Origin of the sequence: Micromonospora sp. NPDC050200 (assembly GCF_040656135.1) — a bacterium.
Taxonomy (GTDB): domain Bacteria; phylum Actinomycetota; class Actinomycetes; order Mycobacteriales; family Micromonosporaceae; genus Micromonospora.
Genome location: NZ_JBFALG010000025.1, coordinates 1 through 57671, shown reverse-complemented (window position 1 = coordinate 57671; position 57671 = coordinate 1). Strand labels below are relative to the sequence as shown.

At 73.5% G+C, this 57671-nt stretch carries 45 protein-coding genes and 2 pseudogenes (1 of these 47 running past the window's edge); 25 read left to right on the top strand and 22 right to left on the bottom strand.

Going from position 1 to position 57671, the window contains the following annotated elements; translation table 11 throughout:
* Positions 1–1774, top strand: the 3' portion of a protein-coding gene (locus AB0I41_RS18290; protein ID WP_357108564.1) for an adenylate/guanylate cyclase domain-containing protein. Its footprint begins 1058 nt before the window's first position; the window shows 1774 of its 2832 coding nt (coding positions 1059–2832); its start codon lies off the left edge, out of view; it ends in the stop codon at positions 1772–1774.
* A 52-nt stretch (positions 1775–1826) separates the two neighbouring features.
* Here the strand turns inward: AB0I41_RS18290 and AB0I41_RS18285 are convergent, their stop codons facing one another.
* From AB0I41_RS18285 to AB0I41_RS18255, 7 genes are all read right to left on the bottom strand, one after another.
* The gene (locus tag AB0I41_RS18285; RefSeq protein WP_357108561.1) at positions 1827–2366 is read right to left on the bottom strand and encodes a phospholipase; all 540 of its coding nucleotides are present in this window, start codon (positions 2364–2366) and stop codon (positions 1827–1829) included.
* Between the two features lie 173 nt (positions 2367–2539).
* Complete coding sequence (locus tag AB0I41_RS18280; protein WP_357108558.1) at positions 2540–4201, bottom strand: family 10 glycosylhydrolase; 1662 nt, start codon at positions 4199–4201, stop codon at positions 2540–2542.
* A gap of 228 nt (positions 4202–4429) precedes the next feature.
* Entirely contained in the window at positions 4430–5443 is a 1014-nt protein-coding gene (locus tag AB0I41_RS18275; protein WP_357108555.1) for a glycoside hydrolase family 43 protein, read from the bottom strand.
* Positions 5440–6264: a carbohydrate ABC transporter permease gene (locus AB0I41_RS18270; RefSeq protein ID WP_357108552.1), complete on the bottom strand. Its 825-nt coding sequence runs from the start codon at positions 6262–6264 to the stop codon at positions 5440–5442. The genes AB0I41_RS18275 and AB0I41_RS18270 overlap by 4 nt, the downstream gene beginning before the upstream one ends.
* A gap of 10 nt (positions 6265–6274) precedes the next feature.
* Positions 6275–7237 (bottom strand): sugar ABC transporter permease, encoded by a 963-nt coding sequence (locus AB0I41_RS18265; RefSeq protein WP_357108550.1) that lies wholly within the window; start codon positions 7235–7237, stop codon positions 6275–6277.
* Between the two features lie 6 nt (positions 7238–7243).
* A complete protein-coding gene (locus AB0I41_RS18260) occupies positions 7244–8572 on the bottom strand; it encodes an ABC transporter substrate-binding protein (RefSeq protein ID WP_357108547.1) in 1329 nt (442 codons plus the stop codon).
* 40 nt (positions 8573–8612) lie between these two features.
* Positions 8613–10124: an alpha-N-arabinofuranosidase gene (locus tag AB0I41_RS18255; protein WP_357108544.1), complete on the bottom strand. Its 1512-nt coding sequence runs from the start codon at positions 10122–10124 to the stop codon at positions 8613–8615.
* A 145-nt stretch (positions 10125–10269) separates the two neighbouring features.
* Here AB0I41_RS18255 and AB0I41_RS18250 point away from each other — a divergent pair, with 145 nt between their 5' ends.
* On the top strand, positions 10270–11277 hold the full coding sequence (locus AB0I41_RS18250; protein WP_357108542.1) for a LacI family DNA-binding transcriptional regulator: 1008 nt from the start codon (positions 10270–10272) through the stop codon (positions 11275–11277).
* Positions 11278–11293: 16 nt separating this feature from the next.
* Here the strand turns inward: AB0I41_RS18250 and AB0I41_RS18245 are convergent, their stop codons facing one another.
* Genes AB0I41_RS18245 through AB0I41_RS18235 form a run of 3 tightly spaced genes read right to left on the bottom strand, consistent with a single transcriptional unit; the run spans position 11294 to position 14073 of the window.
* Positions 11294–12019 carry a methyltransferase domain-containing protein gene (locus AB0I41_RS18245; RefSeq protein WP_357108539.1) on the bottom strand — a complete coding sequence of 242 codons (726 nt, stop codon included), beginning with the start codon at positions 12017–12019 and terminating at the stop codon, positions 11294–11296.
* Between the two features lie 60 nt (positions 12020–12079).
* On the bottom strand, positions 12080–12397 hold the full coding sequence (locus AB0I41_RS18240; RefSeq protein ID WP_357108536.1) for a hypothetical protein: 318 nt from the start codon (positions 12395–12397) through the stop codon (positions 12080–12082).
* A 38-nt stretch (positions 12398–12435) separates the two neighbouring features.
* The gene (locus AB0I41_RS18235; protein WP_357108532.1) at positions 12436–14073 is read right to left on the bottom strand and encodes an ABC-F family ATP-binding cassette domain-containing protein; all 1638 of its coding nucleotides are present in this window, start codon (positions 14071–14073) and stop codon (positions 12436–12438) included.
* Positions 14074–14209: 136 nt separating this feature from the next.
* Here AB0I41_RS18235 and AB0I41_RS18230 point away from each other — a divergent pair, with 136 nt between their 5' ends.
* The 3 genes from AB0I41_RS18230 to AB0I41_RS18220 all read left to right on the top strand — a co-directional run bounded on the left by AB0I41_RS18230 (position 14210) and on the right by AB0I41_RS18220 (position 15805).
* Positions 14210–14980 carry an ROK family protein gene (locus AB0I41_RS18230; RefSeq protein WP_357108529.1) on the top strand — a complete coding sequence of 257 codons (771 nt, stop codon included), beginning with the start codon at positions 14210–14212 and terminating at the stop codon, positions 14978–14980.
* A gap of 91 nt (positions 14981–15071) precedes the next feature.
* Entirely contained in the window at positions 15072–15440 is a 369-nt protein-coding gene (locus AB0I41_RS18225) for a tetratricopeptide repeat protein (RefSeq protein ID WP_350798676.1), read from the top strand.
* A gap of 110 nt (positions 15441–15550) precedes the next feature.
* Positions 15551–15805 carry a Smr/MutS family protein gene (locus tag AB0I41_RS18220; RefSeq protein WP_030329768.1) on the top strand — a complete coding sequence of 85 codons (255 nt, stop codon included), beginning with the start codon at positions 15551–15553 and terminating at the stop codon, positions 15803–15805.
* Between the two features lie 874 nt (positions 15806–16679).
* Here AB0I41_RS18220 and AB0I41_RS18215 read toward each other — a convergent pair.
* The 4 genes from AB0I41_RS18215 to AB0I41_RS18200 form a co-directional block, all read right to left on the bottom strand.
* Positions 16680–17720, bottom strand: a complete 1041-nt coding sequence (locus AB0I41_RS18215; protein ID WP_357108524.1) for a hypothetical protein — start codon at positions 17718–17720, stop codon at positions 16680–16682.
* 709 nt (positions 17721–18429) lie between these two features.
* Positions 18430–21120, bottom strand: coding sequence for a DUF6493 family protein (locus AB0I41_RS18210; RefSeq protein ID WP_357108521.1), 2691 nt, complete (start codon positions 21118–21120; stop codon positions 18430–18432).
* On the bottom strand, positions 21113–22465 hold the full coding sequence (locus tag AB0I41_RS18205) for an SWIM zinc finger family protein (RefSeq protein ID WP_357108518.1): 1353 nt from the start codon (positions 22463–22465) through the stop codon (positions 21113–21115). The genes AB0I41_RS18210 and AB0I41_RS18205 overlap by 8 nt, the downstream gene beginning before the upstream one ends.
* A gap of 118 nt (positions 22466–22583) precedes the next feature.
* On the bottom strand, positions 22584–24974 hold the full coding sequence (locus AB0I41_RS18200; RefSeq protein ID WP_357108667.1) for a M28 family peptidase: 2391 nt from the start codon (positions 24972–24974) through the stop codon (positions 22584–22586).
* Between the two features lie 269 nt (positions 24975–25243).
* Here AB0I41_RS18200 and AB0I41_RS18195 point away from each other — a divergent pair, with 269 nt between their 5' ends.
* From AB0I41_RS18195 to AB0I41_RS18165, 7 genes are all read left to right on the top strand, one after another.
* Entirely contained in the window at positions 25244–26461 is a 1218-nt protein-coding gene (locus AB0I41_RS18195) for a fused response regulator/phosphatase (protein ID WP_357108515.1), read from the top strand.
* Complete coding sequence (locus tag AB0I41_RS18190; protein ID WP_357108512.1) at positions 26458–28221, top strand: ATP-binding protein; 1764 nt, start codon at positions 26458–26460, stop codon at positions 28219–28221. The genes AB0I41_RS18195 and AB0I41_RS18190 overlap by 4 nt, the downstream gene beginning before the upstream one ends.
* Entirely contained in the window at positions 28221–28673 is a 453-nt protein-coding gene (locus tag AB0I41_RS18185; RefSeq protein ID WP_357108508.1) for a response regulator, read from the top strand. The genes AB0I41_RS18190 and AB0I41_RS18185 overlap by 1 nt, the downstream gene beginning before the upstream one ends.
* Complete coding sequence (locus AB0I41_RS18180; RefSeq protein WP_357108505.1) at positions 28666–29475, top strand: inositol monophosphatase family protein; 810 nt, start codon at positions 28666–28668, stop codon at positions 29473–29475. Before AB0I41_RS18185 ends, AB0I41_RS18180 begins: the two co-directional genes overlap by 8 nt.
* A gap of 371 nt (positions 29476–29846) precedes the next feature.
* Entirely contained in the window at positions 29847–30809 is a 963-nt protein-coding gene (locus AB0I41_RS18175) for a hypothetical protein (RefSeq protein ID WP_357108664.1), read from the top strand.
* Positions 30810–30845: 36 nt separating this feature from the next.
* Positions 30846–32399, top strand: coding sequence for a fused MFS/spermidine synthase (locus tag AB0I41_RS18170; protein ID WP_357108502.1), 1554 nt, complete (start codon positions 30846–30848; stop codon positions 32397–32399).
* 71 nt (positions 32400–32470) lie between these two features.
* On the top strand, positions 32471–34108 hold the full coding sequence (locus AB0I41_RS18165; protein WP_357108499.1) for a serine/threonine-protein kinase: 1638 nt from the start codon (positions 32471–32473) through the stop codon (positions 34106–34108).
* A gap of 39 nt (positions 34109–34147) precedes the next feature.
* On the opposite strand, the gene AB0I41_RS18160 is transcribed toward AB0I41_RS18165, so the two are convergent.
* Positions 34148–34780, bottom strand: coding sequence for a TrkA family potassium uptake protein (locus tag AB0I41_RS18160; protein WP_357108661.1), 633 nt, complete (start codon positions 34778–34780; stop codon positions 34148–34150).
* A gap of 25 nt (positions 34781–34805) precedes the next feature.
* Complete coding sequence (locus AB0I41_RS18155; protein WP_357108496.1) at positions 34806–36140, bottom strand: potassium transporter TrkG; 1335 nt, start codon at positions 36138–36140, stop codon at positions 34806–34808.
* A 142-nt stretch (positions 36141–36282) separates the two neighbouring features.
* Here AB0I41_RS18155 and AB0I41_RS18150 point away from each other — a divergent pair, with 142 nt between their 5' ends.
* From AB0I41_RS18150 to AB0I41_RS18120, 7 genes and pseudogenes are all read left to right on the top strand, one after another.
* Entirely contained in the window at positions 36283–37404 is a 1122-nt protein-coding gene (locus AB0I41_RS18150) for a glycerophosphodiester phosphodiesterase (protein WP_357108493.1), read from the top strand.
* A gap of 676 nt (positions 37405–38080) precedes the next feature.
* A complete protein-coding gene (locus tag AB0I41_RS18145; RefSeq protein WP_357108490.1) occupies positions 38081–39286 on the top strand; it encodes a substrate-binding domain-containing protein in 1206 nt (401 codons plus the stop codon).
* Between the two features lie 3 nt (positions 39287–39289).
* Positions 39290–40033 carry an ABC transporter ATP-binding protein gene (locus AB0I41_RS18140; protein WP_357108487.1) on the top strand — a complete coding sequence of 248 codons (744 nt, stop codon included), beginning with the start codon at positions 39290–39292 and terminating at the stop codon, positions 40031–40033.
* Complete coding sequence (locus tag AB0I41_RS18135) at positions 40030–40758, top strand: ABC transporter ATP-binding protein (protein ID WP_357108484.1); 729 nt, start codon at positions 40030–40032, stop codon at positions 40756–40758. Before AB0I41_RS18140 ends, AB0I41_RS18135 begins: the two co-directional genes overlap by 4 nt.
* Entirely contained in the window at positions 40755–41663 is a 909-nt protein-coding gene (locus AB0I41_RS18130) for a branched-chain amino acid ABC transporter permease (protein WP_357108481.1), read from the top strand. The genes AB0I41_RS18135 and AB0I41_RS18130 overlap by 4 nt, the downstream gene beginning before the upstream one ends.
* Entirely contained in the window at positions 41660–42775 is a 1116-nt protein-coding gene (locus tag AB0I41_RS18125; RefSeq protein WP_357108479.1) for a branched-chain amino acid ABC transporter permease, read from the top strand. Before AB0I41_RS18130 ends, AB0I41_RS18125 begins: the two co-directional genes overlap by 4 nt.
* 158 nt (positions 42776–42933) lie before the next feature.
* A pseudogene (locus tag AB0I41_RS18120) lies at positions 42934–43020 on the top strand (short-chain dehydrogenase); the annotation flags it as partial.
* Between the two features lie 67 nt (positions 43021–43087).
* On the opposite strand, the gene AB0I41_RS18115 reads toward AB0I41_RS18120, so the two are convergent.
* Positions 43088–43912 carry a hypothetical protein gene (locus AB0I41_RS18115; protein WP_357108477.1) on the bottom strand — a complete coding sequence of 275 codons (825 nt, stop codon included), beginning with the start codon at positions 43910–43912 and terminating at the stop codon, positions 43088–43090.
* A gap of 143 nt (positions 43913–44055) precedes the next feature.
* On the opposite strand from AB0I41_RS18115, the gene AB0I41_RS18110 reads away from it, so the two are divergent.
* From AB0I41_RS18110 to AB0I41_RS18095, 4 genes are all read left to right on the top strand, one after another.
* On the top strand, positions 44056–45993 hold the full coding sequence (locus tag AB0I41_RS18110) for a BTAD domain-containing putative transcriptional regulator (RefSeq protein ID WP_357108474.1): 1938 nt from the start codon (positions 44056–44058) through the stop codon (positions 45991–45993).
* Positions 45994–46049: 56 nt separating this feature from the next.
* Entirely contained in the window at positions 46050–48188 is a 2139-nt protein-coding gene (locus tag AB0I41_RS18105) for a DEAD/DEAH box helicase (RefSeq protein WP_357108472.1), read from the top strand.
* Between the two features lie 121 nt (positions 48189–48309).
* Positions 48310–48537 carry a heavy metal-associated domain-containing protein gene (locus AB0I41_RS18100; protein WP_357108468.1) on the top strand — a complete coding sequence of 76 codons (228 nt, stop codon included), beginning with the start codon at positions 48310–48312 and terminating at the stop codon, positions 48535–48537.
* Between the two features lie 163 nt (positions 48538–48700).
* A complete protein-coding gene (locus AB0I41_RS18095; RefSeq protein WP_357108659.1) occupies positions 48701–49651 on the top strand; it encodes a hypothetical protein in 951 nt (316 codons plus the stop codon).
* A 32-nt stretch (positions 49652–49683) separates the two neighbouring features.
* On the opposite strand, the gene AB0I41_RS18090 is transcribed toward AB0I41_RS18095, so the two are convergent.
* The 3 genes from AB0I41_RS18090 to AB0I41_RS18080 all read right to left on the bottom strand — a co-directional run bounded on the left by AB0I41_RS18090 (position 49684) and on the right by AB0I41_RS18080 (position 53634).
* The gene (locus AB0I41_RS18090) at positions 49684–50100 is read right to left on the bottom strand and encodes a helix-turn-helix domain-containing protein (RefSeq protein ID WP_357108465.1); all 417 of its coding nucleotides are present in this window, start codon (positions 50098–50100) and stop codon (positions 49684–49686) included.
* A gap of 223 nt (positions 50101–50323) precedes the next feature.
* The gene (locus AB0I41_RS18085; protein WP_357108462.1) at positions 50324–51481 is read right to left on the bottom strand and encodes an SAM-dependent methyltransferase; all 1158 of its coding nucleotides are present in this window, start codon (positions 51479–51481) and stop codon (positions 50324–50326) included.
* Positions 51482–51942: 461 nt separating this feature from the next.
* Positions 51943–53634 (bottom strand): DEAD/DEAH box helicase, encoded by a 1692-nt coding sequence (locus AB0I41_RS18080; protein WP_357108459.1) that lies wholly within the window; start codon positions 53632–53634, stop codon positions 51943–51945.
* A gap of 290 nt (positions 53635–53924) precedes the next feature.
* On the opposite strand from AB0I41_RS18080, the gene AB0I41_RS18075 reads away from it, so the two are divergent.
* A complete protein-coding gene (locus AB0I41_RS18075; RefSeq protein ID WP_357108457.1) occupies positions 53925–54572 on the top strand; it encodes a ferritin-like fold-containing protein in 648 nt (215 codons plus the stop codon).
* A gap of 54 nt (positions 54573–54626) precedes the next feature.
* Here the strand turns inward: AB0I41_RS18075 and AB0I41_RS18070 are convergent, their stop codons facing one another.
* Together AB0I41_RS18070 and AB0I41_RS18065 are read right to left on the bottom strand one after the other, a co-directional pair.
* The gene (locus AB0I41_RS18070) at positions 54627–54854 is read right to left on the bottom strand and encodes a DUF3107 domain-containing protein (RefSeq protein ID WP_088960194.1); all 228 of its coding nucleotides are present in this window, start codon (positions 54852–54854) and stop codon (positions 54627–54629) included.
* Between the two features lie 65 nt (positions 54855–54919).
* Positions 54920–55558: a TetR/AcrR family transcriptional regulator gene (locus tag AB0I41_RS18065; RefSeq protein WP_357108454.1), complete on the bottom strand. Its 639-nt coding sequence runs from the start codon at positions 55556–55558 to the stop codon at positions 54920–54922.
* A 150-nt stretch (positions 55559–55708) separates the two neighbouring features.
* On the opposite strand from AB0I41_RS18065, the pseudogene AB0I41_RS18060 reads away from it, so the two are divergent.
* Positions 55709–57671, top strand: a pseudogene (locus tag AB0I41_RS18060) (hypothetical protein); the annotation flags it as partial.

The window sequence follows — 57671 nt, the reverse complement described above, 5'->3', positions numbered from 1 at the left end:
GGGGCGTACCGAGAGCGACGCGGTGGCGCTGCTGCTCGACCGGACGTCGGCGGCCCGGGGCGGCCGGTCGCCGGACTGGGCGGAGGCCGGTGACCTGCGCCGGGTGGTGCAGCGGCTGGACGGACTGCCGCTGGCGATCGAGCTGGCCGCCGCCCGGCTCCGGGTGCTCTCCGCCGGCCAGCTCGCCGCCCGCCTCGACGACGTGCTCGGCACCCTCGACGCGGGGCGGGCCGAGCCGGATCCGCCGGCGGACCAGGGCTGGACGGGCAACCAGCAGGACACCGTGGACCTGGTCGCCGCGTCGGCCGGGGGTGTGCCCCCGTCCCCGGTGCACCGGGCGGTGCAGCGCTCCGCCGTCGAGCGGCACCTCACCATGCAGGCGACGGTCACCTGGTCGTACCGGACGTTGGGGCCGCGCGCCTCCCGGCTGCTGCGCCGGCTGGCGGTCTTCGCCGGCCCGGTGGAGCTGTCCACCGTGGAGTGGCTGCTCGACGACGACCCGCTCGACCCGCTGTCGGTGCTGGTGGACAAGTCGATGGTGCTGGCCGAGCCGCGCGCCTCGGGCAGCACCTACCGGATGCTCGACCCGATCCGGGCGTACGCGGCCCGCCGGCTGGTGGAGACCGGCGAGGAGCAGGCCGCGCGGGACCGGCACGTCGCCTGGTCGGCGCACGCGCTGGAGCGGGCCCACCTGGGGCCGGACGGGCGGCCGGTGACCCTCTCGCTGTACGCACTCGACCCGCTCGCCGGGGAGCTGCGGGCCGCCCTGCGCTGGTGCGCCACCGGGGGCGGTGCCCGGGCCGGGTTGCGGCTGGCCGGTGGGCTGGACCAGTGGTGGCGGGAGCGGGGGCTGTCCCGGGAGGCGCGGCTCTGGCTGTTCCGGCTGTACGGGCGGATCGCCGAGACCGGCGAGGTGATCCCGGAGGCGGAGCTGGCGGCGGCGTACCACCTGCACTCGTTGCACGCCGGCGCGGACGGCGAGTTCGCCGAGGAACTGCGCTACTCGCAGCGGGCGGAGGCGGCGGCCCGGCAGGCCGGTGACGCCGGGCTGCTCGTCCGGGTGCTCGCCGGGCGGGCCGCGCCGCTGGTCGACATGGGGCAGTTCGCCGAGGCGGAGCGGGTCTGCCGGGAGGTCATCGACTGGGCGCAGGAGCAGCAGGTGACCGGCGATGCGCTCTTCGCCGTCTACAACCTGACCGAGCTGCTGTGGCGGCGCGGCGCGCTGGACGAGGCGGCGGAGCTGCTCGGCGCGGCCCGCCCGGTGGAGGCGGCCCGGCCGGTCGAGCGGGGTCGGCGGTCGGTGGACATGCTGCTCGGCATGGTCGCCCTGGCCCGGGGCGACCTGGTCGCCGCGCACGAGCACCTGCTGGTGGCGCTCCGGTCCCGGATGAGCCACGGCTACCACGGCCGGGCCTGCGACACGGTCAACGCGGTGGCGGTGTGCTGCGCCGCCGACGGGAAGCCGGCCGCCGCCGCCCGGCTCTTCGGCGCGGCGCAGGCGACCCGGGCGCAGCTGCGGGCCACCCCGGGTATCTGCGGCCCCTACTGGCTGGAGCGGCAGGCCGAGCTGCGCCGGGTGCTCGGTGACGCGGCCTTCGAGGCCGCGTACGGCGAGGGGGCTGAGCTGGGTCTGGAGGAGGCGGCGGCGCTGGCGCTGGCGGTGGAGCGCCCCGACCTGGGGGCGGACTCGATCCGGTTCGGCGCCGCCGGGGCGACCGCGCCCCGGCAGGGCGGCCCCGGCCGGCCGGAGCTGGACCGCCGGGAGCGGGCCTGACGGCGCCGGGCGCCCCGGTCGGGGGCGCCCGGCAGCGTCGGTCGCGGCGGGATCAGCCGCGCAGGGCGGCGCGACGCTCGGCGTCGGCCTTGATCCGGGCGGCCCGGTCGATGTCGGACTGCTGGACGGCGGCGACGGAGCCGAAGACGCTGACCGCCTGGTAGTACGTCCAGGCCAGGCTGTAGCAGGCCGGTCGGACGACGACGTTGTACGTGGCGCAGACCCGCTTCAGGTCCTCGTAGAAGGCGCTGTCGAGGCGGGACTTGTTGGCCGAGAACTGGCCCATCGCCTTGTAGTTGCGGTACCCGAAGTCGTGCCGGGCGCAGGAGAGGGTGAAGTTGAACCCGAGCGGGTTGTCCGGGCTGGACGAGCAGTAGTCGGTGGACCAGTCGAAGTTGTAGTCGGCCCAGGCGCCCTTGTTCAGCCGGGCGGAGTTCCAGGCGTTGTAGCTGGTCGCGCTGGTCTGTGTCCAGCTGGACAGCACCGAGAGCTTCTGCGTCGTGGTCACCGCGAACGCGGGCGAGCTCACGCCGAGCACGGCGAGCAGCGCGAACGCGCCGGCGGCGAAGAGGGTGGCGAGTCGTCTGGGCATTCGGGTTCCTCCGCGGGAGTCACGTACGGCCGGTGACCGGTGGATCACCGGGTGTCGGAACAGTCTCGACGAATTGCCGTACCTCGATGTGTGACCGGCGCGAACTATTGATGACAGACGTTGAAACAGACGAATGCCCCGGGCGGTGACCGCCCGGGGCATTCGCGGCTGCGTCAGCGCACCACCCGCGCGGGGCTGGCCGGGCTCTCGTTCCAGAGCCGGTCCAGCGCGGTCACGTGGTACGTGTACGTCCGTCCCGGCTGCGCCGTGGCGTCCAGGAAGGACTGCACGGCGGTGGCGTCGTCGGCCCGGAGGGTGCCGACCAGGTAGGACGCGTCGGCGAAGGCGCAGGCGTCCACCGGCTCGTCCCCGTCGAACCGGTAGACCGCGTACGAGGTGGCGTCGCCGAACGGACCCCGGCCGTCGGCCGGCTGCCGCCAGCTCAACCGCACGCCGTCCGCCGAGCGCTCCGCCTGCGTGACCACCGGCTGCGGCAGCGGCTGGGCGGGCAGGTGCGGCATCGCCGGCACCAGCGCCGGCCGGGAGTAGTGCTCGGCGGCGTAGTTGTCGGTGGCGCCGAGCCGGTTGGCCCTCACCTGCACGGCCGAGAAGTGCACGTTGCCGAGCACCTCCGGGTACGACCGGTTGAGCGTCAGGTGGTCGGACAGCTCGCGCGGGTTCTGCCAGTACGGCCCGTACGCCGCCTCACCGCTCTTGTAGTCGGCCTGGCCGACGTAGAGCTGCACCCGGGTGCCGCGCACCGTCTCGGCCCACCACGGCACGAGCCGGGCGTAGTCGGCGGCCGGGTACTGGCCGATGTACCAGTAGAGCTGCGGCACCACGTAGTCGATCCACTCCTGCTTGACCCAGGTCCGGGTGTCGGCGGAGATGATGTCGTACGACTGGCTGCCGGTGGTGTCCGAACCCAGCGGGTCGGCGGACTTGTTCCGCCAGATGCCGAACGGGCTGACGCCGAACTTCACCCACGGCTTGGCCGCCTTGATCTTGCCGTTCATCTCCTGGACCAGCAGGTTGATGTTGTCCCGCCGCCAGTCGGCCCGGTCGGTGAAGCCCCGGTTGTACGCCGCGAAGGTGGCGTCGTCCGGCACCTGGTGGGTGCCGCTCGGGTACGGGTAGAAGTAGTCGTCGAAGTGCACGCCGTCGATGTCGTACCGGTTGACCGCGTCCATCATCGCGGTCTGGACGAACTCGCGGACCTCCGGGATGCCGGGGTTGTAGTAGAGCCGGCTGCCGGCCACGTTGGCCGGCGGGTAGGCGAAGGTCCACTCCGGGTGCTGCCGCGCCGGGTGGTTCGGCGCGAGCTTGGCGAGGTCCGCGCCGGCGCCGCCCGGGGCCGGCATGGAGACCCGGTACGGGTTGAACCAGGCGTGGAACTCCAGGTTCCGCTTGTGCGACTCGGTGACGAGGAACCTCAGCGGGTCCCAGCCCGGGTCCTGGCCGCGCACCCCGGTCAGGTACTCCGACCACGGCTCGTACGGCGAGGGCCAGAACGCGTCGGCGGTCGGCCGGACCTGGACGACCACCGCGTTGTGGTTGAGCTGCTGCGCCAGGTCGAGCCAGCCCAGGTACTCCGCCTTCTGCTTGGCGACCTGGTCGGGCGCGGTCTGGGACGCCTTGCTGGGCCAGTCGATGTTCGTCACCGATGCGATCCACATGGCCCGGAACTGCCGCTTGGGGGTGGCCGGGTCGGTGCTGCAGTCGGTGGTGGATCCGGTGGCGGCCGTGTCCGGAGCGGCGCTCGCGGGCGTGCCGGCGACCAGCGCGCCGAGCAGTGCCACGGCCAGCCCGGCGGCTCGGAGCCGAGTTGCCTTCATGCGGTGTGTCCCTTCGTCGGGCTCCCGGTTGTCGCGGCGTCCATGGCAAGATTCGCCATCAGCTATCTACCGCTGGTAGGAAATTTTCACACCTGGTGGGCTTCGCGCAAGGGTCCGACCCCGGATGTCCGAATTGCCGGCCGGCCAGCCCGGGGGCGACGCGGCTCGCCGCGCGGACCGTGACCCGCCCCACACGAGTGGTCAGCGCCCGATCGGCCCGTGAAGTGGTCAGGGCTTCGGCTGGGGCTTGCCGGTGGGGCCCTGGACGACCGGCTTGCCGTCTTCCCAGGTGACCTCGTCGAGCCAGACCTGGCGGCCGGGGTCGGTGGTGCCCTCCTGTCCGGGCGGCCAGGCGTGATAGACCAGCCAGGTCCGGCCGTCCTTGACCACCGTCGAGGCGTGGCCGGGGCCGGACGCGACGGCGTTGGTCCGCAGGATCGGGTTCTCCGCGGCCTTCACGCACGGGCCGGTGGGGCTCTCGCAGACCGCGTAGCCCTCGGCGTACTCGGCCCGGTCGTAGGCGTTGGCGGCGAAGAAGAGGTGCAGCTTCCCGTCGTGCCGGTGGAAGAACGGGCCCTCGATCAGGGCGCCCTCCCAGGGCTCGGTCTGCTTCAGCAGCTTCGTCGGCTCGCCCACCAGCCGCAGCCCGTCCTCGGAGAGGCGCTGCGACCAGAGCCAGGTGTCCACCCCGATCGCGTTGCCGTCGTTCTTCCACAGCAGCCAGAGGCTGCCGTCGGTGTCCCGGTACGGGCTGGCGTCGATCGCCCCGCCCAGCTCCGCCTGACAGATGAACGGCTCGGTCGAGTCGTCCCGGTACGGGCCCTGCGGGCTGCTCGCCACCGCCCGCCCCACGCACTGCCGGCCCGACGCGCGCCCGGCGACCGTGTAGTAGAGCAGGAACCGGTCCGGGGCGAGCTGGATCGCCTCCGGCGCCCAGGTCTTCCCCGGGTCCGCCCAGTCGGGCAGCTCCGGCAGGGCGTCGCCGGCCTCGGTCCAGTCGACCAGGTCGGCCGAGCGCAGCACCGGGACGTTGCGCTCGCCGCTGTTGGTGTGGAACAGCCACCACTCGTCGCCGACCCGGATCACCTGCGGGTCGGGCGCGTCGGTGCGGACCACCGGGTTGGTGAACATGCTGGCGTCGTCTCCCGTACTCGAAGGGGTTTCTCCACCGCAGCCGGCGACGAGCAGCGCGGCGGCGAGGACCGCCGCCGCGGCGCGTCGCCGGGAACCTCCGGCCCTCATCCCTTCAGGCCGCTGCGCGAGACGCCCTGGATGATGTGCCGCTGGGCCAGCACGAAGAGGATCAGCACCGGCACGCTGGCCAGCACCGCCCCCGCCATGATCACCGGGTAGTCGCTGACGTAGGCGCCCTGGAGCAGGCCCAGCCCCGCCGGCAGGGTCAGCCGCTCCGGGCTGAACAGCACGTAGATCGGCCAGAGGAAGTCGTTCCAGTTGGTCAGGAACGACAGCACCGCGAGGGTGGCCAGGGCCGGCTTCGACAGCGGCAGCAGCACCCTGGTGAAGACCTCCCAGTGGTTGGCGCCGTCCAGCACCGCCGCCTCCTCCAGTTCGCGCGGGATGGAGAGGAAGAACTGCCGCAGGAAGAACACCCCGAAGGCGCTGGCCGCACCGGGCACGATCACCACGGTCAGGGTGTCCAGCCAGCCGAGCCGGTCGGCGATCACGAAGTTCGGGATGATCAGCGAGGTGGGTGGGATGAACAGGGTCCCCACGATCAGCGCGAAGCCCACCGCCCGGCCGCGGAAGCGCAGCCGGGCCAGCGCGTACGCGGCCAGCGAGGCGGTCACCAGCACCAGCAGCGCGTGCAGGGCGGCCGCCAGCATGCTGTTGACGAACCAGCGCAGCACCGGGTTCGAGGTGTTGCCGAGGATCTGCCGGTAGCCGTAGGTGGAGAACGGATCGGGCACGAAGCTCGGCGGGAGCTTCTGCGCGTCGCCGTAGGTCTTCAGCGAGGTGACCGCCATCCACACCAGCGGGGTCAGGAACACCAGGGTGAGGAGCACCAGGACCGCGTAGCGCGCGGAACGGCGGAGAGTCGTCATGGTCGGCCCCTCAGTCTTCCCGGTACCGGAAGAACCGGAAGTTGACGATGCTGATCACCGCGAGCGCCAGCGCGAAGACGATGCTCATCGCCGCTGCCCGGCCCGCGTCGTTGTCCCGCAGCCCCTCGTTCACGATCCGCCAGACCACCGTGCGGGTCTGCTCGCCGGGCGCGCCCTGGGTGATCAGGAACGACTGCCCGAAGACGTTCGCCGAGGCGAGGATCGTGGTGGTCAGCACGAAGAGCATGACCGGGCGCAGCCCCGGCAGGGTGACGTTGCGGAACCGGTCCCAGCCGTTCGCGCCGTCTACCTTCGCCGCCTCGTAGAGCTCGGCCGGGATGTCCTGCAGGCCGGCCAGGTAGATCACCGCGTTGAACCCGGAGGTCCACCAGATGGTCACCCCGACCAGCGACACCCAGGCCCACGGCACGTCGGTCACCCACGGGGTGTCCGACGGCAGCCCGACCGCGCCGAGCAGCCGGTTGACCAGGCCCAGGTTGGCGTCGAGCAGGAAGCGCCAGAGCAGGCCGATCACCGCCACCCCGAGCACGTACGGGGCGAAGTAGACCGCCCGGAAGAACGTCCGCCCCGGGAACGACCTGTTGAGCAGCAGCGCCAGCCCCAGCGGGACCACCACCAGCAGCGGCACCGAGAAGACCGTGAAGATCGCCGTGGCCCGGACGCTCGACCACCAGTCCCCGTAGATCGCCGACTCGCTGTCGAAGAGATCCCGGTAGTTGTCCAGCCCGACGAAGGGCCGGTTGGGCAGTTGGAGGTCCCACTGGTGCACGCTCAGCCAGATTCCGAAGAGGATCGGCAGCAGGCCGAAGACGCCGAAGAGGACCAGGTACGGCGCGAGGAAGAGGTACGGGGTCGCACGGTTGCCCCGGCTCGTTGCGCCCCCGCGGGATTTCCGCCCCGCCGGGGGCGGCGCGTCCGTGCGCGCCGCCCCGACCTCGATCACGTCCGCCACACCGAATCAGCTCCCGTACTTCTTGCGGTTGTCCTCGAGCTGCTTGTTCGCCTTGGCGACCCCGTCGTCGAGGGCCTGCCTTGGCGACTTCTTGCCCAGCGCCGCCTCGTTGAAGGAGGTGTAGAAGGTGTTGATCACCTCGCCGAGCCCGGGGGCGGCGGGCGGGAAGGCCGCGTACTCCAGCTCGGGGGCGAGCGTGGAGACGTCCTTCAGGCCCTTGAACTCGGCGCTCTCCCGGACCGCCTTGCGGGCCGGCACCTGGCCGCCCTTGGCCCAGTCCAGCGAGTGCTGGCTCAGCCAGTTGATGAACACCTTGGCGCCGGAGATCTTGTTGTTGTCCGCGCTGCGCTGCTTGACGATGGTGAAGTTGTGCGAGTTGGCCCAGGCGGCCTGCTGACTGCCGATCTGCGGCAGCGGCGCGACGCCGATCTGCGCGTTCGGGTCCTTGGCGATGTCGTTGATCTGCCAGATGCCGTTCCAGTTGAAGGCGTTCTTGCCGCTCTTGAGTGCCAGGTAGTCGGCGTCCTGGCCGACGTTGGCCGGGGAGTGGCCCTGCTTGATCAGGTCGACCAGCCAGGTGCACGCCTCGACGGCCGGGTCGGAGTTGAAGGTCGCCCTGGCCACGTCGGCGTCGAAGAGGGTGCCGCCCCACTGGTGCAGCAGCGAGTAGAAGGTCATCCCGCCGGTGAACTGGAACGGGCTGATCCAGAAGCCCTGCACGCCGGATTTTTTCAGCTCGGTCAGCGCGGCGGTGTACTCCGCACGGTTGGTCGGCGGCTTGTTCGGGTCCAGGCCGGCCTTCTGCATCACGGTCTTGTTGTAGTAGAAGCCGAGCGGGTGCATGTCCAGCGGGATGCCGTACCGCTTGTCGTGGTAGAGGCCGCCCTTCCAGACGGTCGGGGCGAAGTCGCCCTCGCTGAGCTCCAGCGCCTTGGCCACGTCGTCCAGCTCGGTGATCACGCCGCGGGCGGCGAAGGTGGCCAGCTGGTCCATGTGCATGACCGCGATGTCCGGGCCCGAGCCGCTGGAGACCGCGCCGGGGAGCTTGCTGTAGTAGTCCTCCCAGCGGTACGTGTTCACCGCGATCGCGATGTTCTGGTGCTCGGAGTTGAACTGCTCGACCAGCTTCTTGAAGATGTCGCCGTCACCGCCGGTGAAGCCGTTCCACAGGTTCAGCGACACCTTGGGGCCGGTGTAGTCCTTGCCCCCGTTGCCGCTGGCGGTCGAGGTGCTGGCGCTGCCGCCGCCGCAGCCGGCGAGGGTCAGCGAGGCGGCCGCGCCGAGGCCCACGCCGAGCCCGAGCAGGCGCCGCCGGCTCAATTCGTTGTGCATCATGCGGTTCTCTCCTTGCGGGACGGGATGAAAGTTTCCCTGGTCAGAGCCGGGACGCGAAGCGCAGCACGTTCCAGGAGACCGCGGGCAGGCGCACGGAGCACCGACCGCCGTCGGGGGTGGGGGTGGGCAGTGCACGAGGCGTCACCCGGTCGGGCTCGGCCTCGGTGTTGATCGCCTCCGGATCGTCCCCGGCGGCGAGGCTCAGGTGCAGTTGACCGGACAGTCCTGGCAGGCCGCGCAGGTCAAGCTGCAGGTCCAGGTCCGTAGAGCCCCGGTTGACCGCGAAGACGGCCAGCTCGCCGGACTCCTCGTCGTGCACCGCGACGGTGTCCAGCACCGGCACCGCGCCGTACCGCTTCGTCTCGTAGTCCGGCGTGACCGGCTCGGTGCGCAGCACGGTGCCGCGGGCGTACCGGGCGGTCAGGGCGAACGGGTGGAAGATGCTCTGCCGCCAGGCAGGCCCGCCGGTCCGGGTGCGGATCGGGGCGATCACGTTGGCCAGCTGCGCCTGGCAGGCGACGCCGACCCGGTCGGCGTGCCGGAGCAGGGTGATCAGCAGGTCGCCGACGACCACCGCGTCGACCGCGGTGAAGTCGTCCTCGATCAGCGCGGGCGCCTCGACCCAGCCGCGCCGGTCCAGGTCGGCCCGGAGGCGGGACTCGTACCAGACGTTCCACTCGTCGAAGGAGACCTTGAGCTTGCGCCTGTGCCGCTGCTTGGCGGCCACGTGGTCGGCGGTGGCGACCACCTCGCGGATGAAGTTGTCCATGTCCACCGCAGAGGCCAGGATGCTGGCCCGGTCGCCGTCGGACGGGTCGTAGTAGGTGTGCGCGGAGATGTAGTCGACATGCTCGTAGGTGTGCTCCAGCACGGTCGCCTCCCAGGAGGCGAAGGTGGGCATCCGGCGGTTGGAGCTGCCGCAGGCGACCAGGCTGATCGAGGGGTCGATCATCTTCATCGCCCGGGCGGTCTCGGCGGCGAGCCGGCCGTACTCGTCGGCGGTCTTGTGGCCGACCTGCCACGGACCGTCCAGCTCGTTGCCGAGGCACCAGAGCCGCACCCCGTACGGCTTCTCCGCGCCGTGCTTGCGGCGCAGGTCCGACAGCCGGGTGCCGCCCGGGTGGTTGGCGTACTCCAGCAGGTCGCAGGCCTCCTGCACGCCCCGGGTGCCGAGGTTGACCGCCATCATCGGCTCGACGTCGGCCTCGGCGGCCCAGGTCATGAACTCGTCCAGCCCGAAGGCGTTGGTCTCGATGGTCTTCCAGGCCAGGTCGAGCCGGCGCGGGCGGTCGCCGACCGGGCCGACGCCGTCCTCCCACCGGTATCCGGAGACGAAGTTGCCGCCGGGGTAGCGCACCACCGAGACGCCCAGCTCGCGGGTGAGCGCCAGCACGTCGCCGCGCAGCCCGCGCGGGTCGGCGGTGGGGTGGCCGGGCTCGTGGACCCCGCCGTAGACGCAGCGCCCCATGTGCTCGACGAAGGAGCCGAAGAGCCGCCGGTCGGCGGGGCCGATCGCGAAGGCCGGATCGATCGTCAGCCGGGCGTTGCGCAAGGGGTGCCACCTTTCCTCTGTCGTACCGGGGTGACTGTGGTCACGCCCGTACCACAGGTTTCTACAACGTTGTAAGCAACGTTGTAAAGAGCGCTTCCCGCGATAGAGTCCGGAGACGACGACCCCACGGGGAGGGACGAGACCGGTGCGACACAGGCTCAAGGACGTGGCCGAGCGGGCCGGGGTGTCGGTCAAGACGGTGTCGAACGTGGTCAACGGCTACCTGCACGTCCGGCCGGACACCCGGGCCCGGGTGGAGGAGGCGATCGCCGAGCTCAACTACCGGCCCAACCTCTCCGCCCGCAACCTGCGCAAGGGGCGCACCGGCGTGATCGCGCTGGCCGTGCCCGAGCTGGACATCCCGTACTTCGCCGAGCTGGCCCGGCACGTCGTCGCCGCCGCGGCCGAGCGCGGCTGGACGGTGCTGATCGACCAGACCGGCGGCGGGGCCGAGCGCGAGCGGGTGGCCGCCGCCGGCATCGGCGACCACCTGATCGACGGCCTGATCCTCAGCCCGCTCGCGCTCACCGCCGACGACCTGGCCGGCCTCGACGGCACGCCGATGGTGCTGCTCGGCGAACGGGTCGACCACGGCCCCGCCGACCACGTGGGCATCGACAACGTGGCCGCCGCCCGCGAGATCACCGCCCACCTCGTCGGCCTCGGCCGGCGCCGGATCGCCGCCGTCGGTTCGCAGCGCACCCCCGAGGGCGCCAGCGCCCGGCTGCGTCTGGCCGGCTACGCCGCCGCGCTCGCCGACGCCGGCATCGGATACGACGAGAGCCTGGTCGCGCCCGCGCCGGCCTGGCACCGCGCGGACGGCGCCGCCGCCATGCGCCACCTGCTCACCACCGGGGTACGCCCCGACGCCGTCTTCTGCTTCAACGACACGCTCGCCCTCGGCGCCCTGCGCGCCCTGCACGAGGCCGGCCTGCGGGTGCCCGAGGACGTCGCGGTGGCCGGCTTCGACGACATCGAGGACGGCCGCTTCAGCGTGCCCACCCTGACCACCATCGCGCCCGACAAGGAGCGCATCGCCCGGCTCGCCGTCGAGCTGCTGGCCGCCCGTGTCGACGGCGACCGCGAGACCCCGCCCCGCGACCTCACCGCCCCCTACCGCCTCGCCCCCCGCGAGAGCACCCACCCCCGCTGACCCCGCGAGGGACGGGTCAGGCGAAGAAGCGGGCCAGGTGAGAGGGCGTGGGTGGGGTCGCGTCGGGCGGGAGCGGGGTCAGGTCGGCGAAGATCGAGGCGCCGTCGCAGCCGGCGTGCAGCGGATACCAGCGCGGGGTGCCCGGTGGGCGCTGCCCGCAGATGCCCTTGACGGTCTGCACGTCGAGCAGGCGTACGTGGGTCGGGTCGGCGACCGCGTTGACGTGCCCCCACCAGGGGCTCATCACGTGCAGCACGCCACCCGGGCGGAGCACCCGGTGGCACTCGTCCACCAGCGGCAGGAAGTCGATCAGGTGCTCCAGGATGTGCACCGCGAAGAGGACGTCGACCGAGTCGTCGGCCAGCGGCAGCGAGCCGGACAGGTCCGCCACCGCGTCCACCCCGGGCGCCGGGTAGATGTCCAGCCCCAGGTTGCTCGGGTACTGCTTCTGGCCGCCGCAGCCCAGGTCCACCACCACCGGCTCCCGGCCGCCCACACCGACCCGGCACCAGACGCCGTACACCCCGGCCAGCCGGCCGACCAGGTCGCGGACCCGCCGCAGCTCGTCCGGCTCGGCCACCTCGCCGGTCAGGTGGGCGACCCCCCGGTCGAACCGCACGTCCACGGCGAGCCCCCGCAGCCGTTCGTCGTGCCGGACCTGGTCGGTCCAGGCCTCGGCGAGGAATCCGTCGATCGCCCGCAGCCGTTCGGCCGAGGGCGGCGTCTGAGCCAGCGCGACCATGACCACCTCCCGCCGGCCGTTACCCGCATCGTCGCCCGGTATGCGTGGCCGGTGCCCGGTTCAGCCGGAAATGGTGCGCCGGGCGGCCCGGCCGGCGCCCCGCATCCGCTGGCGCGGCGCGGCGGCGGCCTTCGGCCGCTTGAGGTGGTAGCGGTGCAGCTCGTTGTTGCCCGGCAGCGACGGGTCCTCGCTCATCGCCACCAGCTCCCAGCCCTGGTCGCCGGCCCGGTTCAGGTGGGCCAGCGCGGTGTCGCCGTACGCCGTGACGTCGACCATCGAGCCGTCCGGGCCGTACCAGACGAAGACGACCTCCCAGCCGGTGTCGTTGGTGGCCGCCTGACGCCGCCGCACCAGCAGCGCGTACTCCCACTTGAGCATGGGGTCATTCTCACCCGCCGCGCGCCGGTCGGCACGGATCAGTCCTCGGCGATCCGTCCGGCGTCCACCCGCAGCCGCCGGTTGACGCTCACCGCGTCCAGCATCCGCCGGTCGTGGGTGACCAGCAGCAGGGTCCCCGGGTAGCCGGCCAGCGCCGACTCCAACTGCTCGATCGCCGGCAGGTCCAGGTGGTTGGTCGGCTCGTCCAGCACCAGCAGGTTCACCCCGCGCCCCTGCAACAGCGCCAGCGCCGCCCGGGTCCGCTCGCCGGGGGACAGGGTCGCCGCCGGCCGCAGCACGTGCTCCGCGCGCAGGCCGAACTTGGCCAGCAGCGTTCGCACGTCCGCCGGGGCCAGCTCGGGTACGGCGGCGCCGAACGCGTCCACCAGCGGCTGGTCGCCGAGGAAGAGCCCCCGGGCCTGGTCGACCTCGCCGACCACCACGCCCGGGCCGAGCGTGGCGTGCCCGGCGTCCAGGGGTAGCCGGCCCAGCAGCGCGGCGAGCAGAGTGCTCTTGCCGGAGCCGTTCGCCCCGGTGATCGCCACCCGGTCCGCCCAGTCGACCTGGAGGTCCACCGGGCCGAGGGTGAAGCCGCCCCGGCATACCACGGCGCCGCGCAGCGAGGCCACGATCGCGCCGGCGCGGGGCGCGGCGGCGATCTCCATCCGCAGCTCCCACTCCTTGCGCGGCTCGTCGACCACCTCCAGCCGCTCGATCAGCCGCTCGGTCTGCTTCGCCTTGGCCGCCTGCTTCTCGGTCGACTCGGCCCGGAACTTGCGGCCGATCTTGTCGTTGTCGGTGGCCTTGCGCCGGGCGTTCTTCACGCCCTTCTCCATCCAGGCGCGCTGGGTGCGGGCCCGGGCCTCCAGCGCCGATCGGGTGTCGGCGTACTCCTCGTAGTCGGCGCGGGCGTGCCGGCGGGCCACCTCCCGTTCCTCCAGGTAGGCCGCGTACCCGCCGCCGTAGTGCCGGACCTGCTGCTGGACCAGGTCCAGCTCCAGCACCCGGGTCACCGTCCGGGTCAGGAACTCGCGGTCGTGGCTGACCAGCACCGTGCCGGCGCGCAGCCCGGTGACGAACCGCTCCAGCCGCTCCAGGCCGGCCAGGTCCAGATCGTTGGTGGGCTCGTCGAGCAGGAAGACGTCGTACCGGCTGAGCAGCAGCGAGGCCAGCCCGGCTCGGGCCGCCTGGCCGCCGGAGAGGCCGGTCATCGGGTGGTCCAGGTCGACCGTCAGCCCCAGCTCCGCGGCGACCTGCTCCGCGCGTTCCTCCAGGTCGGCGCCGCCGAGACCGAGCCAGCGCTCCAGCGCCTCCGCGTACGCGTCGTCCGCGCCGGGCCCGCCCGCGGTCAGCGCCTCGGTGGCCGCGTCCAGCGCGGCCTGCGCCGCGGTGACCCCGGTCCGCCGGGCCAGGAAGTCGCGGACCGCCTCGCCCGGCCGGCGCTCGGGCTCCTGCGGCAGGTAGCCGACGGTGGCGGTGGGCGGGTTCAGCGAGACGCTGCCCAGCTCCACCGGCAGCAGCCCGGCCAGGGTGCGCAGCAGCGTGGACTTGCCGGCCCCGTTGACCCCGACCAGCCCCACCACGTCACCCGGTGCGACGACGAGTTCGAGGTCGGAGAAGAGCAGCCGGTCACCGTGCCCGGCGGCGAGGTCCTTGACGATCAGCGTGGCGCTCATGAGGAGCCGAGCCTATCCCGCACCCGTCCGCGCCGATCCAGGGGAAACCGCTGTTCCCGGAGATCGACTCACCGCGACTTCTCCTGGATCGACGGGAGGGAGACGCGGGCGTGGGAGACGAGGCAGACTCACTCCCGTGGTGACGACACTGGCGATCGACTGCGGCGGTGGCGGGATCAAGGCGTCCGTTCTTGACTCCGCCGGGACGATGCGGGCGCGGGCGTTGCGGGTGCCCACGCCGTACCCGCTGCCGCCGGCGCTCTTCGTCAAGACGCTGGTGGAACTCGGCGGGCGGCTGCCGGCAGCGGACCGGGTGACCGTCGGGATGCCCGGCATGATCCGGCACGGCGTGGTGGTGGCCACCCCGCACTACGTGACCCGCTCCGGGCCGCGCAGCCGCGTCGATGCGGACCTGGTCGCCGAATGGTCCGGGTACGACGTCCGCAGCGCGCTCGCCGACGCCTTCGGGGTGCCGGCGCTGGTGCTCAACGACGCCGAGGTGCACGGCGCCGGGGTGGTCGCCGGCACCGGCTGCGAGCTGGTGCTGACCCTCGGCACCGGGCTGGGCAGCGCACTGTTCGACGGCGGGCTGCTCGCCCCGCACCTGGAGTTGTCGCACGCGCCGGTCCGCTGGGGCACCACCTACGACACGTACGTGGGGGAGCCGGAGCGGCGCCGGCTCGGCGACGCGTTCTGGTCCCGCCGGATCCGGCAGGTGGTGGAGGGGCTGCGGCCGGTGTTCCGCTGGGACCGGCTCTACCTGGGCGGGGGCAACTCGCGGCTGATCCGGCCGGAGCAGCTGGCCCGAATGGGGGAGGATGTCGTGGTCGTCCCCAACACGGCCGGGATCGTGGGCGGCGTCCGGGCCTGGGACCTGGTCGCCGGCCGGTACGATCCGGCCCCCTGAGCGCGATTCCGGGCGGAGGAACACTCGCGGCCCGGCCGGTGTTGTGCCAGCGTCGGACCAGAGGCGGCTCGACACGAGGAGGTGGGTCGGGATGGATCTTCTGGCGGAGTACCGGCGGGCGACCATGTTCTTCGAAGCGGGTGACCCGACCGGAGCGGCCCGGCTGCTGGAGCCGATCGTGGAGGCCGAGCCCGGCAACTCCTCGGTACGCCAGCTGCTGGCCCGGGCGTACTTCCAGTCGGCCCAGCTCAGCCGGGCCGAGGAGCAGCTGCGCGAGCTGGTCGAGCGGGACCCGAGCGACCACTACGCGCACCACGTGCTGGGCCGCACGCTGGAGCGGCTGAACCGGCACGCGGACGCGCTGCGGCACCTGCGGATCGCCGCGGCGATGCACTCGACCAACGACGACTACGCGACCGCGCTGCGCCGGGTGGAGACCCGGGTCGGGCTCGGTCGCTGACGCCGATCCTCGGGGCGGCCCTGCGGGGCCGCCCCGACGCGTGTCCGCAGGCCGGCCGCCGGCCCGCCTACCATTGCGGGCATGGGAGCTGACCTGGCGGTGGGCGCGGCATGAAGCTGAAGCTGGACCTGCACGAGATCTTCAACAAGGGCCACGACATCGACCGGGCGCTGCGCGGGATCATGGACGAGGCGGTGGCGAAGAAGGCCACCCTCGTGGAGATCATCCCCGGCAAGGGCTCCGGCCAGCTCAAGAAGCGGGTGCTGCGGTTCCTCGACCAGAAGGACGTCAAGCAGCTCTACCACCGGGTCGAGAAGGACTCGAAGAACTTCGGCCGGCTGTTTGTCCACTTCCGCTGGAAGTAAGAGCCCCGGCTTCCCGACCTCCCACACGATCCCCGGCGCGGCTGCTGACCTGCTGAAACGCCTTCCGCCGGTTTCCGGCATCTTCCGCCGTACTCGCGCTCGGTTGTGCCGGATCTGTGCCCGGCCCTGAACCTATGGATTGCCGGCGAAGCGGGTGCTGACGGCGCGATACGCAGGTCGCAGGCTGAGGGCTGTGACGGTGCCGTGGGTTGCTGTACTTCCGTGCTGTACGGCGACCAGGCCGAGACGGGGCTCCGACTCCCGCCGGGCGGAGGCTGGTCGGGGTAGACCCTGGCGCTCGTGATGATGGGTGGGCGCGGCAGGTTTCGAACCTGCGACCCCTCGCTTGTAAGGTCTAGGCGCTTCGTCCGCCCGGGTCCGTCCGCGGACGCGACCTCGGGCGACAGTCCGCGCTCGATCGCTGGGGGGCTGTCCTCGTCCCGGCTGGTTGCTGTCACCGTTGCTGTCGACAGCCACCTCTCGCTGCGACCCGGGCACGCCGCTCCTTTCGCCACCCAACGAACCCGTAGGCCAGGAGCGGAAACGCGATCAATAGGAAACTGCCGCCCGCAGCGAGCAACCACGGCAGGATCCGGTCCCACTCTGCCCGGTCGGCGACCGGGTCACCCCACGGCGGTTGGGGTTCCAGGAGCGCGGGAGCACAGCATCCAAACACGGCAGCCGAGACGAACATCAGGGCGCCGGCGATGAGGGCGAGGCGGGGTCGAGACATCACGCGCATGCTCGCAGAATCCGGCGTTGAGGTGCCATGGGTTCTCGGGACAGGGACCCCAAAGTAGAATTGCCCTGTCTGGAAGGAAGACCATTGCCACGCGCGAAGAGGACTTTCTCTCCCGAGTTCCGCGGTGCTGCTTCAAGCATGGTTCACCACGGGGCCGGAATCGCTGCTTAGGCTGTCCGGCTTGCGTGCGGGCAGGGTCATCACGTGGCTGATCGATGCAAGTAGCAGCCCGAGGACCAGGCCGGTAAAGGCCATCGAGAGATCGGTGTCGGCTGCGTTGATCGGTGGATTGTCGGCCAGGGAGGTCATCGCGCTGCCGACCGCCGATCCTGCGATGTAGAGAATGATCATTGCCGGAAGCAGAGCCACACAGCAGGCGACCGCGACGGGGAGCAGCCGGATCAGGGGGACCTCCCGGGCTGCGGCCACGGCGAGCGTTGCGGCGACAGGCATGCCGATCAGGCCGACAGGCAGAAGCGGTCCGTGGCTGGCGGTGGCAAGCCAGGCGGCCAGCGCGGCCACCACAACGAAGGCGGCCACGCGCCGGGTGCGGACAGCGGTGAGCTGAACCGCGACGAGCCCGATCGCGGTAGCGATGAACATCGCTGCCAATCCTGCTTTGAGCATCGAGAGCGCGTTTTCAACCTGGATTTGGTCCGGGTTCGTGACCGGCTCGTCCCAGGGGGTCGTGACCACCATCGTGGCAGCTGCGAGTACCGCGGTGACGGCAGCGGACAGATGCCGGGCGAGAGGAGCTCCGCCTCGACCCGCCGAAACCCGGGCAGCGGCGAGGGCGGTTGTCGAGAAGATGGCGATACCACCGACTGCGAGCCAGGTTGCGGTAGAGCCGCCGGCTACGTCGATGCGGTCCAGCCATATGTCCACGCCGAGCCAGCCGATCATCGCGATCGCGCCGGCGACGACGCCGCGAACGTTCGTGCGGCAGATCAGGACCACTCCGCCGAAGGCCAGCAAGATCGCCAACTGGCGGATGTCACGAGGCCAGTAGGTGTTGTTACTGCCTACCTCCGGAAACGTCTGCCCGGTGCTGCTGTCGGTCCAGAAGCCATCGGGCTGCATGAGCGGCTGATAGATCGCCGTGGCCAGGGCCCAGATCACCGCTCCAGTGACACCCGACAGCGCACCCACGAAGGTCTGCCAGTTTTTCTGCATGTTGCATCTTCTCGTTCGCCCGCCGCGCTGGGAAGTACCAGCCGCAGGGCACCAGCCTGCCGAGCGGCTTGCCGCAGATCAGGCTAGGGCCGCAGGCGGAGGACAGGACAACGAGCTAAAGCCGGCAGCAGAAGCTGCCGAGGTTGAAGCATTGGCCAAAACGCGGCAGGTGCCTTCTTGATCGGCAGATTGTGGGGGCGACCGAACTCCTGGCTGGCGATCGACAGCAACGGTGGCAGCAACAGGCCCGAACGAGAGCAACCGCCGCCGCCGGGCTGGACGTAGACGGCTGCCCGAGCTTGCGGATGCGGACGGACCCCACCGGACGAAGCGCCCAGAGCTTGTAAGCGAGACGTCCAAGCCAGGCGGAGTCAGCAACGAGTCAACAAGCAGCCCCCTACGCGACGATGACGGGCGGAACGAGCAGCACGACGGCCGTGCGTGAGCGCACCTGATGCGGTCTGTTGACACTGTCTGGCAACGGCGACCAGGCTCCCCCAGCGGGGGTCGGAGCGCCCGGACGTGGCATCAAGATCAGGCCGTCTCCAGGCCGTCTGAGGTGGACCGCGGTGGCCACCAGTGACCATCGATGACCGCTCCATGCCGAGGTCGCGCGGCGTCTCGCCCGATTCCGGTTACTAGGTCCTTCCGCTAGATCAATACGGCTGGAGTAGTGACGACATGGCCCTCTGCCCTGGGAGCCTTGGCCCTAGCTCATCGACGGCAGTGGTACCGCACGGGCGAGCCGGCGGGCGGCCTCGGTGAGGCGGCCGCGGCCGGGCTTGGCGGCCAGCGCGGCCAGGCCCGGCAGGTCCGCCGAGCGAGCGCCGCCCGGAGCGGCGCCGGCGGCGAGGTCGACGAGATCGGCCAGACCCGGGTGCGGCCCGGCGGGCAGGAGGACCCGCAGCGCCGCCGACGCCACCTGCCAGACCGCGTGGCGGGCGCCGGCCTTGAGCGCCTCGGCCAGCGGCTGGACGGTCCGCTGCAGCACTATTCGGTCCCTGGCGGCGAGGCCGCCGACCTCAGCCCCGACGCCGGTGCTGTCCCAGTCCGGGCGGGCGGCGAGTGCGATGAGCGCGTCGCCGGCCGCCAGCCGTACGGGCTGCCGGTGGTTGGCGAGCGCGTACGCGATGGTCAGGGACATCGCCGGGCCGGTCGGGCCGTCGGCCGCCGCGAGGCCGGTGAGGAAACTGCTGCCGGGGTTGCCGCGGTCCACAGTGGAGACGAGGAACGGCTGGATGTGTGCGGCGATCGCCTCACGGTGCGACGGCGCGATCGTCGGCCACAGCGCCAGGGCGGGGACCTGCCAGGTGGGCCTGGCCCGGTCGGGGGCGCTGCGCGGATCGGCGAGCTCGGCGGGAAGGCCGGCCGGGTCCAGCATCGCGATCCGCCGGCTCGAGAAGTGCGGCTGGTAGGCGACCTCCTCGACCCAGGTTCGCGGTTCGGCGCCGGCGGCCAGCCAGCCGGCGAACCGGCGGCCCGCCGGCGAGGCCAGGTGCGTGGCGGCCGTCCGGACGGCGGCGTCGACCTCGCGAGGCAGGCGCAGGATGGCCTGCGTCAGGTCGGCTCTGCCGGGTTGCCAGCCGTCGCGTTCGGCCTCCTGAAGGAGGCCGAGAACACGGGCGGGGTCGACGTGCCCGGTGACCGTGGCCGGTGTGGCCAGCAGCGCCACCGGCGGGTCACTGACCAGCCGCGCGGCGAGTTCGGCGACCCGGCCTTCCACGAAGAGCGTCATCGGGTGCCGTTCCGGTCTGCGGTGCGGCGCCTGGTACGGCTGGTGGCGCCCGATCGCGGCGGCGACCACTGTCGGCCAGAGCCCGGGCCACTGCGGGATCAACGGCTCCAGCACCTGAGCGGCGGCGCTCCGGTCGCTGCGCGTCGCGCGGAGCAGCCCGTCGAGCACCAGCTCGTGCCGAATCGGGTCGTCGTTCCCCTTGCGCAGGAGGATGGACAGCTCGCCGGCCAGGGCGCCGAGATCCAGCGGGGGCGGCATCTCGGCCGGCGGCTCCGCGACAAGGGGGCGGATGGGGGCGGGGGCGGGTGCCACGGCACCGAGCAGCGGGGCGAGCCGTTGCGCGATGGCGCCGTCGAGCGAGGGTACGGCGGCTCGCAACCGCTCCCGAGACGCTTCCGACAAGGTCGGCAGCCGCGCTTCGACGAGGTCGGCGGTGCGTTCGGCGAGCTCGGGCACCGGATGGTGCAGCCCGACGACCAACCCGTCCAGCACGTGCTCCAGAGGTAGCGCGCCCAGCCAGGCGAGGTGTGCCCGGACCAGCTTCTTCTCCTGGCGGGACAGCATGTTCTGGGTGATCTCGACCAGCGTGGCCGGATCCAGTGCGGACGCCCGATGCAGCGCTCGCAGTGACGTGTACGCGAAGTCGGCGACCGTCGACATCGGCGCCGTCAGCAGGCCGGCAAGCTCCTGCCGGTGCCCGGTCAGCTCGTCGGTGCCCGGCGCCAGCTGCTTGAGCATGCCGAGGTACGGCTGCAGCAGTCCCTTGCGCCCGCCGATGCGCAGGCGGCGCAGGCACCCCGCGATGACCACCTCGCGGTCGACCCGCCCGCTGGTCGTCAACTCGATCAGCGCCGGTGGCCAGACACGGCCGGCCACGCCGGTAACGGACGCGGCAGCGACCCGGTCGTCGTCGAAGAGGTACGGCAACACGTGGTCGAACCACGGGTCGGCGGCCAGGAACGAGGCCAGCGAATGCCCGCGCCCCGTCGCCACGTACCGCGCGACGGCGCCCGGCGCCTCCGGTGGCCCGGCACCCACGGCCCGCATGAGCGCCTCGGTGAACTGCCAGGGGGTGGTCCGGCTGCGTGATCCGGCGCGGCGCGCCATGCCACGGGCCAGGGCAGCGCCCCATTCCACGCCGCGCACCCGGAGCAGACCGGGCACCACCTCGGGCGTCACCCGCAGCGACGGGCCCGCGCTCCACGGTCGGTGCAGGCGTTTGACGACGTCTGCCGTCGTCGGTGAGCACGCTACGACGGCCATCGCGAGGGCGGCCTGCCGGAGCTCGTTCAGGCTGCGGGCGGCGTGGGCCGCTTCCCGCTCGAGGTGCCACTTGTCCCTGGACCACCGGCGTTCGCGTTCGCGCAGGCGTTGGCGGCCGAGGTGCGCCCGGATGCCCTCGAGGTCGCGGGGCGGCGGGCCGTCGTCGGCGGATGCGAAGAACGCGTACGCGAAGTTGCCCGTGGTGGGCAGCTCGGGGTCGGGTTCGGGCTCGGGCGGGGGCAGGACGACCGGCTCGGGCAGGGCGTGCGTCGGGGTGTGTCCGTCGAGCGCCGGCAGCAGCGCCGCCCGCTCCTTGGCGTCCAGGCCGACAAGCACCTCGGCGAGCGCGTCGAAGTCGGCGTCGTCGATCCGCGCGCACACGTCGCGCCAGAGGTCATCCACCCCGCTGTCCCGTCTGCCCGATGATGATGGCCGCCACGACGTGCTTGCACGGCCCACGCCGGCCCTGGTGCTCGGCCCACCAGGCGCAGGTGCAGGCGTAGCCGTCGCCGCGCCGGTGCACCAGGTACGTCGACTCACCGGAGGTGACGGCGAAGCCCGCTGCGGTCGGCACCACACCTCCCGCGGTACTCAGGAGCCGGGCCGCGGCCAGCCGGGGGTGAAGCGCGGCGACAAGGTCGGCTCGGTATGGCAGCGGGCGGTGGAACGACGACGCCTCCGCGACGTCGTACCCGACCTGGCCTGCGGTCGCCAGTGCCGCCAGGGCGGACGCGGCCCGCGCGGCGTCCCAGCCGGTATGCGCGGCGACCGACGCGCGGTCGATGACGGGATCGATGGTCAGCAGCGCGTTCAGTGCGTCGGCGTCGGCGTCGGCGTCGGCCGACCCCGATCCGAGGTCGGCCAGCAACTGGCCGTCGCCGGCGAAGCCATGGGTCACGGCGGTGGACAGCAGCAGCGTGAACCGGGCTGTTCCGAAGTCGAGCACCCAGCCGCTCACCTGGGCGGGCGCGCCGCTGACCGGTGGCGCGTAGAGGGTCACGGCCTGAGCAAGCGGGAGCAGCGGGCGTAGCACCGCCAGCCGGAACCCGTCGGCCACGCAGACGGCGCCGGAAACCGGCCGAGTGGTGGACCGCCACCCGGATCCTGCCGGGACCACCCAGCGGGCCTGCCGGCCGGAACGCGCCGACACCTCGGCCAGCAGCGCCACCGCGGGTCCCGCAGGAATCTCCAGCCGCGGGTCCATCGGCAGCGTGTGAACCGCCACCTCGGCCAGCCCGCGCAACCAGCGGGCCGGCAGCGGCACTCTCTTCTCGACGACCTTGCCGTCGAGCGTCGACACGGCGAGCTCGTCCTCCCCCACCGACATCCGCAGCGGGTCCGCACCGCCGACCCGGGTCAGCGACTCGTACAACGGGGGGTTGATGTCCACGTTCGTGGTGCCGCGTCCGACCGCCGCATCGCTCAGCTCGGCGGCGGTGAGGTCCAGCCGCCCGTACAGGCCGCCGCAGGTCGACAGCGCCTCGAATCGCAGCCGTTCACCATCGCCGGTGACCACCGGGTCGCGGCCGCGCGTGGTGCTGCGGTTCTGCCGGAAGTCCGCGCCCGCGATGTCCGCCAGCGCCAGCAGGCCGCCGGCGACCACCCGCGGGGTACGCACGAAACCGGCGTAGAAGGTCCGTTCGTCCACCTGATCCGGCGCAGACGCGGCGAGGGTCAGATTGCCGTCGAAGAGTCCGGAGGCGTGGCGGTAGATCCGGGTGTCCACGGCTTGCGCCGTCGCGCTCACATCGCTGGTCCTTCCGGGAGTACCGCTCAACGTCCCGCGGATCGTGCCACGCGACGTTCCGGTCCGCTGCCCCTTGTGCGCCGGTCGGGCAGGTCGGAGTGACGACCGGCCGAGGGGGCTAGAGCGGATACGTGCGGGCCACCGCCAGCATCTCCGAGCTGTGCGAGCCGACCACCCCGACGCCCGCCGGGCGCGGCCGGAAGCCGGGCAGCCCGTCCAGGCCGTCGCTGGCGTCCATCGCCCGCAGCAGCACGTGACCGCCACGCGGGTCCAGGGTGAGGGTGATCTCCACGCCCTCCGGCGGCGGCGCGTGGAACACGACGCCCCACCAGCGATCGTCCAGGTGCCGCTCCTCGATCTCCACCGGCTTCCCGGCCACCGTCGCCGCCTCGACGCCGGCGCTGCCCAGACCGGCGGACTCCACGTGCAGCGAGGCCAGCCGGACCGACCGCTGCGGCACCAGGCGTAGCCGCAGGGTGCGCTGCTGACCGACGGTGGTGTCGGAGAGGACGTCCAGCTTCGGCGCCGGCAGGTCCGCCGTCGGGGCGGGGCCGGCGCGCAGTTCGGCGTCACCGAGCCCGGGAAAGTCGTCGGACACGTCGGCGACCCCGTCCACGTACCTGTCGGTCCAGGGCTGCGGGTCCTCCTCGTGGCTGAGCCAGCGGGCCTCGCCGGTGCCGGCGTCGAGGACGTACATCAGGTGGGTGGGCACCGGGTGCGCGGCGTCGAAGCGGTCCACGCGCAGCCCGACCCCGGCGAGCACCACCGCCGCGAGCCCGGCGGCGACGGCCGGCAGCGCGCCCAGCCGGCGGGCGCGCAGGGCGACCATCCCGCGCTGGCCGCCGGCGGCCGGGTGCAGCAGGTCCAGCACGGGCAGCGCCGCCAGGCCGAGCAGCACCGCGAAGAGCGCGGCGGCGCCGCCCATCGCCATGCCGAGCGCCGGGAAGAGCAGCACCACCGTCGGCAGCAGGATCACCACGGCGACCGCGCCGGCCAGGGTCACCGCCAGCACCGGCCACGGGCCGTCGACCCGGGTGAGCAGGGCGATCAGGCCGGCCACCGCGCCGGCCAGGGCCGGCAGGGTCGCCAGGTACGCCCCGCCGGGCACCAGCGCGGCCAGCAGCACCCCGAGCAGGGCCAGCCAGCCCAGCCCGCCGATGGCCAGCGCGGCGGGACCGGCCCACCGGCGGGTCAGCGCGTACCAGGCGGTGAGTGTCGCGGCGGCGAGCGCCACCACGGCGAGCCGGTACCAGGTCGGCCGGTACGGGTCGAGCAGTTCGGCGTAGCCGGGGCGCAGCGTGGTGATCCCGGTCCAGAGCAGTTGGGCGGCGAGCGGCGCGATCACGATCGGCGCCAGCGCCAGCCCGAAGCCGGCGGCGAGGCGGCCGGTGGTGACCCGTCCCCGCCGCCGGGACGACCAGGCCAGCGCCAGTACCGCCACCACCGCCAGCGCGGCCAGCGGCCAGGTCAGCCAGCCGGGATAGCGGACCAGCCCGCCGGGGACCGGGAAGTAGGTGGCGTCGTGGTCGGCGCGCAGGGCCGTCAGGTCGGTACGGCCGAACTCCCGGGCCAGCCCGAGCGCGTTGTCCCCGTGCTGCTGGAGGCTGCCCCGGTCCATCGCCGCCGGGATGTCCAGCGGGGTGTGGTAGATCGCGCCCCCGTCGATGTACGCCGAGTTCAACCCGACGAAGTCGGCGTCCAGGAAGGCGGTGAAGTCGGTGTCGTTGGGCAGCGCCCGGTAGATCTCCACCGCGAACGAGGTGCCCACCGGGTGCGGGGCGGCGCGGCCGAAGACGTCGACCAGCCGCGCGTTGTCCCGCGAGGTCTCGAACATGATCACCGGGCCGGTGGCGCCCCGCGCCTCCAGGTTGAGCACCACCCCGCCGTCTGCGGCCAGCCGGTGGCTGGACGCGAACGCCTGCGCGCCGCACAGGCACGCTTCCTCGGCGTCGGTGAGCACGAAGACGATGTCGTTGCGCGGGCGGGGACCGCTGGTCAGCGCCCGCGCCACCTCCAGGACGGTCGAGGTGCCGGCGGCGTCGTCGTTGCCGCCCGGCCCGGACTGCACCGAGTCGTAGTGCGCCACCAGGAAGACCCGCCCGGTGGAGGCGGTCCCCGGCAGCCGGGCCACCACGTTGCGCACCCGGGCCAGGGTCGCGCCGCCGGCGGCCCCGCTGAGCTGCCCCGCCTCCTCGGCGACGGTGTCCTGCACCTCGGTCTCCAGCCCCAGGCCGCGCAGCACGCCGACCAGGTGCTCGCGTACCTGGTCGTTGGCCGGGCTGCCGGCGACGTGCGGCCGGGCCGCGACGGTCTGCACGGTCCGGTACGCCCGGGTGGCGCTGAACTCGCCGGCCGGGGCGTCCGCCGGTCGGGGCGCCGGGGTGCGCAGGTCGACCAGCGTGGCGGCGCCGACCGCGAGCAGCGCGACCAGCGCGGCGACGGCGGCGACCGGTCGGCGGCGCGGCCGGGCCAGCGCCCGGTCGGCGGCGGGGACTCCGGGTGCGGCCACGGCGGGCTCCTCGGGGATGGGGCGGAGGGTGGGACCATCCTGCACCGCGACCCGGGTGAGCCGCGACACCCCGGGATCGAGTCGCGCCGCCCGCCCCGCCCGACCGCTCACCGGGTGACGGTCTTGCCCGGGTACGCCCGTGCCGCCGCGGCCGTGTTGTGTGCGACCGTTGTCTGATACAGGATCAGCAGGGCACTCGGAAGGAGCCCGACATCACCAGCGAACTCCCGCGTCTCGCGGCGGTGACCCGGCCGCACCGGAAGCCCGGCATGGCCGGTCCCTCCGTGGCGCCGTACCCGCGGGGAGGCCTCGGGCCGAACGCCAACCTGCCCCCCGGCGAGCGGTTGCGGGTCCTGTTGGTCGAGGACGACGAGGGTGACGCCTTCCTGGTCGGCGAGCTGCTCGCCGAGACCAACTCCATGATCGACCTGCTGGTCGCCACCAGCCTCAGCGAGGCGCGGCAGCGGGTGGCCGGCGTCGACTGCGTGCTGCTCGACCTCGGGCTGCCCGACGCGCAGGGCCTGGACGGGCTGCGCAAGGTGCTGGAGATGTCCAGCGGCGCGGCGGTCTGCGTGCTGACCGGCCGCTCCGACGAGCACCTGGGCATCGTCGCGGTCGCCGAGGGCGCCCAGGACTACCTGGTCAAGGGCCAGGTCGACGGGGTGCTGCTGACCCGGGCGCTGCGCTACGCGGTGGAACGCAAGCGGGCCGACGAGAACGCCCGGCGGCTGCGCGAGGTGGAGCTGCGCCAGGCCGAGTCCGCCCGCCTGGAACGCGGCCTGCTGCCCCAGCCGCTGATGAGCACCGACGAGGTGGCGGTGCACACCTTCTACCGCCCCGGCCGGCACGCGGCCCTGATCGGCGGGGACTTCTTCGACGTCGTGCAGACCCGGCCCGACCGGGTCGACCTGATCGTCGGCGACGTCTGCGGGCACGGCGTGGACGAGGCCGCGCTCGGCGTCGAGTTGCGCGTCGCCTGGCGGGCGCTGATCCTGGCCGGGGTCGCCGACGACGACGTGCTGCCCGCCCTGGAGCAGGTGCTGATGAGCGAGCGCCGGCTCCAGGAGATCTTCGCCACCGTCGCCACGATCCGGCTGGACCTGCACGACAACCGGGCCACCGTCCGGCTGGCCGGGCACCCGCCGCCGCTGCTGCTCTCCGGGGGCAAGGTCGCGCCGGTCCCGGCCCCCGGTGGCCTGCTCCTCGGCGTACGACCCCGCCCGCCCGTGGCGTTCGACCTGGACTTCGACGCCGATGACTGGTCCCTGCTGATGTACACCGACGGCCTGATCGAGGGACGGGTGGGCGACGGCGACGACCGGTTGGACGTGCCGGGGCTGGTCGGTCTGCTGGAGGAACCGGCCAGCCAGACGGTGCCGCTGGCCGAGCTGCCGGCCTGGCTGGTCGGCCGGGCCGAGCAGCTCAACGGTGGGCCGCTCGCCGACGACGTCGCCATGCTGCTGGTCACCCGGGGCGGTGGCCGGTGAGCTCGTACCGCCAGGGCTGGACCCTGCGCCGGCGGGTGAGCGTGCTGCTCACCGTGGTCGTGGCCCTGCTGCTCGGGCTCGCCGCGGCCGAGGCCGCGCTCGCCGCGAAGACCCGGCAGGACATGGACGCGGTGCTGGTGAAGACCGGTCCGCTGGGGGTGCAGGGCCAGGAACTGCTCAACGCCCTGCTCGACCAGGAGACCGCCGTCCGGGGGTACGCGGTCAGCGCCGACCGCGCCGACCTGGCCCCGTACGAGAGCGGCGTCCAGCAGGAGCGGGACACCGTCGGCAGGATGAACGAGCTGATCGGTGACTATCCGGAGATCCAGCGGGCGCTGCGGGTCGTGGAGCAGCAGGCGGCCGACTGGCGGATTGCCGTCGCCCAGCCGGTGATCACCACGACCGAGCGGGACGGCACGGCGGCCGGCCAGGCGCTCATCACCGACCAGGCGCGGCAGCAGTTCGACGAGATCCGCACCTCGGCCGGCGATCTCCAGACCGTGATCCTCGCCGAGCGGCAGCGCAGCGCCGACAAGGTCTACGAGTCGAGCAACCTCCTGGTGGTCCTGCTGATCGGCGCGGCGGTGGTGGTGGCGATGGCCGGCTCGGTGCTGCTGCTCTCCGTGGACCGGATGGTGATCAGGCCGCTCACCGGGCTGGCGGAGCAGGTGCGGGAGGTCGCCGAGGGCGACTACCAGCACCACATCGCCGGTTCCGGCCCGCCGGAGTTCCAGCGGCTCGCCGACAACGTGGACGCGATGCGGCAGAAGATCGCCAGGGAACTCGCCGAGGTGCGCGAGGCGCGCGAGAGCATCGAGTGGGTCAACAGCCAGCTGCAGAAGCAGGCCGAGGAACTGACCCGCTCCAACCGCGACCTGGAGCAGTTCGCGTACGTGGCCTCGCACGACCTCCAGGAGCCGCTGCGCAAGGTGGCGAGCTTCTGCCAGCTGCTCCAGCGCCGCTACGCCGGGCAGCTCGACGAGCGCGCCGACCAGTACATCGCCTTCGCCGTCGACGGCGCGCAGCGGATGCAGCGCCTGATCAACGACCTGCTGGCCTTCTCCCGGATCGGCCGGCTCACCACCGGCTTCAGCGAGGTCGACCTCAACAAGGTGATGGGCGACGTGGCCGGGCAGACCGAGGCCGCCCGCCAGTACGCCGACGCCGAGCTGACCTGGGACGACATGCCGGTGATCCGCGGCGAGGAACCGCTGCTGACCAACCTGCTGGCCAACCTCGTCAGCAACTCGATCAAGTTCCGCCGCCCGGACGTCACGCCGAAGGTGCACGTCTCGGCCCGGTTGGTCGACGACGAGTGGGAGATCACCTGTAAGGACAACGGCATCGGGATCGAGCCGGAGTTCGCCGACAAGATCTTCGTGATCTTCCAGCGGCTGCACGCCAAGGACGCGTACCCGGGCACCGGGATCGGCCTGGCGATCGTCAAGAAGATCGCCGAGTACCACGGTGGCCGGGTCTGGGTGGACACCGCCACCGACGAGGGCACCGCGATCCACTTCATCCTGCCGGCGTTGCCCGAGGACGTCGAGGCGGCCCGGGCGGACGCCGAGGCGGCCACCGGCGAGGAGCCGGCCGACGCCGAGCCGACCGGGGACGCCGCGACCACGGTGGCCGACGCGGGTGGGCCGGAGACCGCCGCGCCGCCGGTGGGTCGGCAGCCGGACGGGCCGGCGGGCGGAGATGCGCCCGGAGCGGCGCCGGAGCACGGTACAACGGGTGGCATGAAGGAGACGGTGTGATGACCGCGCCGGCGGACGGCAAGAGCCCGATCGAGGTCCTGCTGGTCGAGGACGACCCGGGTGACGTCCTGATGACCCAGGAGGCGTTCGAGGAGCACAAGCTGCGCAACCGGCTCACCGTCGTCTCCGACGGCGCCGAGGCGTTGGCCTACCTGCGCCGCGAGGGCCAGTACGCCGACGCCGTGACGCCGGACCTGATCCTGCTCGACCTGAACCTGCCCCGCCGGGACGGCCGGGAGGTGCTGGAGGAGATCAAGAAGGACGAGCAGCTCCGCCGCATCCCGGTCGTGGTGCTCACCACCTCACAGGCCGACGAGGACATCCTGCGCAGCTACCAGCTGCACGCCAACGCCTACGTGACCAAGCCGGTCGACTTCGAGCGCTTCATCTCGGTGGTCCGGCAGATCGACGAGTTCTTCGTCAGCGTGGTCAAGCTCCCGCCGCGTGGCTGACCGGCTGCGGGACGACGTCGGCGACCTGCTGCGGGAGACCGCGGAGCAGGTCGTACTGCCGCTGTTCCGCCGGTTGGACGACGCCGACGTCACCGAGAAGGCCCCCGGTGACCTGGTCACGGTGGCCGACCGGCGGGCGGAGGAGAAGATCTCCGACGCGCTGCGCCGGCTGCGGCCCGGCTCGGTGGTGGTCGGTGAGGAGGCCGTCGCCGACGACCCGTCGCTGCTGCGCCACCTGCGCGGCGACGGCGACCTCTGGCTGGTCGACCCGGTCGACGGCACCGGCAACTTCGCCGCCGGTCGGCACCCGTTCGCGTTGATGGTCGCGCTGCTCACCGACGGCGAGCCGGCGGCCGCCTGGGTGCTCGACCCGCTGGCGGAGACGCTGGCGGTGGCCGTCGCCGGGGAGGGCACCCTGCTCGACGGCCGGCCGGTGCGCACCGCCGACGGCGTGCCGCCGCTCGGCGCGCTGCGCGGCACCGCGATGACCTGGTTCCTGCCGCCGGAGACCCGGCGGGCCGCCGAGGCGGGCGGGGAACGGATCGGCGAACTGCTGCCCGGCCAGCACTGCGCCGGCCGGGAGTACCTCGACCTGCTCACCGGCGACCAGCAGTTCGTGCTCTTCTGGCGGACCCTGCCCTGGGACCACGCCCCGGGGGTGCTGCTGGTGCGCGAGGCCGGCGGGGTGGCCCGCCGCTTCGACGGCACCGAGTACCACCCGGCCGACGAGGACAAGGGGCTGCTGGTCGCCGCCGACGAGCGGACCTGGCACGAGGTCCGCGACGCCCTGCTCGGCGGCTGAGCCGCGCCCGCCGGGCAGCCCGCCGTTCGCGGCGCTGGCGGGGCCGGCGCGAGTGGATGCCGCGACCTGCCGCAACCGGAGTGGATCATCCGTCCCGGCCCGCCGGTCCGCGGGATCGGTCGACTGTCGAGGCGCTGCGCGACGACGCCGGCACGCTCTGTCGACGATCTATGCCTCCGGTGGTCGCGGGCCTGGTCAGCCGGCCTGGGTCCGGTATCGTGTCCGGCGGTCGCCGCCCGCAGGCCCGTCACCCGGGGCCGGCGGGGCCGCCGCCGCGCCGCCGTCCACCGGTGACCGGCGGCCGAGGGAAGGACACTGTCGTGCCGAGGACCAGCCTCACCCGGCCGCGCGCCCGCCGGCCGCTGATCGTGCTGCTCGCCGTCGTGGCGCTGCTGCTCGGCTCCGGCGTCGCGCCGGCCGCCGCCGAGCCCAACGAGGGGGGCACCAAGAAGCTCCGCGAGGCGTTGGAGGCCGCCGCCAAGGGCCACATCGAGGCCAAGGCCAAGCTGGACAACTCAAAGCGCCGCCAGGTCGCCCTGACCGGTGAGCTGAAGACGGTCGAGGGGCGGCTGGTCGGGCTGAACGCCCAGGTCGGCGAGGTCGCCGCGCAGTCGTACCGGCTGGGTCGGCTCAGCACGGCCTCGGCGCTGCTCAACAGCGCCAGCCCGGAGGTGTTCCTGCAACGCGCCGCCGAGCTGGACGTGATGGGCCAGCGGGACGCCAAGCGGCTGCGCGAGCTCACCGAGGCCAAGCAGGCCGCCGCGCAGGCCAAGGCGGCCATCGACAACGAGGTGCGCGAGCAGCAGAAGCAGCTCGCCGCGCTGGCCAAGCGCAAGCGCGACGCCGAGCGGGCACTCGCCTCGGTCAGCTCCGGCGCGAGCTCCGGCTTCAGCGGCGGCTCGCGCTCGGCCAGCCCGGCGCCGCGCAACTCGGACGGGTCCTGGCCGTCGGAGTCCTGCTCGGTCAGCGACCCGACCACCGACGGCTGCATCACCCCGCGCACCCTGCACGCCCTCAAGCAGGCCCAGGCCGCCGGCTACAAGCGGCACGTCTCCTGCTTCCGCAGCGGCGGTGGCGGCGAGCACCCCAAGGGGCGGGCCTGCGACTTCTCCGCCGCCACCAACGGCTTCGAGGACGTCTCGGCCACCGGCGGGGACAAGGCGTACGGCGACAGCCTGGCCGCCTACCTCAAGAACAACGCCAGCCGGCTCGGCGTGATGTACGTGATCTGGTACCGGCAGATCTGGATGCCGAACACCGGCTGGCGGTCGTACAGCGGGGGTGGCAGCCCGGCCGCCGACCACACAAACCATGTTCATCTTTCGATGTACTGACCCGGTACGCCGGGAACGCTGCGTAGCATCGCGACGGTGAGCAGTTCATCGTCCGACGTCGCGGTCTCCCCGGCGCCCGCCGCGCCGGCCACCGCCCGCGCGCTGCCCAACGGGCTCGCCGCGTTCCTGGTCTTCCTCTCCAGCGGCGCCGTGCTGGTGCTGGAGACGGTCTCGCTCCGCCTGGTCGGCCCGTACGTCGGGGTGACCCTCCAGGTCACCAGCTCGGTGATCGGCATCGCGCTGGCCGCCATCGCGTACGGGGCGTGGACCGGTGGCTGGCTGGCCGACCGGCGGGACCCGCGCGGCCTGCTGGCCCCCGCGCTGGTGCTGGCCGGCATCGCCACGGCGGTCACCCTGCCGGTGGTCCGGTACGCCGGTGAGGTGCTGCGCGGCGGCGCGGCCAGCGCCATCCTGCTGCTCACCGCGCTCGCCGTCTTCGTCCCGGCAGCCCTGCTCGCGGCGGTCACCCCGCTGGTGGTGAAGCTCCAACTGGCCGACCTGCGCCGCACCGGGCAGGTGGTCGGGCGGCTCTCCGGCATCGGCACGCTGGGCGGCATCACCGCCACCCTGGGCACCGGCTTCGTGCTGGTGGCGGCGCTGCCCAGCACGGTCATCCTGATCGCGCTGGCGGTGCTGCTCGGGGTCACCGGCCTCGCGCTCGGGCTGCACCTGCGCCGGCGGGAGGGCACCGGGCTGCCCGGCGCGACCCGGACGAAGGCGACGCTGGCGGTGCTCGGGCTGCTCGGGGCCGGGCTCAGCGCGGTCGCCCCGAACCCGTGCGACGTGGAGACCGCGTACCACTGCGCGCGGGTGGCCGACGACCCGTCCCGCGCGGGCGGGCGGGTGCTCTACCTGAACTCCGCCCAGCACTCGTACGTGGACCTGACCGACCCGACCCACCTGGAGTACGCGTACACCCAGTGGATCGGCGCGGCGGCGGACGTGGCCGCGCCGGCCGGGCGACGGCTGGACGCGCTGCACCTCGGCGGCGGCGGCTTCACCATGCCGCGCTACCTGAGCGCCACCCGCCCCGGCACCGACAACCTGGTGTTCGAGATCGACGGTGAGCTGGTCGAGCTGGACCGGCGGCTGCTGGGCGTCCGGCCGGGGCCGGGACTGCGCGCGGTGGTGGGCGACGCCCGGATGCTGGTCGGCGGCGAGCCCACCGACAGCCGCGACTTCGTCGTCGGGGACGCCTTCGGCCACCTGGTGGTGCCCTGGCACCTGGCCACCCGGGAGATGGCCGCCGAGGTCCGCCGGGTGCTCCGGCCCGGCGGGATGTACGTGCAGAACGTCATCGACTACCCACCGGACCGTTTCATCCGCAGCGAACTCGCCACGGTCGTCGCCGAGTTCCGCCACGTCGCGCTGGTCGCCCCGGCCGGCGCGATCGCCGGCCGGCAGGGCTCCAACTTCCTCATCGTCGCCTCGGACGCGCCGCTGCCGTTGGACGCGCTCACCCAGCGGCTGGGTCGCCTCGACGCGGTGCCGGACCTGCTCGCCGGCGCTGAACTGGCCGCGTTCGTCGACGACGCGCTGGTCCTCACCGACGACTACGCCCCGGTGGACCAACTGCTCGCAACCGCCTGAACGGGTGACTTTGCCGACCGATTTCGACCAGCCAGGTGTAGCCGGGTCGGTCCGGGGCAACACGTCCGACCATGGGTGGAGGAATCCGGAACGGCGCGCAGCTGCTGGGTGAGCGGTACCGGTTGATCGAGCAGCTCGGCGCGGGTGGCATGTCCGTGGTGTGGCGGGGTTACGACGAGGTGCTCGGCCGGCAGGTCGCGGTGAAAATGCTCGCCTCCCGGCTCGCCAGCGACAAGGCGTTCCGGCACCGGATCCGGATCGAGGCCCAGGCCGCCGCCCGGCTCTGCCATCCCAACATCACCAACGTGTACGACTACGGCGAGTCCGAGCAGGTCGGGCTGACCGTGCCGTACGTCGTGATGGAGCTGGTCGACGGCGCGCCGTTGACCACCCGGCTCGGCCGGGACGGGAAGCTGGCCTGGCGCGAGGCGGTGACCATCGCCGCCGAGGTCACCTCGGCGCTGGCCACCGCGCACGCCCGCGGCGTGGTCCACCGGGACGTCACCCCCGGCAACGTCATGCTGACCCCGACCGGGGTGAAGGTCGTCGACTTCGGCATCTCCGCGCTGGTCGGGGAGAGCGAGAAGGGCCCGGACGGCACCCTGCTCGGCACCCCCGCCTACCTGGCGCCGGAGCGGCTGGACAACGGCCAGGTCTCCCCGGCCACCGACGGGTACGCCGTCGGGCTGCTGCTCTACCGGATGCTGACCGGCCGGCTGCCCTGGCAGGCCAGCACCACCACGGAGATGCTGCGGGCGCACATGTACCGCGACCCGGAGCCGATGCCGGAGGTGCCGGGGCTGCCCGACGAGGTGGCCGAGCTGACGCACCGCTGCCTCGCCAAGCGCCCGGAGGACCGGCCGGCCACCCCCGAGCTGGCCCGTACCCTGGCCGAGGCGGCCGGGATGATCGCGGCCGTGCCGGTCTCCCCGGCGCCCGGCGCGTTCGACCCGGCGCTGCTGACCAGCGCCGGCACCACGATCCTGCCCTGGTCGACCGACACCGACGCGCTGCCCTTCTCCGGCCGGACCCGCACCCGGCGGGTGGCGGCCCGGCGGCGCCGGGTGGAGGCCGGGGTGGCCGCCGCCGGCCTGGTCGCGGTCACCGCGGCGATGTGGGGGGTGACCTCCAAGACCCCGGCCAGCGGTGGCGTCGACCAGCCCACCGAGGCCCGGATGGGGCTGGAGAAGGTGAGCCCCTGCGAGGTCGAGTACGCGTTGCGCAGCGACTCCGGCAAGGAATTCGTTGCCCAGCTCACCCTCACCAACACCGGCGCCCGGGAGCTGCGGGGCTGGACGATGAGCTTCGCCTTCCCCGGCCAGCAGACCGTCACCACCGCCGGCCCGACGGTGCGGCAGGAGGGACGGACGGTGCGGGTGACCCCGGCCGCGGGTCGCGAGTCGCTGGTGCCGGGGGCGTCCGAGAAGATCGCCCTGTCCGGCCGGTACACCGGCGGCAACCCGCTGCCGCTGACGTTCAAGGTCGGCGAGGACGCCTGCGGCGTACGGGTCTCCGGGGTGGCCGGGGCGATGCCGGGTACCGCCCCGGCCACGAAGGCGCCGGCCGCGAAGGCCCCGCCGAAGAAGGCGCCGGCGAAGACCACGGCGAAATCCTCGGGCGGTGGTGGATCCGACTCGCCGAAGGCGAAGTCCGGCAGCTCCGGCAAGGGCAAGGGGTCGGGTGAGGGCAAGGGAAAAGGCGGGAAGTAGCGGCGGCGAGGGGAGGTCGGGGCAAGGGCAGGTGACCGGTCAGCCGAGGGCGGCGAACGACTGCACCTGGGCGATCGTGCCCTCGACGATCAGCACGCTCTGCGCGCCGAGCACGGTGTCCGGGGTGGCGTACCGGAAGCGTTCCCCGGGGAGCTTCGCGCCGACCACCATCACGCCGTAGCGCTCGGGCACGGTCAGCTCGCGCAGCGACCGGCCGACCAGGGACGGCGGCACCGGCACCTTGGCGATGGCGAAGTCGTCGCCGAACTCGATGAAGTCGAGCATCCGGCTGACGATCAGATGTGCCACCCGTTCCCCGGTCTCCGCCTCGGGGAAGATCACGTGGTGGGCGCCGACCGAGTCCAGGATCTTGGCGTGCTTGTTCGAGGTGGCTCGGGCCCAGATCTGCGGCACGCCGACCTCGGTCAGCGCCAGCACGGTGAGGATGCTCGCCTCCACCGAGGCGCCGATCGCGACCACCACCCGGCGGAAGCCGTCCACGCCCAGTTGGCGCAGCGCCGCCTCCTCGGTCCCGTCCGCCTGCACCACCCGGTCCAGGTACGGCGCCCAGCGCTGGACCTGGTCCGGGTCCCGGTCGATGGCGAGCACCTGATGGTCGAGCCGGGTCAGCGCCTCGGCCAGGTGCCAGCCGAACCGGCCCAGCCCGATCACCGCGACGTCCCCTTCGCTCGCGTCTCTAGCCGACAATGGGTTGCTCCTTCGGGTAGCGGTACAGCCGATGTCGGGTGTTCAACGCGAGCGCCGAGCCGAGGGCGAGTGGCCCGACCCGACCGATGTACATCAGGATGGTCAGCACGTACTGGCCGGGCTCGGGCAGCCGTGGGGCGAGTCCCACCGAGAGGCCGGTGGTGCTGAAGGCCGAGGTCACCTCGAAGAGTGAATCCCTGAACCGCACCCCCTCGGTGATCACGATCAGCCCGACCGTGCCGACGACCACCAGCGCGACGCTGAGCAGCGCCACGGTGAGCGCCTGGCGCTGGCTGGCCTCGGCGACCCGACGGCGGCCGACGGTGACGTCCGGCTCGCCGCGCAGCTCCGTCCAGATGACGAAGGCGAGCAGGAAGAAGGTGGAGACCTTGATCCCGCCGGCGGTGCTGGCGCTGCCGCCGCCGATGAACATCAGCGCGGTGAGCAGGGGATAGCTCTCCTCGGTCAACGACTCGGTGTTGATCACGTTGAAGCCGCCGGTGCGGCTGAGCGCGATCTGCGTGAACGTGGCGAGCACCTTGCCGGGCACGTCGTACGTGCCGATGGTGCGGGGGTTCGTCCACTCGGCGACCAGCAGGGCGGCGAAGCCGCCGGACAGCAGCACCACGCTGCCCCAGATGGTCAACTTGGTGGCGACCGCCCAGCGCTCCGGGCGGCGCCAGTGCCGTACCGCCTCGAAGAGGGCCGGGAAGCCGAGGCCGCCGATGATCGCGCCGAACGCCAGTGGCAACGTCACCCACGGGTCCCGGGAGAAGGCGAGCAGACCGTCGGAGTAGAGGGTGAAGCCACCGTTGTTGAAGGCCTGGACGGAGTGGAAGGTGCCGGACCAGAGCGCCCGGCCGGGCGGGTAGCCGTAGGCCAGCCAGAGCCGCCCGCTGATGACCAGGATCATCAGCGCCTCGGTGACGACCACCGTGGTGGCGATGCGCGCCAGTAGCCAGCGAACGTCGCCGGCGCCGTACTCGGCGGTCTCGGCCTGGACCAGCAGCCGGTTGCGCAGCCCGAGCTGCCGGGACACCGCGAGGGTGACCAGGGCCGCGCCGGTGAGGATGCCGAGGCCGCCGAGCTGGGTGAGCACGGTGATCATCGCCAGCCCGAAGTCGTTCCAGTAGTGCGGGGTGTCGTTGACCGCCATGCCGGTGACCGACACCGCGGAGGTGGCGGTGAACAGCGCGGTGATCAGCGGGGTGTAGCGGTGCTCGCTGGTCGCCCAGGGCAGCATCAGCACACCGGTGCCGATCGCGATCGCCACCAGGAAGCCGAACGGCACCAGCCGGACGGGGTGACGGAGGAACCGGCGCACCAGACAATCTTCCGTTTCCCGGCATCGCCCGGTCGGTGAATCGCATATCCCGGAGGGTTTACCCACCGGTCAGCCGCCGACCAACTGCTGGTCAGCCGCGGCCGGTCTGCTGGGCGCGACCCATCGACGACAGGAGACGGCGTTGCGACGTACCCTTTCCGCTCTCGGCCTGGCCGGCGCGCTGCTCGCGGTGGCGGTGGCCGTGCCCGCCGCGGCGTCCGCCGGCGAGGACGACGCGGACCGCGCGGACCGGGCCAGCCACCGACCCATCGTGATCGCCCACCGCGGCGCGAGCGGCTACCGGCCGGAGCACACCCTGGAGGCCTACCGGCTGGCGATCCGGATGGGCGCCGACTACATCGAGCCGGACCTGGTCTCGACGAAGGACGGCGTGCTGGTCGCCCGCCACGAGAACGAGATCTCGGGTACGACCGACGTGTCGACCCGGCCGGAGTTCGCCGGACGCAAGGCCACCAAGACCATCGACGGGGTCGCCGTCACCGGCTGGTTCACCGAGGACCTGACCCTCGCCGAGCTGAAGACCCTGCGGGCCAAGGAGCGGCTGCCGCAGGTCCGGGTGGCCAACACGGCGTTCGACGGGAAGTTCGAGGTGCCGACGTTCCAGGAGGTCATCGACCTGGCCCGTACGGAGAGCCGGAACCGTGGCCGGACCATCGGCGTCTACCCGGAGACCAAGCACTCCAGCTACTTCGCCTCGATTGGGCTGGCGCTGGAGGAGCCGCTGGTCGCGGTGCTGGCGGCCAACAAGCTGACCCACCGCAACGACCCGGTCTTCATCCAGAGCTTCGAGACGGCGAACCTGCGCAAGCTGGACACGATGATCGACGTGCCGCTGGTGCAGCTCATGGACGCCGCCGGCCGCCCGTACGACTTCACCGCCGCCGGTGACACCCGCACCTACGCCGACCTGACCACCCCGGCGGGCCTGGCCTGGGTCGCGAAGTACGCCGACGGGGTGGGCCTGCACAAGAACCTGATCGTGCCCCGGGACCCGGCCGGCAAGCTGCTCGCCCCGACCACGGTGATCCGGGACGCGCACCGGGAGAAGCTGGTCGTGCACGCCTGGACCTTCCGCGCCGAGAACCAGTTCCTCCCGGCCGACTTCCGGATCGGTGCCGACCCGAACGCCCGTGGCGACATCACGTCCGAGTACGAGTTCTTCCTCGGCCTCGGCCTGGACGGCGTCTTCGCCGACCAGCCCGACACCGCCGTGGCCGCCCGCACCGGCCTCGCCGAGCGATGACCGCCCCAGGCCACCGCGCCGCCGCGCGCGGCGCCCCGGCTCGCGGTGGTCGATGATCCACACCGAGTACGCGAAACGGGGGTGTCCGGTCGATCCGGACACCCCCGTTTCGGCGTAGCGGAGTCGATCACCCCGCCCGGCTCGGCCCGGACCGGGGCGGAGCCGGGCCGCGCCGGGCGCCGGGTGCCTGGTGCCGGGTCGGGCCGCAGTTGCCGCTGGGTGTGGGTGGTGTCATGCGGCGCTTTAGAGCTGGTGACGTGAACGAATCAGCGTGTCGGGCGGCGGTGGGACGGGGATGGAGATCGCCCTCGATCCTGGAAATAGTGCTGTTGCTCGGCTGCCGAGGCCACTACTTCCAGGATCGAGCGCGATCTTGCTGGATGGCCCACGGGACCCGACCGCTGAGTCGGATATGACATCAGCTCGAAAGGGGCGGAACCCCTACTGTGCTGGGCGCTCGGCCACGTAGGCGGCGATGGCGGGGGGCGACACAGTGCCGAGTCGGCGGGTGGCGGCGACGGCCATCGTGGACCGGTGCTGCGGGCCGACCCGGCCGGAGATTGTTACGGACGGCCACCCCGTGCGTATCACTTGTGTGTCGGTGCCACATAGCCCGTGGGTGACGTCACTTCTAGCGTGAGCCGACACATGCTTCCTGTCCTCACCTGGAGTCGCGATGACGGTCCGGCACACCCGGCGGGCGTTCCTCTCCGCCGCCACGATGATGGCCGCGGCGCTCGCCGCCACGGCCTGCGGCAGCCCGCAGGACACCGCCTCCGGCGGCGGTGACAGCACCGCCCCGGTCAAGGTCGGCCTGGTCTACTCCCAGTCCGGCCCCCTGGCCAGCTATGGCAAGCAGTACATCGAGGGGTTCAAGGCCGGTCTCGACCACGCCACCAAGGGCACCGGCAAGGTCGGTGACCGCAAGATCGAGCTCACCGAGGTCGACGACGCCGGTGACCCGGCCAAGGCGGTCTCCGCGGCCAAGGACCTGATCGGCAAGGGCTACAAGATTATCGGTGGGTCGAGTTCCTCCGGTGTGGCGCTGCAGGTCGCCCCGATTGCCGCCCAGAACAAGGTGCTCTTCATCTCCGGGCCGGCCGCCACCGACGCCATCACCGGCGCCAACAAGTACACCTTCCGCTCGGGCCGGCAGTCGTACCAGGACGTGGTGACTGCCAAGTCCTTCATCGGCGACGCGGCCGGCAAGAAGGTCGTCGTCTTCGCGCAGGAGGGCGCGTTCGGCGATGCCAACGAGGCTGCCGTCAAGAAGGTGATCGGCGGCGCCGGCGCGACCGTCAGCAGCGTCCGGGCTCCCGCGAGCGCCACCGAGTTCACCCCGTTCGCCAGCCAGATCAAGGCCGCGAAGGCGGACCTGCTCTTCGTCGCCTGGGCGGGCACCACCGCCCCGGCGATGTGGCAGACCCTCGACCAGCAGGCCGTCCTCTCGTCCACTCAGGTAGTGACCGGTCTGGACCTTCGCGCGTCCTGGCCGACCTTCGGCGCGGCCGGCAGCAAGATCTCCTTCCTGGCGCACTACTTCGACGGGGCCAGCGACAACGAGGTCGCGAAGGCCGCCAAGGCGAAGATCCCCGGCGGGACCATCGACCTGTTCCACCCGGACGGCTTCGCCGCCGCGCAGATGGTCGTCCGCGCCGCGCAGGAGGGCGGCGACGACGTCGACAAGATGATCAAGGCCCTCGAAGGCTGGACGTTCGACGGGGTGAAGGGGCCGATGAGCATCCGCGCCGCCGACCACGCCCTGCTCCAGCCGATGTACCAGGCCAAGCTCTCCGGCAGCGGCACCGCGTTCACCGCCGCCGCCCAGAAGAGCCTGACCGGTGACGAGACCGCGCCGCCGGTCACCCAGATGAAGGGCTGAACCGTGCTCGCCACCCGCGGTCTGACCTGGCGAATCGGAGAGGTCGCCATTGTCGACAGCGTCTACCTCGACCTGGCGCCCGGGGAGTTCCTGGGCGTGATCGGGCCGAACGGCGCCGGCAAGACCTCCCTGTTCAACCTGATCACCGGCCTGCGCCGGCCGACCGAGGGCCGGATCCTGCTGGACGGGGAGGACGTCACCGCCCTCCCGCCGCACCGGCGGGCCCGCCTCGGGCTGGGACGCACCTTCCAGGCGTCCTCGGTCTTCGGCTCGCTCACCGTCCGGGAGAACGTCCGGCTCGCGGTGCAGGCGTACCGCGGGGGCTCGATGAAGCTGTGGCGGCGGGCGGCGGCCGACCGGGAGGTGGCCGCCGCCGCCGACGCGGCGCTCGACCGCGTCGGGTTGCACCACCGGGGTACGGCGCTCGCCGGCACCCTCGCCCACGGCGAGAAGCGCAAGCTGGAGATCGCCCTGCTGCTCGCCGGGGAACCCCGGGTGATGCTGCTGGACGAGCCGATGGCCGGCGTCAGCGCCGAGGACGTGCCCGAGCTGGTCGCGGTGATCAAGTCGCTGACCGGCGACAGCAGCCGGGCGGTACTGATGGTCGAACACCACATGGACGTGATCCTGGAACTCGCCGACCGGATCGCCGTGATGCACCACGGCGCGCTGCTGGCCTGCGACACCCCGGACACCGTGATGGCCAACGCCACCGTCCAGGAGGCCTACCTCGGAGAGTCGCTATGAGTGAACCGGTTCTCAGCGTCGAGGACCTGTCGGTACGGATCGCCGGGCTGCACATCCTCCAGGGCGTGTCGTTCACGGTCGCGCCGACCGGGGTGACCGTGCTGCTCGGGCGCAACGGCGTCGGCAAGACCACCACGCTGCGCGCGATCGTCGGCCTGACACCGCCGGGGGGCGAGGTCCGGGGCACCATCCGGATGGGCGCGCAGAGCCTACTCGCCCGCCCCACCCACCGGCTGGTCCGCGGCGGGCTCGGCTACGTGCCGGAGGACCGGTGCGTCTTCGCCGGCCTCACCGTCGCGGAGAACCTGCGGCTCGCCGAACGGCGGGGCACCACCCCCGCGTACGACAAGGTCTTCGCTCTCTTCCCGGAGCTGGACCGGCGCGGACGGCAACGGGCCGGCTCGCTCTCCGGCGGGCAGCAGCAGATGCTCGCCATCGGCCGGGTGCTGCTCAACGACAACCGGCTGCTGCTGGTCGACGAGCCGACGAAGGGGTTGGCGCCGAAGGTGGTGACCGAGGTGGCCGAGGTGCTGGAACGGGTGGCCGAGTCCGTGCCGGTGCTGCTGGTCGAGCAGAACCTTGCCGTGGTCCGGCGGCTGGCCCGGGACGCGGTGGTGCTCGCCGCGGGCAAGGTCGCCTGGGCCGGTGACGCGAAGGAACTGCTGCTGGAGACCGGGCTGACGAAGTCGCTGCTCGGGGTCGGCTCGGCGGAGGCGCACGCATGAACACGGTGATCCTGCTGACGCTGACCGGGCTCGGCCTGGCGGCGCTCTACTTCCTGGTCGCCTCCGGCCTCTCCCTGGTCTTCGGCCTGGCCGACGTGCTCAACTTCGCGCACGGGCTCTTCCTCGGCGTCGGCGCGTACGCCACCTGGTGGGCCGCGGGCAACCTGCCCGGCGCCGGCTCCGACGGGTTCGGGTTCGTGGTGGCCGTCGCCTTCGGCGTGCTCGCCGGGGCGCTCGTCGCGGTGCTGGTGGAGCTGGTGCTGATCCGGCCGCTCTACTCGCGGACCATCGAGCAGGTGCTGGTCACCGTCGGCCTGTCGCTGGCCGGGGTGGCGTTGCTCCAGGCGACCTGGGGCGCCGATCCGCGCCCGTTCCCGCGCCCCGAGTGGACGCGCCAGGTGACCTCGATCCTCGGCGCGAACGTGCCCAACGGCGGGCTGCTGCTGATCGTCGCCGCGGTGCTGGTGCTCGGCGCGCTGCTCGCCTTCCTCCGCTGGACCCGCTACGGCCTGATCATCCGGGCCGGGGTGGAGAACCGGGAGATGGTGACCGCGCTGGGCATCGACGTGCGCAAGGCGTTCACCCTGGTCTTCGCGATCGGCGGGGCCGCCGCCGCGCTGGCCGGCGCGCTGGGCAGCACCTTCTACGGCACGGTCTCGCCCGGCCAGGGCGGCTCGCTGCTGATCTTCGCGTTCATCGTGGTGGTGATCGGCGGGATGGGCTCGGTGATCGGGTCCGCGTACGCGGCGGTCGCGGTCGCGCTGCTGCAGCAGTTCGTCAACTACTACGCCGTGCAGTATTCCGAGAACCTGTCGGGCGCCGGCGACATCTGTGTGGTGGCGCTGCTCGCCGTGGTGCTGCTGCTGCGTCCGCAGGGTTTCGCCGGAAAGGTGGCACACGCATGACCGACTCCATGGTCGACGCGCCCCCGGCGCGGGTCCCCGCCGAGCTGACCCCGCAGTCGCGACGCTGGCACGCGGTGCGGCCGTGGCTGCCGCTGGTGGCGCTGGCGGTGGCGGCGATCGTGCCGTACTCGACGCTCACCCTGCCGGGGGTCTTCGAGGGGCCGCTGAACTCTCCGGGCACCCTGCAACTGCTCGCCGTCTGCCTGGTCTTCGGCGGGCTGGCGGCCGGGTACGACCTGCTCTTCGGCCGTACCGGGATGCTGTCGTTCGGGCACGCGCTCTACTTCGCCGCCGGCGTGTACGGCACCGACATCCTGGTCACCCGGGCCGATTTGCCGCTCTGGCAGGCGGCGCTGCTCACCGTCACCGGGGCGACGACCCTGGCCGCGCTGCTCGGCGCGATCGCGCTGCGCACCGTCGGGATCGCCTTCGCCATGGTGACGCTCGCCTTCGCCCAGGTCGGGGCGATCCTGGTGGCCCGTGACTTCGGCGGGTGGACCGGCGGTGAGGAGGGGCTGCCGCTGGACGTCTCCGGGCTGCCGCCGGCACTGGTCGGGGTGACCAACACGGTCAACCTGTACTGGCTGGCGCTGGCGTACCTGGCGATCGTGGTCTTCGTGGTGCACCGGGTCTCCGGCTCACCCACCGGTCGGGTACTGGCCGGGCTGCGCGACGACGAGCGGCGGATCGGGGTGCTCGGGCTCGACCCGTACCGGTTCAAGCTGGTGGCGTTCACCCTGGCCGGCGGCCTCGCCGCGGCCGGCGGGGCGGTCTACTGCCTGATCATCGGTGGCGCCTCGCCGCACATCACCTCCTCGGAGCTGACCCTGTCGCTGCTGGTGATGGTGGTGCTCGGCGGCCCCGGCACCCGCTGGGGTCCGGTGCTCGGTGGCATCCTCTACATGTACCTGGACCACCGCCTCACCGCCTTCGGCACCAGCGACGCGGTGGAGAGCCTCCCGGCCGTCCTCAGCCACCCGCTGAGCCAGCCGCTGTTCGTCCTGGGCACGGTGTTCATCCTGGCCGTCTACTTCTTCCCCGGCGGCCTGGCCAGCCTCACCACCCGCCTGACCCCCCTGACCCGAGCCCTGAACCCCCGCCGCCCCCACTAACCCCCCCACCCCCTTCCCACCTCCCTTTACCCCCGTTGATCATGAAGTTGGCGGGGCGACACGCCGACGTGACCGCCGCTAACCTCATGACCCGGAGCAGCTCGACCGGGTCCGGGCGGCCGTGGGGGAGCGGGCGGTCGACGTGCTGGTCAACAACGGCGGTCCGCTACCTGGCCGGCCCCTCGGCCGGGTACGTCACCGGGCAGGTGCTCGGGGTCAACGGCGGGTCCGTGCTCGGCCGCTGACCCAACTCGGGAACGCGGGCGGGGACGCGGCCCCCCGTGTGGCCGCGTCCCCGTCTGTCGTCCTCGGTCAGCCGTTGAGCAGGTCGTACGCCACCTTCGGCGCGTCCTGCGCGGCGCCGCCCGTGGGCGCGGTGACCTTCGGGGCGGTGCCGTAGTCGCGGTACTCGACCGCGTACGCGTACGCCTTGCGTCGGCCCGCCGCCGGCACCTGGAGGGTCAACTTGGCGAGGTTGCCGTCCGGGCCGACCTCGGCCGTGAACGGCACCGCCTTCGCCGCGTCGCCGAGCGCGGTCATCTCGTCCGCGTCGAGCACCTTCGCCGCCTCGCCGGCGGTCAGGTCGACGGTCCCGGCGTACCGGCCGGCGCCCTGCTCCTCGACCGCCGTCGCCGCCTCGATCAGCGGGCCGGTGTTGCCGACGTCCGCGCCGTCGTAGACCGGCGCGTTGCCGGAGTCGGTGAGCCGCGCACGGTCCAGCTTCAGCCAGCGGTCGGGCAGCTTCGGCAGGCCGGTCAGCCCCTTCGTGCCGGCGAACTTCACCTTCATCCAGGTCTGGTCGGCGACGATCCGGAACGACATCCGGGTGGTGAAGCCGAGCTCGGGGTCCTTGACGGCGGTGGTCAGCTCGGCGCCCTTCGCCGTCGGGTCGACCAGTCCGGAGAGGTCGCTGGACGAGTCGCGGCCGGTGAACCGGAACGTCCCCTCCGTACCGTCCGGGACGGCCGCGAGCAGCACCTCCTTCGGCGTCGGCGCGGCGCTCGACCCCGCCGGCGCGGCCGCCCGATCGGCGTCGCCGGCGTCGCAGCCGGCGGCCAGGGCGGTCGCGGCCAGGGCGGCGGTGGCGGTGGTGACGACCCGACGGAAAAGCCCGGTGGTACGGGTGCGCTGTGTCATCGGTGTTCTCTCTCTCGCATGTCCGGCGGTTGCCGATGACGATGCTGCGGGCCGCCACTGCGGGATCGCTGCCGCTATGCTGCCGTCCGACTGCCGTGCGGCTGCCGCCGGCACGAGCGGGGGTGTCAGGAGCGGAAATTCGCATGTCAGGAACGCTGCGCTTCGAGATCCTCGGTCCTCAGCGGGCCTGGTACGACGACCGGGAGATCGACACCGGCCCCGGCAAGCAGCGCGCCGCGCTGGCCGTGCTGCTGCTCTCCGCCGGCCGCCCGGTGCCGACCGGGCAGATCGTCGACGCGGTCTGGCCGGAGGACCCGCCGGCCAACGGTCCCAACGTCGTGCAGAAGTACGTCGCCGGGCTGCGCCGGGTGCTGGAACCGGCCCGCTCCCCGCGTACGCCCGGTCAGGTGCTCACCCTCACCGAGGCGGGCTACCGGCTGCGGGTGCCGCCGGAGGCGGTGGACGCCATCCTGTTCGAACGGTCGGTGCACCGGGCGCGCGGGCTGCGCGCCGAGGGGCGGGCCGTCGACGCGGTCGCCGAGCTGCGGGCGGCCACCGAGCTGTGGCGCGGCGAACCGCTGGCCGGCCTGCCCGGTCCGCTCTTCGAGTCGGCGCGGCACCGCCTGGTCGAGCTGCGCGCCGCCGCCCTGGAGACCCGGGTCGAGCTGGAGCTGGAGCTGGGCCGGCACCGCGAGCTGACCGGGGAGCTGGTGGAGCTGGTGGCCGAGTTTCCGCTGCGGGAGCGGCTGCGGCACCAGCTGATGCTGGCGCTCTACCGCAGCGGCCGGCAGGCCGAGGCGCTCGCCGCGTACCGGGAGATCGGCGACCTGCTGCGCGAGGAGTACGGCATCGAGCCGGGCAACGCGCTCCAGGAGCTGCACCGGCGCATTCTGCGCTCCGACCCGTCGCTCCTGCCCGCCGGCGCGGTCGGGCAGCCCGCCCCGTCCCCGCTGGCCTCGCCCTCGGCTCCGGCCACGGCAGTCCCGGCACCGACCCCGGCTCCAACGGCCCCGGTCTCTCCCGGGAACCAGGTCCCGCAGCAGATCAGCTCGGCCCCCGATCCGGGGAAGCAGATCCCGCAGCAGCGGACCTCAGCCCCCGCTCCGGGAAACCAGGCCCCGGAACCGGGCACCCCGGTCCCGACCTCGGCCGGTCCGGCCCCGGTCGGTCCGACCTCGGCCGGTCCGACCTCGGTCGGTCCGGCCCCGGACGCACCTGCGGCGGGTCCCGCTCCGGCGCCGCCCGTGCCCCCGGCACCCGTCCCGTACGGCATGGCCCCCTCGGTGTCGACCGTCCCACCTCCCACTCCGGGCACCCCCGCGGCGTACCCCGGCGGGCCGCCGCCGTTCCTGCCCGAGCCGCCGGCGCCCGGGCGTCCGTCCCGGCAGGCGCCCGGCTGGGCGAGCGCGCTGGGCACCATCGCCGGTGGCGCCCTGGCGCTGCTCTCGTTCGGTTGCTTCACCTGGGTGGTGATCGGCGCGTACGCGCTGTGGCGGCGCAGTTGGCGGCTCGGGCTGGCGGCCCTCGGGTACCTGGCCGCCGCGGCCGTGGCGTTCGGGGTGCTGGCCACCGGCGACCCCGACGCGGAACCGTCGTACGGCGAGGTGGTGCTCGTCCTGGGGCTGGTGGCGCTCTGCTGGCTGCTCGGGGCCGGGCACGTCGTGCTGCTCAGCCGGGGGATCTGGCAGGCGATCACCGGCACCGGGAGCCCGCCGTCGGACCCGCTCGGGGAGCATCGCCGGGTACGCCGTGAGCAGGCCCGCTATCTGCTGCACCACTATCCGGCGGCCCGGTACGAGCTGGCCATCGGCCGCCCCGACCTGCCCCGGGCCTTCGACGACGGCGGGCTGGTCGACGTCAACGCGGTCCCCGACCACGTGCTCGCGGGGCTGCCGGGGCTCAGCCCGGAGCAACGCCGCCAGGTCGTGATGGACCGCTGGTTGCGCGGTCCGTTCGGGTCGATGGAGGAACTGGCCGGGCGCTGCCTGCTCCCGCCGACCGTCACCGACGGCCTGCGCGACGTCCTCGTCTTCCTGCCACCCGTACCGCCCGCCCCGGCCCCGTCGACCGCGCCACAGTGACCGGGCGAACCGCCCGGCGGCTCGGCGGTGTCCGGCGGCGCTGGTAGAAATGCCGGATGAGCCAGGATCGGGCGGCGGTACGGGAGCGGGCCGAGGCGGTGCTGCGCCGGCTGGCCGGCGAGCACGCCCGGCTCCGCGAGGACCAGTGGCGGGCGATCGAGGCGCTGGTGGTGGACCGGCGTCGGGTGCTGTGCGTGCAGCGCACCGGCTGGGGCAAGTCGGCGGTGTACTTCGTGGCCACCGCCCTGCTGCGCGAACGCGGTCAGGGTGGCGGCGGGGACGTCGCCGGCCCGACCGTGATCGTGTCGCCGCTGCTGGCGCTGATGCGCAACCAGGTGGAGTCGGCGGCCCGGGCGGGCATCCGGGCCCGCACCATCAACTCCGCCAACCTCGACGAGTGGGACGAGATCACCGCCGAGATCCACGCCGGCGGGGTGGACGTGCTGCTGATCAGCCCGGAACGGCTCAACAACCCGGACTTCCGGGACACCGTGCTGCCGAAACTGGCCGCCACCACCGGGCTGCTGGTGGTGGACGAGGCGCACTGCGTCTCCGACTGGGGGCACGACTTCCGGCCGGACTACCGCCGGCTGCGGACCTTCCTCGGCAACCTGCCGGAGCGCACCCCGGTGCTGGCCACCACCGCCACCGCCAACGAACGGGTCACCGCCGACGTCGCCGAGCAGTTGGGCGACGCCCTGGTGCTGCGCGGCACCCTCGACCGCGAGTCGCTGCGGCTGGGCGTACTCGATCTGCCGAGCCCGGCGCACCGGCTGGCCTGGCTCGCCGACCACCTGGACCGGCTCCCCGGCTCCGGGATCGTCTACACGCTGACCGTCGCGGCGGCGGGGGAGACCGCCGAGTTCCTCCGCTCGCGCGGCTGGTCGGTGGCCTCCTACACGGGCCAGGCCGAGGACGCCGATCGCCGTGCCGCCGAGCAGGACCTGCTGGACAACAAGATCAAGGCGCTGGTCGCCACCTCCGCGCTGGGCATGGGCTTCGACAAGCCGGACCTCGGCTTCGTGGTGCACCTCGGCGCGCCGCCCTCGCCGATCGCCTACTACCAGCAGGTCGGCCGGGCCGGTCGGGCCGTCGAGCACGCCGAGGTGCTGCTGCTGCCCGGCGTCGAGGACGCGGCCATCTGGCGGTACTTCGCCTCGCTCGCCTTCCCGCCCGAGGAGCAGGTCCGCGCGGTGCTCGCCGCCCTGCGCACCGACCGGCCGCTCTCCACCCAGGCCCTCGAACCGATGGTCGACCTGCGCCGGGCCCGGCTGGAGCTGATGCTGAAGGTGCTCGACGTCGACGGCGCGGTCCGCCGGGTCCGCGGCGGCTGGCTCGCCACCGGCGAGCCCTGGGTCTACGACGAGGCCCGGCTGCGCCGCGTCGCCCAGGCGCGCACCGCCGAGCAGCAGGCCATGCGGGAGTACGCGACCACGACCGGCTGCCGGATGCGCTACCTGCGCGAGTGCCTGGACGACACCGGGGCGGGCGACTGCGGCCGGTGCGACCGCTGCGCCGAGCCGCTGTTCACGCCCGAGGTCTCCGACGCCGCGCTGACCGCCGCGCAGACCTTCCTGGGCCGCCCCGGCGTGGAGATCCCGCCGAAGAAGCTCTGGCCGACCGGGCTGGACGCGGTCGGCGTACCCCTCAAGGGGCGGATTCCTGCCGGTGAGCAGGCGCTGCCCGGGCGGGCCGTGGGACGCCTGTCGGACCTGGGCTGGGGTGGGCGGCTGCGCGGCCTGGTCGGGCCGGAGGCGGCGGACGGCCCGGTCCCCGACGACGTGGCGGCGGCCGTGGTGGAGGTGCTGAAGGCGTGGGCGCACGGCGACGACCCGTGGCCGCGCCGCCCGGTCGGCGTGGTCGCCGTCGGGTCCCGCACGCGCCCCGCGCTGGTCGGCTCGCTGGCCGAGCGGATCGCCGCGGTGGGCCGGCTGCCGCTGCTCGGCCGGGTGGTCCCGACCGGGTCCGCCGGGGCCGGCGGGCCGCGCGGCAACAGCGCCCAGCGGGTACGCGCGCTGCACGACGCGTTCGCCGTGCCGGACGAACTGGTCGACGCGCTGGCCGGACTGGACGGGCCGGTGCTGCTCGTCGACGACCTGGTCGACTCCGGCTGGACGCTGACCATGGTGGCCCGGCTGCTGCGCCGGGCCGGCGCCCCGGACGTGCTCCCGCTGGCCCTCGCCGTCGCCGGCTGAGCGCCCTGCCGGTGCTCGCCCCGTCGGGGCGGGAAAGTTCCCGGCGCGGGCGGATTGCGACCGTCACCACGGTCGCCGTCCGCGCGCCGGTCGGCATCCGGATCGGCGGTACCGTGGACGCATGGCCGAGCGAACCGTCACGCAGACCTATGCCGTCACCGGGATGACCTGCGAGCACTGCGTGCGCGCGGTCACCGAGGAGCTGTCCGCGCTGCCCGGCGTCGACGAGGTGCGGGTCAACCTGGCCGCCGGCACCGTGACGGTCACCAGCGCCGCGCCGCTGCCGGAGGCGTCGGTCCGGGCCGCCGTGGACGAGGCGGGGTACGAACTGGCCGTCGGCGGTGCCTGAGCACCCGCCCACCCCGCCGGTCCTTCCCGAGGTCGCCGACGGCGGGCGTCCCGGGGTGACGGACGGCGAGCGGCTCGGCACGGCCGACGCCCGCCCGGCGGACGATGCGCGCCCATCGGCGGTCGAGGCGCACCCGGTCGACGGCGGCGCGGTCGACGCCCACCTGGCCGGTGGCGTGGGCTTCGCGGCGGACGGGCATTCGGCGGGGGCGGACCGGAGCACGCTGCGGCTGGCGCTGACCGTCGGCGGGCTGGTGCTCGCGGTGCTGCTCGGCTTCGGCCTCGGCCGGGCCAACCCCGGCCCGACCACGCCCTCCGGAACGAGCGCCGCCCCGGCCACCGGCGACCACACCCACGCCCCCGGCACCGGCGCGCACGAGCACGGCACCGGCACCGACCAGGCCGCCGACAGCGGCGCCGGCGGGTTCTCGGTCACCTCCGCCGGCTACACCCTCACCCCGTCGACGGTGGAGTTCGGCGCCGGCCGGGCCGGCGAGTTCCGCTTCCAGGTACGCGACGAGCAGCGGCGGCCGGTCACCCGGTTCGCCGTCGTGCACGACAAGCCGATGCACCTGATCGTGGTGCGCCGGGACCTCACCGGCTACCAGCACCTGCACCCGACGATGGCGTCCGACGGCACCTGGTCCGTACCGCTGACCCTGGGAGAGCCCGGCGTCTGGCGGGCGTACGCCGACTTCACCGCGGTCGCCGACGACGGCCGGCAGACGGCGGCGACCCTCGGGGTGGACCTGGTCTCGCCCGGCGACCACACCCCCCGGCCGCTGCCCGCCCCGGCCACCACCACGACCGTCGACGGCTTCACCGTCGGGTACGAGGGCACCCCGGAGGTCGGCAAAGCCCTCCCGCTGCGCTTCCACGTCAGCGCCGGTGACGCCCCCGCCGCGCTGGAGCGCTACCTCGGCGCGTACGGCCACCTGGTCGCGCTCCGCGAGGGCGACCTGGGTCACCTGCACGTGCACCCGGTGGCGACGCCGACGGGCGACACGGTCACCTTCTGGCTGACCGCGCCGGGGCCGGGCCGCTATCGGATGTACCTGGACTTCCAGGTGGCGGGCGTGGTGCGAACCGCCGAGTTCACCGTCACCGTGCCCTGACGGCGGTCCGCCCGGGGCGGGCGACCGGTCGCTCAGCCGGCCCGGCGGACCGGCCGGCGGGCCAGGTAGCGGAGCAGGTCGCGGATGTGGTGCTTCTCCTCGGCCGGCACGGTCGGGTCGGCCAGCCGTTCCAGGATGACCCGCACGTCCGCCTCGACCGGGGCGTCGTCGACGCGGCGGCGCGGCGTCGGCCCGGCGTCGGGCAGCCCGAGCGCCCGGAACGCCGCCGCGACCGGCAGGTCCAGCGCGGCGCAGAAGCCGCGCACCTTGGCCAGCTCCGGATAGTCCTGCCAGTCGCCGGCCAGCCACCGGAAGACGGTGGACCGGCCGATCCCGGTGTGCGCCGCCAGGTCGCTCACCGTCCAACCCCGCTCGTCGCGGGCGTCGTCGATGGCACGTCGCACGAAGCGTGCGAACGCCATCTGTGGTGATATCTCTGCGGAGCCCATTCCTGCGGGGTCGTCCCTTTCCGGCCGGAGCCCAGATTCGGTGCGCGATCCCAAGGGTAGTACGACAGGGCGTCGGAGCAATTGACCGTCCGACCCGACGATTCCGTCCGCGGGATCCCGAGGGTCGGGGTGCGTGGCCCGGCCCCGTGCCGGTGTCGTCGCCAGCACCGTGGCCACCGCCGCGTCCGGGACACGATGAGGAGCAGCAGGTGCCCTGCCGGTCTCAGGTCGTCGGGTCGGCCTCGGTCAGCAGCGTCTCCAGGCGCGGGGTGATCCGCCACTGGTCGACCAGGTCGCGGTACTCGGCACGCTGCCCCTCGGTGGGCGCGGTGCCGGTGCGGCGGGCCCGGATCAGCAGGTTGCGCGGGGTGTGCCGGGAGTCGACGAACTCCACCACCTCGGCCCGGTAGCCGTGCAGCCGGAGCAGGCCGGCGCGCAGCGAGTCGGTGAGCACGTCGGCGAAGCGTTCCCGCAGGATGCCCTGCCGGGTCAGCAGCTCGTACGGCGCGGGGGCCGGGTGGGCGCGCAGCTGCGCGGCGAGGTCGTGGTGGCAGCACGGGGCGGCGAGCACCCAGCGGGCGTTCCACCGCACCGCGCGGGCCAGCGCCTCGTCGGTGGCGGTGTCGCAGGCGTGCAACGCCAGCACCAGGTCGGGGGCGGGCTCGACCACCGCGTCGGCGATGGTGCCGGCCACGAAGGAGACCTTGTCCGCCCAGCCGAGCCGCTCGGCCAGCTCGGTGTTGCGCCGGCGCTGGTCCTCGCGGACGTCCACGCCGACCAGCTCGACGTCGAGACCCCGCTGGGTCAGGTAGCGGTGGGCGGCGAAGGTCAGGTACGCGTTGCCGCAGCCCAGGTCCACCACGCGCAAGGGACCGGTCAGCTCGTCGGGGAGGGTGGCGGCGAGCGCGCGCAGGAACGCGTCGACCTGGCGGCGCTTGGCGGCTGAGCCGCCGATCTCGGCGAAGATCGGGTCGCCCGGGTCGAGCAGGTACTCCTTGGCGCGGTCGTGCCCGCCCGGCTCGGCCGCCGGCCGGCTCGCCACGGCGCGGTGCACCTGCGCCTCGCCGGACTTGGTCACCCGGAGCTGGAGCGTGGCGTCGGCCGTCTCCACGTGCCAGTTGCCGAACGGCTCGGCCAGCAGCGCGTCGACCGCCGCGCCGGCTTCCGCGCCCGGGGCCACGTTGCGGGTGTACGGCCGGGCGCCGTCGGAGGTGGAGATCTGCAATCGGGGGCCGGCCTTGAGGGCGACCGGGCGCAGTTCGGCGCGGACCGCCGAGGGGCGCTGCCCGCGGCGGCGGCCGGCGGCGACGGCGCGGGTCAACGCGGGGTCGAGCAGCAGGGCCCGGACCTCGGTCAGGGCGGCGTCCAACGGTTCCGGCATCCCACCATCATCCTTCCCGGTCCGGGCCGCCCGTCGGCGGGCCGCCGCAGGGTGGGGTGCGTCGCTCGTCCACCACGCCGGCGCACCCGCCTCCGGCGTGTCGGCCGGCACCGGCGCACCGGGCGGAGACGCTCTTGCTCTGCTGCCCTTCCGGCAACACTGAACGCCCTCAGGTGTTGCCTCCGCTTCAGCGGTGCAGAGCGTGCGGGAGGGGCACCCAGCCCGGTCGAAGGCCGGTCCGGGTCTCGGTCCGGGTCCGGGGCGAGGGTCGGGCCGGGTGGAGGCGGCCGGTTGCAGCGCCGGCGCGACCTCCCGCCGGTCGGTCCCACCTCCCGCCGGTTGCCGCCCGCCGTGAGGGCCGCGCCGACGGGCCCGTTCGCCCGGTCAGAAGGCCGCCACCGGGGAAAGGGGACGTCCCCCGGGCCGGTGTTCGGCGCGGGGGACGTCGGGTATCGCGAAGGTCAGTCGGCGATCGCCTCGGCCGGCGTACCGGCACCGGCGCCACCACGGCGGCGCCGGCGGCGGCGCGGCTTCGACGACTCGCCCTCGGCGGCGGCCATGGCCGGCTCCGGGGAGCCCGCGTCGGTGGCGACCGCACCGGTCGACTCGCCCACGATCATCTCGCCAGCCCGGCGGCGGCGCCGGCGGCGCGGAGTGCGGGTGCCCTCGGCGGCGGCGTCAGCCGACGCCTCGGCGTCCGGCGTGTCCGCGTCGGCGCGACCGTCCGGCGTGTCCGCGTCGGCGCGACCGCCGCGTCGGCGCTCGCCCCGGCCCCGGCTCTCACCGTGGCCCTCGCCGCGCCGGGAGCCCCGGCCGCCCTCGCCGCGCCGCGGCCGGCCGCCCAGGTCCTCCTCGACCTCGGCGGAGAGCCCGGCCCGGGTCCGCTCGGCGGTCGGCAGGGTGCCGGAGACCTCGGGGGAGATGTCGAGGTCGGTGTAGAGGTGCGGAGAGGTGTGGTACGTCTCCGGCGGCTCCGGCATCTCCAGGCCGAGGGTCTTGTCGATGATCCGCCAGCGGGGCATGTCGTCCCAGTCGACGAAGGTCACCGCGACGCCCGTGGCCCCGGCCCGGCCGGTACGACCGATCCGGTGGGTGTAGGTGTCCTGGTCCTCGGGGCAGTCGTAGTTGATGACGTGGGTGACGCCGGTGACGTCGAGCCCGCGCGCCGCCACGTCGGTGGCGACCAGGATGTCGATCTTGCCGGCGCGGAACGCCCGCAGCGCCCGCTCCCGCGCGCCCTGGCCCAGGTCGCCGTGGACGGCGGCGACCGCGAAGCCGCGGAAGTCGAGGTCCTCGGCGACCCGGTCGGCGGCCCGCTTGGTGCGGGTGAAGATCATGGTCAGCCCGCGCCCCTCGGCCTGGAGGATCCGGGCCACGATCTCGACCTTGTTCATCGAGTGGGTGCGGTAGACCAGCTGCTGGGTCTGCGGCGACGGGCCGGTCTCGGCGGTGTGCCCGGCGTGGATGGTCACCGGCCGGCGCAGGAAGCGCCGGGACAGGGCGACGATCGGGTCCGGCATGGTGGCCGAGAAGAGCATCGTCTGCCGGTCCTCCGGCAGCATCGCCAGGATCTTCTCGACGTCGTCCAGGAAGCCCAGGTCGAGCATCCGGTCGGCCTCGTCGAGCACCAGTGCGCGTACCCGGTCGAGCCGCAGGTGCTTCTGCTTCTGCAGGTCCATCAGGCGGCCGGGCGTGCCGACCAGGATCTCGACGCCCTTGCGCAGCGCGTCGATCTGCGGCTCGTACGCCACGCCGCCGTAGATCGGCAGCACCCGCACGCCCCGGGTGCGGCCCGCGGCGGCGAGGTCCTTGGCGACCTGGATGCCCAGCTCGCGGGTGGGGACGACGACCAGGGCCTGGGGCACGCCGTCGCTGCCCTCGCCCGGCGCGAAGACCCGCTCCAGCAGCGGTACGCCGAAGCCGAGGGTCTTCCCGGTGCCGGTCGGCGCCTGGCCGATCAGGTCGGTGCCGCGCAGCGCGATGGGGAGCGCGTACTCCTGGATCGCGAAGGCGCGGGTGATGCCCGCCGCGGCCAGCGCCTCGACGGTCTCGGGCCGCGCGCCGAGCGCGGCGAAAGTGGGAGCCTCCGGACGAACCGGGGCGGTGGGGACCAGCTCCTGGCCACCCAGCTCTTCGAGAATCTGTTCGCTCATCTGGATCTGGGGGTGCCCTCTCGTGGTGCGCCCCGTCTTGTCCTCAGGGCGCGATCGGTATGGCGCGGGCCACGCGGTCGGGGGCGGATCGCCGAGCCGGACCGGGCCGCACGCGCGCCGCAGGCAGGACTTCGATCAGATCGGCGCCCGCGGCAACTGCTCCATACTAGCTGAGCGATCCTCCGCCGGTCCCGGAGCGCACTGGCCAGGTCTTCTCCGGGGGTCGCAATTGTGACCTACGCCACTGCGCGGGGGCTTCGGTCGTCCGGTTTGGGCGGTACCCTGCGCACGTGTCCGCCCCGACAACACCCGAGGCCGTGGTCGACCTGCTCGGCCTGGTGGCCTACGGCGAGCTGCTCGCCTTCGACCGGATGGCAGCCGACGCCCGGCTCGCCCCCGACCTGCGCCGCCGGGCCGCGCTGAGCGAGATGGCGGCCGCTGAGATCGGCAACTACCGGCGCCTCGCCGACCGGCTCGCCGCGCTCGGGGCGCTGCCCGACGACGTGATGGCGCCGTACGTCGCGCCGTTGCAGGCGTACCACGACTCGACCGAGCCGAAGGACTGGCTGGAGGCGGTCACCAAGGCGTACGTCGGCGACGCGATCACCGACGACTTCCTCAGCGGGATCGCCGACACGCTCGACGAGCCGGACCGGCAGCTGGTCCTCGACGTGCTCCACGAATCCCGGTACGCCGAGTTCGCCGCGGCCGAGATGCGGGCGGCGATCGAGGCCGACCCGCGGGTGGCCAACCGGCTCTCCATGTGGGCGCGCCGGCTCGTCGGCGAGGCGCTGTCCCAGGCAGGCCGGGTCGCGGCGGCGGACCGGGGCGCGCTGACGGCGCTGATCGCGCGGGACGGGGCGGACGTGCCGGCGATGTTCCGGCGGCTCACCGCCAACCACACCGCCCGGATGGCCGCCGCCGGGCTGAACAACTGACGGGACCGGGCCCGGCCCGCGGCGGGCGCACCCGCCGCGGGGGGCCGGAACGGATCAGCGGACGGTGAACCCGACCGCCCGCGGGGACGCCTCGGCGATCTCGACGTAGGCGACCTTGTTGACCGGCACGATGACCCGCCGGCCCTTCTCGTCGGTCAGGGACAGCGTCCCCTCGTCCTTGCCGAAGGCGTCGGTCACGATCTGCTCGATCTCGGCCGGCGACTGCGCGCTCTCCAGAACCAGCTCGCGCGGCGCGTACTGCACGCCGATCTTGACCTCCACTGTGCCTCCTCAGGTGGGCGAAAGAGCCGCCGATGGGAAGGCTATCCGATCTCGGGGCCGGATGTTCAGGCTGACTCACCTTGCAGCGGGAAGCTCGCGATACCACGCCAGGACAGCGCCGCGACCAGCGCCTCCGCCTCCGCCTTGGGCACCTGGCGACCGCCGGCCAACCAGAACTGGGCGGCCGTCTCGGCCGCCCCGACCAGGCCGGAGGCGAGCAGTTCGGCGTGCGCCCGGCTGACCCCGGTGTCCGAGATGATGGTGTCGGTGATCGCCGCGATGCAGCCCTGTTCGACCCGCTCCACCCGCTGGCGGACCGCCGGATCGTTGCGCAGGTCCGACTCGAAGACGAGGCGGAACGCCTCGCTCTCGTGGTCGACGAAGTCGAAGTACGCGCGCACCGAGGCGCCGACCCGCTCCTTGTTGTCGTTCGTCCCGCGCATCGCGTCGTGCACCTTGGCGACGATGGCGTCGCAGTGCGTGTCGAGCAGCGCCAGGTAGAGCTCCATCTTGCCCGGGAAGTGCTGGTACAGAACCGGCTTGGAAACCCCGGCCCGCTCGGCGATGTCGTCCATCGCGGCGGCGTGGTAACCCTGCGCGACGAACACTTCCTGCGCCGCCGCGAGCAGCTGCTTGCGGCGCGCCGAACGGGGCAGGCGGGTGGGCCGGCCGGCGGTCTGCGAACCGTTCCCCACAGCGGTCATGGGAACCTCCGAGTTTCTTTCGTACGAGCCGGCACTTTTACCCCCTACCGGTGGGGGCATGTACCCCGGTCCCGGAATTGGCCCGCCGCTGTAACTTATCGCCACTGTCACCACACGGTAGCCTCAGCGGGGGCGACCAAGGAGCGCGCGGTGAGTGAATCAGGGCAACCCGGTGCCGCCACCCCGGGAGAGCACGGTGACGGAACGGGTCAGCAGGACGACCTGACCCGTTCCGGCAGCGGGTGGGCACCCCCGGCGACCGGGTGGTCCGGCGGGGCCGACGCCCCCGCGTACCGGGACACCGCCGCCCCCTGGCACCGGCCCGACCCGGCAACCGGCTGGGACGCCTCCTCCCCGCGCCACGGCGACCTGCCGGCGCCCCTGACCGACCCCGATCCCGACCCCGAGCCGCGCAACGGGCGAGCCCACCTCAACGGCGTCAGCCACCCGGGTGAGGAGCCGCCGCGCGGCCGGCCGTCCCCGATGAGCGCCCCGCCCGCCGACGCGCCCCGCTTCGGCGCCGACCTGCGGCGGGATGCCGACGGCGGCCGGCTGGTCGTACCGGCGCAGCGGCCGGCGCCGCCGACCGAGCAGCAACACGGGCCGGCCGACCCGGACGCCGTCGGGTGGCACTCCGCCGAGGAACCGCCCCGGGCGAGCCGCTGGGCGGAGGGGGGCTTCCCCACGTCCGCGCCGCCGGCCGTGCAGGTGCCGCCGGTCGGCACCGCCGCCTCCGGCTTCGAGGTCCCGCCGGGCTTCCACGCTCCGCAGGCCGACCGGGGCCAGGCCGACCGGGCCGAGGCCGACCCGTTCCCGCCCGACACGCCCGGTGCCTGGACGGACCGTTTCCACCCCGGCTCCCCGAGCGAGTCGGCGGGGGCCCGCGGTGGCGACGAGGCGGGCGCCCGCGGTGCGCCGGACCGGCGGGCCGAGGACGCCCCGCACGCCGCCGAGCAGCCCTTCGCCGGTCCCGGCCACCGTCCGGCCGACGAACCGGACTGGTCCGGCCCGAGCTGGAACCGCCCGAGCTGGGGCGGAGGCTGGGCGCCGCCGTGGGCGCGCGAGGACGAGCCGCCGCCGGGCCGCCGGTCCCGGTCGGACCGGACGACGGAGTGGCCGGCCGAGCCGGCCCGGCCGTACGAGCCGGTGCGCGCCGAGCCGGCCCGGCCGTACGAGCCGGTGCGCGCCGAGCCGGCCCGGCCGTACGAGCCGGTGCGGTCCGAGGTGCCCGGGCCGTACGAGCTGACCCGCGCCGAGCGGGAGGCGTCGACCCGCCCCACCGACCGGCCCGTCCCGGAGCGGTCCGCCGTCGACGAGTCCGTTGCGTGGACCGGCGGTCGCTCCGCCGCCGCGCCGTCTCCCGTCGCCCCCTCCAGCGCCCCACCGGCCACCGCCCCCTCCAGCGCCCCACCGGCCACCGCCTCCTCCGGCGCCCCGCCCGCCGCCGCGCCGCCCGTCCTGACGGAGGAGCCGGCCGCCGACACCACCCCGACCACCGATCGGGCCGACCGGCCGTTCCGGCTCCGGTCCGTGCCGGTGGAGACCGCCCCGACGGAGCTTCCCGGCCACCCGCCGGCCGCCGCCGGTTCCCGCGCCGCGCCAGACTCCGCCACGAGCGGGCCGCGCCGCCTCGACCGCACCTCGTCCGCGCCCGCCCCGACGAGCGCACCCCCGTACGCGGCCCGCCGCTCCGCCCCCGATCCGGCACCCCCGGCACCCCCGGCCGAGCCGGCCGTCGCCGACCGGACGCCGGACACCGGCGCGGCGGTGCTGCCGCAGCGCGTCCCCGCCGAGCCGGACGTGCCCGTCGTGCCGGAGCCGCCAGCCGTGGAGCCACCCGCCGAGACCCCGGAACTCGCCCGCATAGCCACCCACCTGCGCCGCGACGACGAGCCCGCCCCGCTGCGGGAGCGGCCGGAGGGCTTCGACGTCAACGCCATTCTCGACGCCGTACGGGAGGTGGCCGGCGTGCGCGACGCCGCGCTGCGCCGCACCCTCTCCCCGGAGGCGTCGTTCGTCTCCGGGGAGGCGAGGAAGGCGATGGTGGAGGCGATCTCCGCCGGGTCGGCCTTACGCCCCTGCAGGCCGGTCGACCGCTTGCGCAGGCTCTCGT

What these genes read in the sequence shown, in the direction of transcription:
- AB0I41_RS18135 (WP_357108484.1), top strand. Translation starts at nt 40,030, where the DNA reads ATGAGTGAACCGGTTCTCAGCGTCGAGGACCTGTCGGTACGGATCGCC.
- AB0I41_RS18065 (WP_357108454.1), bottom strand. Translation starts at nt 55,558, where the DNA reads ATGACCGCTGTGGGGAACGGTTCGCAGACCGCCGGCCGGCCCACCCGC.
- AB0I41_RS18105 (WP_357108472.1), top strand. Translation starts at nt 46,050, where the DNA reads ATGAGCCAGGATCGGGCGGCGGTACGGGAGCGGGCCGAGGCGGTGCTG.
- AB0I41_RS18270 (WP_357108552.1), bottom strand. Translation starts at nt 6,264, where the DNA reads ATGACGACTCTCCGCCGTTCCGCGCGCTACGCGGTCCTGGTGCTCCTC.
- AB0I41_RS18245 (WP_357108539.1), bottom strand. Translation starts at nt 12,019, where the DNA reads ATGGTCGCGCTGGCTCAGACGCCGCCCTCGGCCGAACGGCTGCGGGCG.
- AB0I41_RS18100 (WP_357108468.1), top strand. Translation starts at nt 48,310, where the DNA reads ATGGCCGAGCGAACCGTCACGCAGACCTATGCCGTCACCGGGATGACC.
- AB0I41_RS18240 (WP_357108536.1), bottom strand. Translation starts at nt 12,397, where the DNA reads ATGCTCAAGTGGGAGTACGCGCTGCTGGTGCGGCGGCGTCAGGCGGCC.
- AB0I41_RS18085 (WP_357108462.1), bottom strand. Translation starts at nt 51,481, where the DNA reads ATGCCGGAACCGTTGGACGCCGCCCTGACCGAGGTCCGGGCCCTGCTG.
- AB0I41_RS18215 (WP_357108524.1), bottom strand. Translation starts at nt 17,720, where the DNA reads ATGCAGAAAAACTGGCAGACCTTCGTGGGTGCGCTGTCGGGTGTCACT.
- AB0I41_RS18125 (WP_357108479.1), top strand. Translation starts at nt 41,660, where the DNA reads ATGACCGACTCCATGGTCGACGCGCCCCCGGCGCGGGTCCCCGCCGAG.
- AB0I41_RS18130 (WP_357108481.1), top strand. Translation starts at nt 40,755, where the DNA reads ATGAACACGGTGATCCTGCTGACGCTGACCGGGCTCGGCCTGGCGGCG.
- AB0I41_RS18090 (WP_357108465.1), bottom strand. Translation starts at nt 50,100, where the DNA reads ATGGGCTCCGCAGAGATATCACCACAGATGGCGTTCGCACGCTTCGTG.
- AB0I41_RS18225 (WP_350798676.1), top strand. Translation starts at nt 15,072, where the DNA reads ATGGATCTTCTGGCGGAGTACCGGCGGGCGACCATGTTCTTCGAAGCG.
- AB0I41_RS18220 (WP_030329768.1), top strand. Translation starts at nt 15,551, where the DNA reads ATGAAGCTGAAGCTGGACCTGCACGAGATCTTCAACAAGGGCCACGAC.
- AB0I41_RS18165 (WP_357108499.1), top strand. Translation starts at nt 32,471, where the DNA reads ATGGGTGGAGGAATCCGGAACGGCGCGCAGCTGCTGGGTGAGCGGTAC.
- AB0I41_RS18080 (WP_357108459.1), bottom strand. Translation starts at nt 53,634, where the DNA reads ATGAGCGAACAGATTCTCGAAGAGCTGGGTGGCCAGGAGCTGGTCCCC.
- AB0I41_RS18280 (WP_357108558.1), bottom strand. Translation starts at nt 4,201, where the DNA reads ATGAAGGCAACTCGGCTCCGAGCCGCCGGGCTGGCCGTGGCACTGCTC.
- AB0I41_RS18235 (WP_357108532.1), bottom strand. Translation starts at nt 14,073, where the DNA reads ATGAGCGCCACGCTGATCGTCAAGGACCTCGCCGCCGGGCACGGTGAC.
- AB0I41_RS18185 (WP_357108508.1), top strand. Translation starts at nt 28,221, where the DNA reads ATGACCGCGCCGGCGGACGGCAAGAGCCCGATCGAGGTCCTGCTGGTC.
- AB0I41_RS18110 (WP_357108474.1), top strand. Translation starts at nt 44,056, where the DNA reads ATGTCAGGAACGCTGCGCTTCGAGATCCTCGGTCCTCAGCGGGCCTGG.
- AB0I41_RS18285 (WP_357108561.1), bottom strand. Translation starts at nt 2,366, where the DNA reads ATGCCCAGACGACTCGCCACCCTCTTCGCCGCCGGCGCGTTCGCGCTG.
- AB0I41_RS18260 (WP_357108547.1), bottom strand. Translation starts at nt 8,572, where the DNA reads ATGATGCACAACGAATTGAGCCGGCGGCGCCTGCTCGGGCTCGGCGTG.
- AB0I41_RS18115 (WP_357108477.1), bottom strand. Translation starts at nt 43,912, where the DNA reads ATGACACAGCGCACCCGTACCACCGGGCTTTTCCGTCGGGTCGTCACC.
- AB0I41_RS18195 (WP_357108515.1), top strand. Translation starts at nt 25,244, where the DNA reads ATGGCCGGTCCCTCCGTGGCGCCGTACCCGCGGGGAGGCCTCGGGCCG.
- AB0I41_RS18275 (WP_357108555.1), bottom strand. Translation starts at nt 5,443, where the DNA reads ATGAGGGCCGGAGGTTCCCGGCGACGCGCCGCGGCGGCGGTCCTCGCC.
- AB0I41_RS18145 (WP_357108490.1), top strand. Translation starts at nt 38,081, where the DNA reads ATGACGGTCCGGCACACCCGGCGGGCGTTCCTCTCCGCCGCCACGATG.